This window comes from Halolamina salina, assembly GCF_054653455.1.
On the sequence record NZ_BAAIGE010000002.1, the window covers coordinates 106974 to 160837 of the forward strand.

The 53864-nt window shown below is 68.8% G+C and carries 57 protein-coding genes (2 of these 57 cut by a window edge); 24 read left to right on the forward strand and 33 right to left on the reverse strand.

The window, feature by feature from the left end; translation table 11 throughout:
- On the reverse strand, positions 1 to 3461 hold the 5' portion of the coding sequence (locus ACYQZ5_RS00910; RefSeq protein WP_459844815.1) for a pentapeptide repeat-containing protein. 562 nt of this gene lie to the left of the window's left edge; 3461 of the gene's 4023 nt are visible here — the first part of the coding sequence; it begins with the start codon at positions 3459 to 3461; its stop codon lies off the left edge, out of view.
- Positions 3462 to 3633: 172 nt separating this feature from the next.
- On the opposite strand from ACYQZ5_RS00910, the gene ACYQZ5_RS00915 reads away from it, so the two are divergent.
- Positions 3634 to 4224: a YqhA family protein gene (locus tag ACYQZ5_RS00915; RefSeq protein ID WP_379730584.1), complete on the forward strand. Its 591-nt coding sequence runs from the start codon at positions 3634 to 3636 to the stop codon at positions 4222 to 4224.
- Positions 4225 to 4239: 15 nt separating this feature from the next.
- Here the strand turns inward: ACYQZ5_RS00915 and ACYQZ5_RS00920 are convergent, their stop codons facing one another.
- Positions 4240 to 7515, reverse strand: coding sequence for a pentapeptide repeat-containing protein (locus ACYQZ5_RS00920; RefSeq protein ID WP_379730583.1), 3276 nt, complete (start codon positions 7513 to 7515; stop codon positions 4240 to 4242).
- Positions 7516 to 7692: 177 nt separating this feature from the next.
- On the opposite strand from ACYQZ5_RS00920, the gene ACYQZ5_RS00925 reads away from it, so the two are divergent.
- Entirely contained in the window at positions 7693 to 8115 is a 423-nt protein-coding gene (locus ACYQZ5_RS00925; RefSeq protein WP_379730582.1) for an HIT family protein, read from the forward strand.
- A gap of 9 nt (positions 8116 to 8124) precedes the next feature.
- On the opposite strand, the gene ACYQZ5_RS00930 is transcribed toward ACYQZ5_RS00925, so the two are convergent.
- Positions 8125 to 9291, reverse strand: coding sequence for an acyl-CoA dehydrogenase family protein (locus tag ACYQZ5_RS00930; protein WP_379730581.1), 1167 nt, complete (start codon positions 9289 to 9291; stop codon positions 8125 to 8127).
- A gap of 70 nt (positions 9292 to 9361) precedes the next feature.
- Positions 9362 to 9760 (reverse strand): universal stress protein, encoded by a 399-nt coding sequence (locus ACYQZ5_RS00935; protein WP_379730580.1) that lies wholly within the window; start codon positions 9758 to 9760, stop codon positions 9362 to 9364.
- A 140-nt stretch (positions 9761 to 9900) separates the two neighbouring features.
- Between ACYQZ5_RS00935 and ACYQZ5_RS00940 the strand changes: the two genes are divergently transcribed.
- The 7 genes from ACYQZ5_RS00940 (at position 9901) to ACYQZ5_RS00970 (ending at position 18208) form a co-directional block, all read left to right on the forward strand.
- The gene (locus ACYQZ5_RS00940) at positions 9901 to 11148 is read left to right on the forward strand and encodes an ABC transporter substrate-binding protein (protein ID WP_379730579.1); all 1248 of its coding nucleotides are present in this window, start codon (positions 9901 to 9903) and stop codon (positions 11146 to 11148) included.
- The gene (locus tag ACYQZ5_RS00945; RefSeq protein ID WP_379730578.1) at positions 11148 to 11990 is read left to right on the forward strand and encodes an ABC transporter ATP-binding protein; all 843 of its coding nucleotides are present in this window, start codon (positions 11148 to 11150) and stop codon (positions 11988 to 11990) included. The genes ACYQZ5_RS00940 and ACYQZ5_RS00945 overlap by 1 nt, the downstream gene beginning before the upstream one ends.
- Positions 11990 to 12826 carry an ABC transporter ATP-binding protein gene (locus ACYQZ5_RS00950; protein ID WP_379730577.1) on the forward strand — a complete coding sequence of 279 codons (837 nt, stop codon included), beginning with the start codon at positions 11990 to 11992 and terminating at the stop codon, positions 12824 to 12826. The genes ACYQZ5_RS00945 and ACYQZ5_RS00950 overlap by 1 nt, the downstream gene beginning before the upstream one ends.
- Position 12827: 1 nt before the next feature.
- Positions 12828 to 14873: an AMP-binding protein gene (locus tag ACYQZ5_RS00955; RefSeq protein ID WP_379730576.1), complete on the forward strand. Its 2046-nt coding sequence runs from the start codon at positions 12828 to 12830 to the stop codon at positions 14871 to 14873.
- The gene (locus tag ACYQZ5_RS00960) at positions 14873 to 15826 is read left to right on the forward strand and encodes a branched-chain amino acid ABC transporter permease (RefSeq protein WP_379730575.1); all 954 of its coding nucleotides are present in this window, start codon (positions 14873 to 14875) and stop codon (positions 15824 to 15826) included. Before ACYQZ5_RS00955 ends, ACYQZ5_RS00960 begins: the two co-directional genes overlap by 1 nt.
- A gap of 102 nt (positions 15827 to 15928) precedes the next feature.
- Entirely contained in the window at positions 15929 to 16972 is a 1044-nt protein-coding gene (locus ACYQZ5_RS00965; RefSeq protein ID WP_379730574.1) for a branched-chain amino acid ABC transporter permease, read from the forward strand.
- 84 nt (positions 16973 to 17056) lie between these two features.
- Positions 17057 to 18208, forward strand: a complete 1152-nt coding sequence (locus tag ACYQZ5_RS00970; protein WP_379730573.1) for a phenylacetate--CoA ligase family protein — start codon at positions 17057 to 17059, stop codon at positions 18206 to 18208.
- Positions 18209 to 18229: 21 nt separating this feature from the next.
- Here the strand turns inward: ACYQZ5_RS00970 and ACYQZ5_RS00975 are convergent, their stop codons facing one another.
- Positions 18230 to 18730: a PaaI family thioesterase gene (locus tag ACYQZ5_RS00975; RefSeq protein ID WP_379730572.1), complete on the reverse strand. Its 501-nt coding sequence runs from the start codon at positions 18728 to 18730 to the stop codon at positions 18230 to 18232.
- An 83-nt stretch (positions 18731 to 18813) separates the two neighbouring features.
- Positions 18814 to 19662 (reverse strand): amidohydrolase family protein, encoded by an 849-nt coding sequence (locus ACYQZ5_RS00980; protein ID WP_379730571.1) that lies wholly within the window; start codon positions 19660 to 19662, stop codon positions 18814 to 18816.
- 130 nt (positions 19663 to 19792) lie between these two features.
- On the opposite strand from ACYQZ5_RS00980, the gene ACYQZ5_RS00985 reads away from it, so the two are divergent.
- A complete protein-coding gene (locus ACYQZ5_RS00985; protein ID WP_459844822.1) occupies positions 19793 to 20575 on the forward strand; it encodes a ParA family protein in 783 nt (260 codons plus the stop codon).
- Here the strand turns inward: ACYQZ5_RS00985 and ACYQZ5_RS00990 are convergent.
- Positions 20572 to 21069, reverse strand: a complete 498-nt coding sequence (locus tag ACYQZ5_RS00990; RefSeq protein WP_459844824.1) for a DUF7858 family protein — start codon at positions 21067 to 21069, stop codon at positions 20572 to 20574. The two genes, ACYQZ5_RS00985 and ACYQZ5_RS00990, sit on opposite strands and share 4 nt — an antisense overlap.
- A 169-nt stretch (positions 21070 to 21238) precedes the next feature.
- Here ACYQZ5_RS00990 and ACYQZ5_RS00995 point away from each other — a divergent pair, with 169 nt between their 5' ends.
- Positions 21239 to 22093 (forward strand): transcription initiation factor IIB, encoded by an 855-nt coding sequence (locus ACYQZ5_RS00995; protein WP_459844826.1) that lies wholly within the window; start codon positions 21239 to 21241, stop codon positions 22091 to 22093.
- 14 nt (positions 22094 to 22107) lie between these two features.
- Here the strand turns inward: ACYQZ5_RS00995 and ACYQZ5_RS01000 are convergent, their stop codons facing one another.
- From ACYQZ5_RS01000 to ACYQZ5_RS01030, 7 genes are all read right to left on the reverse strand, one after another.
- A complete protein-coding gene (locus tag ACYQZ5_RS01000; protein ID WP_459844828.1) occupies positions 22108 to 22764 on the reverse strand; it encodes a P-loop NTPase in 657 nt (218 codons plus the stop codon).
- A complete protein-coding gene (locus ACYQZ5_RS01005) occupies positions 22761 to 23492 on the reverse strand; it encodes a DUF7857 domain-containing protein (RefSeq protein ID WP_459844830.1) in 732 nt (243 codons plus the stop codon). Before ACYQZ5_RS01005 ends, ACYQZ5_RS01000 begins: the two co-directional genes overlap by 4 nt.
- 38 nt (positions 23493 to 23530) lie before the next feature.
- Positions 23531 to 24355 (reverse strand): DUF7856 family protein, encoded by an 825-nt coding sequence (locus ACYQZ5_RS01010; protein WP_459844832.1) that lies wholly within the window; start codon positions 24353 to 24355, stop codon positions 23531 to 23533.
- On the reverse strand, positions 24355 to 24693 hold the full coding sequence (locus tag ACYQZ5_RS01015) for a DUF7855 family protein (protein WP_379731410.1): 339 nt from the start codon (positions 24691 to 24693) through the stop codon (positions 24355 to 24357). The genes ACYQZ5_RS01010 and ACYQZ5_RS01015 overlap by 1 nt, the downstream gene beginning before the upstream one ends.
- 26 nt (positions 24694 to 24719) lie before the next feature.
- A complete protein-coding gene (locus tag ACYQZ5_RS01020) occupies positions 24720 to 25367 on the reverse strand; it encodes a DUF7504 family protein (RefSeq protein ID WP_379818361.1) in 648 nt (215 codons plus the stop codon).
- A 71-nt stretch (positions 25368 to 25438) separates the two neighbouring features.
- Positions 25439 to 25714, reverse strand: a complete 276-nt coding sequence (locus ACYQZ5_RS01025) for a DUF7854 family protein (protein WP_379731413.1) — start codon at positions 25712 to 25714, stop codon at positions 25439 to 25441.
- Between the two features lie 301 nt (positions 25715 to 26015).
- The gene (locus ACYQZ5_RS01030; protein WP_379731414.1) at positions 26016 to 28124 is read right to left on the reverse strand and encodes a minichromosome maintenance protein MCM; all 2109 of its coding nucleotides are present in this window, start codon (positions 28122 to 28124) and stop codon (positions 26016 to 26018) included.
- A gap of 134 nt (positions 28125 to 28258) precedes the next feature.
- Between ACYQZ5_RS01030 and ACYQZ5_RS01035 the strand changes: the two genes are divergently transcribed.
- The gene (locus tag ACYQZ5_RS01035; RefSeq protein ID WP_272913568.1) at positions 28259 to 28390 is read left to right on the forward strand and encodes a hypothetical protein; all 132 of its coding nucleotides are present in this window, start codon (positions 28259 to 28261) and stop codon (positions 28388 to 28390) included.
- A gap of 51 nt (positions 28391 to 28441) precedes the next feature.
- On the opposite strand, the gene ACYQZ5_RS01040 is transcribed toward ACYQZ5_RS01035, so the two are convergent.
- Positions 28442 to 29839 carry an MATE family efflux transporter gene (locus ACYQZ5_RS01040; RefSeq protein WP_379731415.1) on the reverse strand — a complete coding sequence of 466 codons (1398 nt, stop codon included), beginning with the start codon at positions 29837 to 29839 and terminating at the stop codon, positions 28442 to 28444.
- Between the two features lie 157 nt (positions 29840 to 29996).
- On the opposite strand from ACYQZ5_RS01040, the gene ACYQZ5_RS01045 reads away from it, so the two are divergent.
- Genes ACYQZ5_RS01045 through ACYQZ5_RS01060 form a run of 4 tightly spaced genes read left to right on the forward strand, consistent with a single transcriptional unit; the run spans position 29997 to position 31723 of the window.
- Entirely contained in the window at positions 29997 to 30338 is a 342-nt protein-coding gene (locus ACYQZ5_RS01045; RefSeq protein WP_379731416.1) for a hypothetical protein, read from the forward strand.
- 48 nt (positions 30339 to 30386) lie between these two features.
- Positions 30387 to 30863, forward strand: coding sequence for a TRAM domain-containing protein (locus tag ACYQZ5_RS01050; RefSeq protein ID WP_379731417.1), 477 nt, complete (start codon positions 30387 to 30389; stop codon positions 30861 to 30863).
- A gap of 56 nt (positions 30864 to 30919) precedes the next feature.
- Entirely contained in the window at positions 30920 to 31162 is a 243-nt protein-coding gene (locus ACYQZ5_RS01055; protein ID WP_379731418.1) for an amphi-Trp domain-containing protein, read from the forward strand.
- A 48-nt stretch (positions 31163 to 31210) separates the two neighbouring features.
- On the forward strand, positions 31211 to 31723 hold the full coding sequence (locus tag ACYQZ5_RS01060) for a Tfx family DNA-binding protein (RefSeq protein ID WP_459844838.1): 513 nt from the start codon (positions 31211 to 31213) through the stop codon (positions 31721 to 31723).
- Between the two features lie 23 nt (positions 31724 to 31746).
- On the opposite strand, the gene ACYQZ5_RS01065 is transcribed toward ACYQZ5_RS01060, so the two are convergent.
- A complete protein-coding gene (locus ACYQZ5_RS01065; protein WP_459844841.1) occupies positions 31747 to 32772 on the reverse strand; it encodes a mannose-1-phosphate guanylyltransferase in 1026 nt (341 codons plus the stop codon).
- A gap of 63 nt (positions 32773 to 32835) precedes the next feature.
- Entirely contained in the window at positions 32836 to 33114 is a 279-nt protein-coding gene (locus ACYQZ5_RS01070; RefSeq protein WP_379732292.1) for a DUF7091 family protein, read from the reverse strand.
- A 205-nt stretch (positions 33115 to 33319) separates the two neighbouring features.
- Between ACYQZ5_RS01070 and ACYQZ5_RS01075 the strand changes: the two genes are divergently transcribed.
- The 3 genes from ACYQZ5_RS01075 (at position 33320) to ACYQZ5_RS01085 (ending at position 36123) form a co-directional block, all read left to right on the forward strand.
- Positions 33320 to 34249, forward strand: a complete 930-nt coding sequence (locus ACYQZ5_RS01075) for a replication factor A (RefSeq protein WP_379732293.1) — start codon at positions 33320 to 33322, stop codon at positions 34247 to 34249.
- The gene (locus tag ACYQZ5_RS01080) at positions 34250 to 34852 is read left to right on the forward strand and encodes an RPA family protein (protein WP_379732294.1); all 603 of its coding nucleotides are present in this window, start codon (positions 34250 to 34252) and stop codon (positions 34850 to 34852) included. It abuts the gene before it with no gap.
- Positions 34853 to 34983: 131 nt separating this feature from the next.
- Entirely contained in the window at positions 34984 to 36123 is a 1140-nt protein-coding gene (locus ACYQZ5_RS01085) for an NAD(P)/FAD-dependent oxidoreductase (protein ID WP_459844844.1), read from the forward strand.
- A gap of 1 nt (position 36124) precedes the next feature.
- Here ACYQZ5_RS01085 and ACYQZ5_RS01090 read toward each other — a convergent pair whose 3' ends face one another.
- Positions 36125 to 36589, reverse strand: coding sequence for an Hsp20/alpha crystallin family protein (locus tag ACYQZ5_RS01090; protein ID WP_379732836.1), 465 nt, complete (start codon positions 36587 to 36589; stop codon positions 36125 to 36127).
- Complete coding sequence (locus ACYQZ5_RS01095; protein ID WP_379732838.1) at positions 36586 to 36744, reverse strand: DUF7559 family protein; 159 nt, start codon at positions 36742 to 36744, stop codon at positions 36586 to 36588. The genes ACYQZ5_RS01090 and ACYQZ5_RS01095 overlap by 4 nt, the downstream gene beginning before the upstream one ends.
- A 119-nt stretch (positions 36745 to 36863) precedes the next feature.
- On the opposite strand from ACYQZ5_RS01095, the gene ACYQZ5_RS01100 reads away from it, so the two are divergent.
- Positions 36864 to 37220, forward strand: a complete 357-nt coding sequence (locus tag ACYQZ5_RS01100) for a DCC1-like thiol-disulfide oxidoreductase family protein (protein WP_379732840.1) — start codon at positions 36864 to 36866, stop codon at positions 37218 to 37220.
- On the opposite strand, the gene ACYQZ5_RS01105 is transcribed toward ACYQZ5_RS01100, so the two are convergent.
- The 5 genes from ACYQZ5_RS01105 to ACYQZ5_RS01125 all read right to left on the reverse strand — a co-directional run bounded on the left by ACYQZ5_RS01105 (position 37215) and on the right by ACYQZ5_RS01125 (position 41845).
- On the reverse strand, positions 37215 to 37553 hold the full coding sequence (locus ACYQZ5_RS01105) for a DUF7853 family protein (RefSeq protein WP_379818215.1): 339 nt from the start codon (positions 37551 to 37553) through the stop codon (positions 37215 to 37217). The genes ACYQZ5_RS01100 and ACYQZ5_RS01105 overlap by 6 nt on opposite strands.
- A 37-nt stretch (positions 37554 to 37590) precedes the next feature.
- A complete protein-coding gene (locus ACYQZ5_RS01110) occupies positions 37591 to 38622 on the reverse strand; it encodes a phosphotransferase family protein (protein ID WP_379731832.1) in 1032 nt (343 codons plus the stop codon).
- A gap of 521 nt (positions 38623 to 39143) precedes the next feature.
- Entirely contained in the window at positions 39144 to 40307 is a 1164-nt protein-coding gene (locus ACYQZ5_RS01115; RefSeq protein ID WP_379731831.1) for an acyl-CoA dehydrogenase family protein, read from the reverse strand.
- Between the two features lie 55 nt (positions 40308 to 40362).
- The gene (locus ACYQZ5_RS01120) at positions 40363 to 41085 is read right to left on the reverse strand and encodes a type 1 glutamine amidotransferase (protein WP_379731830.1); all 723 of its coding nucleotides are present in this window, start codon (positions 41083 to 41085) and stop codon (positions 40363 to 40365) included.
- A gap of 49 nt (positions 41086 to 41134) precedes the next feature.
- The gene (locus ACYQZ5_RS01125; RefSeq protein ID WP_379731829.1) at positions 41135 to 41845 is read right to left on the reverse strand and encodes a phosphoribosyltransferase; all 711 of its coding nucleotides are present in this window, start codon (positions 41843 to 41845) and stop codon (positions 41135 to 41137) included.
- Positions 41846 to 41951: 106 nt separating this feature from the next.
- Here ACYQZ5_RS01125 and ACYQZ5_RS01130 point away from each other — a divergent pair, with 106 nt between their 5' ends.
- Positions 41952 to 42773: an amidohydrolase family protein gene (locus ACYQZ5_RS01130; protein WP_459844849.1), complete on the forward strand. Its 822-nt coding sequence runs from the start codon at positions 41952 to 41954 to the stop codon at positions 42771 to 42773.
- 137 nt (positions 42774 to 42910) lie between these two features.
- On the opposite strand, the gene ACYQZ5_RS01135 is transcribed toward ACYQZ5_RS01130, so the two are convergent.
- Positions 42911 to 43825 carry a glycosyltransferase family 2 protein gene (locus ACYQZ5_RS01135; RefSeq protein ID WP_459844852.1) on the reverse strand — a complete coding sequence of 305 codons (915 nt, stop codon included), beginning with the start codon at positions 43823 to 43825 and terminating at the stop codon, positions 42911 to 42913.
- An 87-nt stretch (positions 43826 to 43912) separates the two neighbouring features.
- Here ACYQZ5_RS01135 and ACYQZ5_RS01140 point away from each other — a divergent pair, with 87 nt between their 5' ends.
- From ACYQZ5_RS01140 to ACYQZ5_RS01150, 3 genes are all read left to right on the forward strand, one after another.
- A complete protein-coding gene (locus ACYQZ5_RS01140) occupies positions 43913 to 44305 on the forward strand; it encodes a PPOX class F420-dependent oxidoreductase (RefSeq protein ID WP_379732153.1) in 393 nt (130 codons plus the stop codon).
- A 41-nt stretch (positions 44306 to 44346) separates the two neighbouring features.
- Entirely contained in the window at positions 44347 to 44529 is a 183-nt protein-coding gene (locus ACYQZ5_RS01145; RefSeq protein WP_379732152.1) for a DUF7987 family protein, read from the forward strand.
- Between the two features lie 66 nt (positions 44530 to 44595).
- Positions 44596 to 45300: a class I SAM-dependent methyltransferase gene (locus tag ACYQZ5_RS01150; RefSeq protein WP_379732151.1), complete on the forward strand. Its 705-nt coding sequence runs from the start codon at positions 44596 to 44598 to the stop codon at positions 45298 to 45300.
- On the opposite strand, the gene ACYQZ5_RS01155 is transcribed toward ACYQZ5_RS01150, so the two are convergent.
- From ACYQZ5_RS01155 to ACYQZ5_RS01190, 8 genes are all read right to left on the reverse strand, one after another.
- Positions 45301 to 45708 (reverse strand): TRAM domain-containing protein, encoded by a 408-nt coding sequence (locus tag ACYQZ5_RS01155; RefSeq protein ID WP_379732150.1) that lies wholly within the window; start codon positions 45706 to 45708, stop codon positions 45301 to 45303.
- A 74-nt stretch (positions 45709 to 45782) separates the two neighbouring features.
- Positions 45783 to 46463: a YkgJ family cysteine cluster protein gene (locus tag ACYQZ5_RS01160; protein ID WP_379732149.1), complete on the reverse strand. Its 681-nt coding sequence runs from the start codon at positions 46461 to 46463 to the stop codon at positions 45783 to 45785.
- A 48-nt stretch (positions 46464 to 46511) separates the two neighbouring features.
- Complete coding sequence (locus ACYQZ5_RS01165) at positions 46512 to 47300, reverse strand: MBL fold metallo-hydrolase (RefSeq protein ID WP_379818713.1); 789 nt, start codon at positions 47298 to 47300, stop codon at positions 46512 to 46514.
- A gap of 505 nt (positions 47301 to 47805) precedes the next feature.
- On the reverse strand, positions 47806 to 49527 hold the full coding sequence (locus tag ACYQZ5_RS01170; RefSeq protein ID WP_379731217.1) for a radical SAM protein: 1722 nt from the start codon (positions 49525 to 49527) through the stop codon (positions 47806 to 47808).
- 53 nt (positions 49528 to 49580) lie between these two features.
- Complete coding sequence (locus ACYQZ5_RS01175; RefSeq protein ID WP_379731218.1) at positions 49581 to 50111, reverse strand: hypothetical protein; 531 nt, start codon at positions 50109 to 50111, stop codon at positions 49581 to 49583.
- 45 nt (positions 50112 to 50156) lie between these two features.
- Complete coding sequence (locus ACYQZ5_RS01180; RefSeq protein WP_379731219.1) at positions 50157 to 50990, reverse strand: DUF429 domain-containing protein; 834 nt, start codon at positions 50988 to 50990, stop codon at positions 50157 to 50159.
- Between the two features lie 42 nt (positions 50991 to 51032).
- Positions 51033 to 53195 (reverse strand): (Fe-S)-binding protein, encoded by a 2163-nt coding sequence (locus ACYQZ5_RS01185; protein WP_379731220.1) that lies wholly within the window; start codon positions 53193 to 53195, stop codon positions 51033 to 51035.
- Positions 53196 to 53258: 63 nt separating this feature from the next.
- Positions 53259 to 53864, reverse strand: the 3' portion of a protein-coding gene (locus tag ACYQZ5_RS01190; protein WP_459844857.1) for an energy-coupling factor transporter transmembrane component T family protein. 99 nt of this gene lie beyond the right edge of the window; 606 of the gene's 705 nt are visible here — the last part of the coding sequence; its start codon lies off the right edge, out of view — the gene reads right to left on this strand; its stop codon occupies positions 53259 to 53261.

Here is a 53864-nt window from a genome sequence, read left to right on the forward strand (position 1 = left end):
GCGCACTTCTTGGCCTTCATGTACGTGTTCTCGAGCGTCGCCGGGTCCGTGATCGTCGCCGTCTCGCCCTCGGGCAGCAGCGACGCGTCGGCGGCGAACTCGTGGAGCACCCAGTTGTTCCGTGCGAGGTGGGCCTTGTGGGCGCTGAAGTCGAAGCCGACGAAGTCGGTGTTACAGAACCGGAAGTGGTCGAACAGCGGGTACGCACAGTGGCTGTCGTCGAGGCGAACGTCGTCGATCTCGCCGCCGGTGAAGTCGTAGAACGCGACGCTGTCGTCGGTCTGGCCGAGCACCCCGCCGCCGACCACTGCGCGGTCGAACGAGAGCAGCGTCGCGTCGCCGTCGCTGGTCCGGGGCCGGAACGTCGCCGACCCGTTGAACACGACGTGACTGAACGTCGCGCCGGCGTCGAACGTCGTCCGGGTGAACGTCGCGTGCTCGAAGCGGCTCTGGGCGAAATTCGCCTCGGCCTCGAACACCGCCGCACGGAAGTTGGCGTCGTCCTCGTGCATGTTCGCCGTCGCCAGAAACTCGGTGGCGGCGAAGTCGGCCGGCCCCTCGAACCGCGCGCCCTCGAACGTGGTCTCGTCCTCGAACACCGCCTTCATGAAACGAGCGTCGTCGCCGAACGCGGTCCCGGAGGCGTCGAGCGACCGCTCGAACGTCGCCTCGGCGAAGTTGGCCGGCCCGCCGAACGTCGCGCCCTCGAACGTCACGGTGTCCGAGAACGCCGTCTCCGTGAAGTCGGTGGCGCCGTCGAACGTGGCGTCGGCGAAGCTGGCCTGTCTGAACTCGGTGTAGCTGAACGTCGCGTCGTCCCGGAACGTCACCCCCTCGAAGTCGGCGTCCTCGACGGTGTAGGCGCCGCCTGTGAACTCGCTCCCCCGAAACCGTGCAGGCCCCTCGAAGGTCGCGCCGGCGACACAGACGTCGCTGTCGTAGCTGACCTCGTCGAAGTCGGCGCTGGCGCCGAATCGGGCGTCGCGGAAGCTGAGGTGGCGGTCGAACTCGGCGAACGAGCAGTCGAGCGGCGCGTCGAACTCGACGCCCTCGAAGTTCGCCGACCGGAACTGGCCGCGGTGGAACGTCGCCGGCACCGCGAACTCGGCGTCGACGAAGCGCACGTCGTCCTCGTCGACGTTGTCGCCGCCGTGGAACTCCGCGCCGCGGAAACACGCCTCGGGATCGCGGCTCCTCCCCTCCGGCGGCGACTCCGTGTACCAGACCTCGTCGCCGTCCCAGTCGCCCCGGACGGTCAGCGCCTCGAAGGAGGCGTCGTTACGGAACCGCGCCTCGGTGAACCAGACGCCGGCGTCGAACCGGACCGACTCGAACACGGCACCCGCCTCGTAGACGGTGTCCTCGAAGTCCGCCGCCGCGTGGAACACTGCGCCCGAGAAATCGACGTAGCGGAACTGTGCGCCCTCGTAGTCGACGTGGCTCTCGAAGACGGCGTCGACGAATCGCACGTCGTCCTCCTCGACGTTGTCGCCGCCGTGGAACTCCGCGCCGCGGAAGCAGACCTCGCCCGCGAACGTCGCCCCCTCGAAGGAGGCGTCCTCCCCGTAGCGCGTCTCGTTCAGGTCCACGTCGCCCCGGAACTCGACGCCCTCGAAGTACGTGTCCTGCCCGAACCGGACGTTCTGGAAGACGGCGTCGCCGCCGAAGACGGCGCCGGAGAACTCCGCGTACTCGAAGGCGCCGTTCTCGAACGTGGCGTCGGCCTCGAACGTGGTGTCGGCGAACGTCACGTCGTCGTCGCGGGCGTTGTCGCCGCCGCGGAACTCGACGCCCTCGAAGTTCGCGACCCCGCCGACGGCCACCTCGTCCAGCGCCACGTCGGCGTTACACCGGGCCTCGGCGAACACGAGCGCGCCGTCGAACGACGCGCCCGTCAGTAGCAGATCCCCGTCGAACACCGCCTCGTCGAAGTCGGCGTCCCCGCCGACCGCGACGCGCTCGAACGTGGCCGACCGGAACGCCGCACGCTCGAAGCTCACGTCGCTCTCGAACGTCGCGTCCGTGAAGCGCAGGTCGTCGGCCCGGACCCGCGCGCCGCCGTGGAACTCGGCCCCGCGGAACGAGGCGTCGCCGCCGACGTACACGCCGCCGAAGTCGGCGTCGTCCCGGAAGCGGGCCTCCTCGAACTCGACGGCGTCGGCGAAGCTGGCGTCCGCAAAGCGGGCGTCGCCGGCGAACGCCACCGCTACGAACGCCGCCGTCGACTCGAAGTCGACCGACCGGAAGTCGGCGTACCGGAACTCGGCGGCGTGGAAGTCGACCGGGCCGGCGAAGGCGGCGCCGTGGAAGCTCACGTCGTCGTCGTCGACGTTGTCGCCGCCGTGGAACTCGACGCCCCGGAACGTGGCCTCGCCGCCGACGCTGACCCCCGAGAGGTCGGCGTCCTCGCGGAACCGCGCCTCCGTGAGGTCGAGGGCGCTCTCGAACGTCGTCCCGCGGAAGTCGGCGTCCTCCTCGAACGCGGCCTCGGTGAACAGCGTCTCGCCGGCGAACGTCGCCCCAGCGAAGTTCGCGAGGGCGAACTGGCCGTTGGTGAAGTCGGCGTCGCCGCCGAACGCCGCGCCGCTGAAGTCCGCATCGTCGATCTCGACGTTCATGTCCCCGCGGAACTCGGCCCCGCGGAACGAGGCGTCGCCCTCGAACCGCGTCTCCCGGAACTCGCCGTCGCCGGTGAACGTCGCCTCGTCGAAGTCGGCGACCGCTTCGAAGGTGGCGCCGACGAAGTCGGCGTACCGGAACTCCGCCTTCCGGAAGGAGGCACGCTCGTGGAAGACGGCGTCCTCCAGACAGGCGTCGTCGTCGAGGAGGTTGGCGTCGCCGCGGAACTCGACGCCGTCGAAGACGGCGGCGGCCTCGTACTCGGTGAACCGGAGGCAGGTGTCGCCGTGGAACCGCCCCTCCTCCAGCGAGACCGGTCCCCGGAAACGGGTGCCGATCAGGTCCACGTCGCCGACGAACGTCGCGTGTGCGGCGTCGAACTCGCCGTCGATCTCGGCGTCGGAGATGTCGACGAACTCCCGGAACACGGCCTCCTCGAACGCCACGTCGCCGATCGAGGCGTGCCGGAGATCGAGTGGCTGGCGCAGTTCCGCCGTCGCCAGCGACAGCGTTCCGGCGACGGTCGCGTGTCGGAGGTCGAGCGGGAACTGGTCGCCCGTCTCCAACACCAGATACGAGAGGTCCAGATCCTCGAAGTTCCCCCCGATCAGCTGTTTCCCCTCGCGGCCCTCCGCCTCTGCGGCCCGCTCGACGGCGGCCGCCACCGCCCGGTCGTCGATCCCGAGGTCGTCGCGCGCCTCGGGCGACATGTGGACCACGCAGTACTCGCTGTCGTCGTGCGCCTCGTGAGGACAGGACCACGGCTCGGTGAGTGAACTGTCACGGTCGGCCGACCGTGATCCCGAATCCGGGTCGAACGTGTACGAGCAGTCCCCACGCATACGCGTATGGCGTTTCTCTCTTGACACAAAAAGGTACGTGACAATTTGACATACGGGGGCGGGGTGTTCGGAACCGGCGGTCTACGCGACTGACGAAACCGATATCGGGGTCGTATCAGGGAACAGACCAATCACTACTATAATGATGGTGGGTCGAAAACTCCGACTCATCATGGCAAACGGAGACACGGTCGAGGGGGGCGAGCACGGGAGCCACGCGTCCGACGGGGGGGACGAACTCGATATGGGCGGCAGCGAGCAGTGGCTGAACCGGCACTTCGAGTCGCGGTTCTTCGCGCTCAGGTACACGCTGCTCGTCCCCGTCATCGTCGCGTTCATCGGCTCGACCGTGATGTTCGCCAACGGCACCTACCACACCGGGAAGGCGATGTCGGCGCTGGTCATCGGCCGACACCTGGGGAGTTCACAGGAGGTGACGCTCCCGATCATCAAGGCGCTCGACGCGTTCCTCGTCGGCATCATCCTCGTCATCTTCTCGTTCGGCATCTACGACTTCTTCATCAGCGAACTCGACCCCGCCGAGCGGTCGAGCATCCGTCCCGACTGGTTCAAGTTCGAGTCGACCGGCGAGCTCAAGAACAAGCTCATCGAGGTCGTCCTCGTCATCCTCGCGATCAAGTTCTTCGAGCAGATGGTCGCGAACGCCGACCAGATCACGGACATCGAACGGTTCCTCGTCATTCCCGCCGGCGCCGCCATCCTCGCGATCAGTCTCGGCTTCTTCAAGTGGGCGACGGAGTGAGCGGCCCTCCCCTCGTCAGCGGGCCACGCGCCGGCCGAGGACGAACACGACGAGCGCGACCAGCAGCGCGCCGACGAACGACTCGATGCCGGCGAGCGTCCGTGCGGTCGTGCCCACGGGCTGGACGTCGCCGTAGCCGAGCGTCGTGAACGTCACGATGCTGAAGTAGACGTTCTTCCCGAGGGTGACGACCCCGTCGGGGGTGAACAGCGCCAGCGGGCCGGCGAGCTCCCGGGCCTCGACCGCGCCGGTCGTCCCCCGGGTGAACAGGGTGTAGAACACCCCCCACAGGAGCACGATGACGCTGGAGACGTAGACGACCCGCCAGAGGCGCTCGCCGTAGCCACACGTCTGGTAGAGCACCCAGTTGCCCAGCACCTTCCCGCCGGCCGCCAGCCGGTCACGGACGGACCCCTCGCCGCTGGTGAACGCGCGGACGTTCTTCTTCCGTCGGTACGTGAGCTCCTTGATGAAGAACTCGGCGGCGGCCTTGCGGTGGCCGAACGCGTCGGCGCTGTTTTTCGCTTTCAGGTACGTCGACTCGAGCTCCGAGGGCGACTCGACCGGCCCGATCGTCCAGGTCGGCGTCGGCATCGCCTCCCCGCCGTCGGTGACGCCGCGGGGCTCGTCCGCGACGCCGTCGTAGGCGAACTCGTGGATCGTCCAGTCGGTCCGCGCGAGCTCCTCGTTGTGCTTGGAGAAGTCGAAGTCCTCGAACTCGGTGTGACAGAACCGGAAGTAGTCGAAAAGCTCGTGCTCGTCGGTCCCCGCGTCGCTCCCCTCGAGCTTGACGTCCCGGAGCACGGCCTGTTCCATGTCGTAGAACACCGCGCCGTCGTCGGGCTGGATGATCGTCCCGTCGGCGAACGAGACCTCGGACATGTCGACGACCGTCTCGGCGCCGACCGGTTCGACGGTCAGATCGAGCGTCTCCTCGAACCTCGATCCGGCGAAGGTGGCGCCGGCGCCGAACGCGGTGTCGTCGAACGTGACCGGGCCGAACTTCGCGGCCGCGAACGACACCACCTCGTCGAACGTCGTGTTCTCGAACGCGACCGTGGAGCCGTTGAGTGCCGTGTCGCCGCCGAACGCCGCGCCCGTGAAGTCACAGGGCGCGTGGAACCTCGCCCCGTCGACGGTCACGGTTCCGTCGTACTGTGCGTCCGTCGCGTCGAAGCGGCCCGCCACTTCGGCGCCGTCGAACTTGGCGCCGGCCTCGTGGTTGGCCTCGCTGAACTCGACCCGGCCGTCGAACACGGCGTCGGTGAAGTTGGCGAACCGGAATCGTGCGCGGGCGAACGTCACGTCGCTCTCGAAGTGGACCCCGCGGAACGACGAGTCGTCCTCCACGACCGTCTCGCTCCCGTGGAAGCTCACCCCCTTGAACGTCGTCGTGCCGGCGAACGTCGCGCCCTCGAAGCTGACGTTGTCGCGGAACTCCGCCTCGCTGAACTCCGCGACCCCCGCGAACGTCGCGTCCTCGAACCCCGCGCTCGCCACGAACGCCGCTCGCTCGAACGTGGCGTTCCCCCGGAACTGGCCGCCGTCGAACGCGGCGTTGTCGGTGAACGTCGTATCGACGAACGAGCAGCTCTCCCGGAACGTCGCATCCTCGAACACCGCGAAGCCGAACTCCGCCCGCTCGAACCCGACGTCCCCGTCGAAGGCGGCGTCCCGGAAGCTCACGTCGCCCGAGAGGATCCGCGACTTCCCCTGGAACTCGACGCCGTGGAACCACGCCCGCGTCTCGAAGACGGCGCCGACGAAGTCCGCGTCGCCCCGGAACCGTGACTCGTCGAACCGCACCTCGTCGGCGAAGATGCAGTCGTCGAACGTCGCGGTTCGGTCGAACACGACCGACTCGAAGTCGGCCTCGTCGCCGAACGTCACGTCCGCGAACCTCGCGGCGCGGAAGCGCGCCCGATCGAACGACGCCGGCCCCTCGAACGCCGCGTTCTCGAAGGTGGCGTCCTCGTCTTTGGTGTTGGCGCCGCCCTCGAACTCGGCGCCGTCGAACGTCGCGGCCGCCTCGAAGGCGGCGTCGTCGAAGGCGGCGTCGTCGCGGAAGCGACACTCGAGGAACGTCGCAGGCTCGCAGAACGTTGCCTCCGAGAACACGGCGTCGTCGTCGAACGTCGTCTCCTCGAAGCTGACCGCCCCCTCGAAGGTGGCGTCCTGGAAGGTGGCGTAGCGGAACTCCACGGCGTCGAACGTCGCCTCGCCGAACGTCACTCCCCGGAAACAGGCGTCGTCGTCGACGACGTTGTCCCCGCCGTCGACCTCGGTGCCGAGGAACGTCACCGCCGACTCGAACGTCGCCCCCTCGAAGTTCGCGTCCTCGCGGAAGCGGACCTCCTTGAAGGAGGCTTCGCCCTCGACCGTCGCGTCGGTGAACACGCCGTCGCGATCGAATTCGGTCGCGTCGAACGACGCCGCCGCCTCGAAGGTGGCGTCGGCGAACGTCCCGCCGTCGAGGGAGGCGTCGTCGAACTCGGCGGCCGCCTCGAAGTGCGCGCCGACGAACTCGCCCCTGCCGTCGAACACGCTCCCGGCGAACGACGCCGACGCCCGGAACGTGACGCCGCCGAAGTCAGCGTGCTCGAACTCGGCGTTCGCGAACGACGCCGGCCCGTCGAACACCGCCCCCTCGAAGGAGATGTCGTCGTCGAGGTGGTTCGTCTCCCCGTGGAACTCCGCCCCGCGGAGCAGCACCTCCTCCCGGAACCGCGCGCCGTCGATCGCGCTGTCGCCCTCGAACCGGGACTCGTCGAGCGTCACCGGCCCCTCGAACGTGGCGTCCCGCCAGTCCACGTCGTCCTCGAACGTCGCCGTCGTCCCCTCGACGGCGCCGGTACAGCGGCCGCCGACGAACTCGAACTCCCCCTCGACGGTCGCGTCGCGACACGCGACCGTCCCGATTTCGGCGCCGTTCAGCCGGATCGGCTGGCTGACGACCGCGTACCGGATGTCGAACGTCCCGTCGATCGACGCGTAGCGGAGGTCGATCGGGTGCCGGTCGTCGGCGGCGACGATCCGCCGCCGCAGGTCCATCTCCCCGAACTGGGCGCCGACGAACTGCTTGGCCGCCTCGCCCGCCCCGAGTGCCCGCTCCAGAAACGCGTCGAGCACCGCCCCGTCGTCGACGCCGAGTTCGCCGCGCTCGGCCGGCGAGAGGTGGAACACGCACCGCTCCGCGTCCGGGTGGGCCTCGTGTGGACAGGCCCAGCCGTCGAGCGACTCCGGCGCCCCCTCCTCAGACGCTCGATCGAACGTGTATCGACACTGTCCCATCCGTCTTCTCAATCGACCAATAGATGGGCGACGAATAAGGTTTTCCCCGACTCGACCCGACGAACCGGCGTCTCTGGGCCGAAAATCGGCGGATTCCGCGAAGCGACCGTATCGGTGGACCGCCGGCGAACCCGGGCCGGCGTGGGTTTCATGGCCCGAGCCATCCAACGGTCGCGCATGGCCGAAGACTGCATCTTCTGTAGCATCGTCAGCGGGGAGATCCCCGGCCGGATCGTCGCGGAGACCGACCACGCCGTCGCGTTCCTCGACGCGAACCCGCTCGCGCCCGGCCACACGCTCGTCGTCCCCAAGCAGCACTACGGGCGGCTGAGTGACGTTCCGGGCGACGAGGCGGCGGAGCTGTTCGACGCGGTCCACGAGCTCTCGGCGGCCGTCGAGGACGCCGTCGACGCCGACGCGGTCTCGATCGGCATCAACGACGGCGAGGCCGCGGGCCAGGAGATTCCCCACACGCACGTCCACCTCGTCCCGCGGTTCGACGGTGACGGCGGCGGCTCGTTCCACACGATCTCCCCGGCGAGCGAGTCGCCCACCGACGAGGAACTCGACGAGATCGCCGCGACGATCCGCGGCGACTGACGCCGCGGTTCAGTAGGACTTCGGAAAGCCGAGCTCCTGGCCGATGTGGTTGTACGCCATCTGCTGGCTGACCGGCGCCAGCCGCGTGAGGTTGATCTCGCGCCACCAGCGCTCGACGTCGTACTCCGTGGCGTACCCCCAGCCGCCGAACGCCTGCATCGACTGCTTGACGGCCTCGATGCCGGCCTCGACGGCGGTGGCCTTGGCGACGTTGGACTCGTAGCCACAGTCCTCGCCCTGATCGTAGAGCCAAGCCGCCTTGTCGCGCATGAGTGCGGCCGACTCCATTCGGGCGTACGCCTTCGTGATCGGGAAGGAGACCGCCTGGTGGCCGCCGATCGGCTGCCCGAACACCTCGCGGTCGTTGGCGTACTCGATCGCGGTCTCGGCCGCGAGCTTCCCGATCCCGGTGCCGGCGGCGGCGAACCCGATCCGTTCGGGGTTGAGCATGTCGACGAGCGTCCACCAGCCGTGGTCCTCCTCGCCGAGCAGGTTCGCCTCGGGGACCCGAACATCCTCGATGAACACCTCACAGGACTTCGAGTAGTTGATGCCGTGTTTGTCGATCGGCTCCACGTCGATCCCCGGATCGTCCATATCGACGACGAAGAGGCTGATCCCGTCGGTGCCGCGGTCGGCCTCCTCGCGCGGGGTCGTCCGCGTGACGAGGATCATGTTGTCGGCGCGGTCCGAGAACGTGATCCAGGCCTTCTGCCCGTTGAGCACGTACTCGTCGCCGTCCTTCTCGGCCCGGGTCGCGACGTTCAGCGTGTTCGTCCCGGCCTCTGGCTCGGTGATGCCGATCGAGAAGTTGCGGTCGCCGGCCGCGATGTCGGGCAGGTAGCGCTCCTTCTGCGCCTCGGTGCCGTGCTCGCGGATGCCGACCGCCGCCATCCCGGCCGTGAGGACGAGGTACCAGGTGCCGGCCATCCCACAGCCCTCCGCACACAGCGTCTCCATCGCGACCCCCATCTCCTGCATCCCCATCCCCGCGCCCTCGTACTCCGGCGGGATCAACAGCCCGTGGAACCCCGCCTCGGCGAGTTCGTCCCAGAACGCCTCCGAGAACTCGCCGTTCTCCTCCTTCTCGCGCCAGTGTGCCGGCCCGAACTGGGACGCGATCTCGCTCGCGGTCGACCGGATCATCGCCTGTTCGGAACTACTGTCGAAATCCATGGTTGTGTTTCACACTCTCACAGGTGCTCCCGATACATTAGTACTGGTCTTGCGGCCGTCCACGGTCGTCTCACTCCTCGTCGGCGCTACAGACGAGGACGGGCCGCTCGGTGTCGAGGATGACGCTCTGTGTGACGCTGCCGAAGAGGACTTTCCCCGTCGGCGTCCGCTTCCGCCCGGCGAGGACGATCTGGTCGGCGTCGTGCTCCTCGGCGACGTTGAGGATCGCCCTGACGGCGTCGCCGCCGTACCCTTCGAGTTCGACCTCGATGCCGGCCTCCTCCAGCCGGTCCCGTGCGACACGCACGGCCTTGACCTGTTCGACGGTGCTCCCCTTCGTCTTCTCCTCGAAGGAGTGGACGAGAACCGCACGCACCGCGTCCGTCTCCAGCGGGAGTTCGGTGAGCGTTTCAGCCTGTGCGAGCGCCCGGGACTCGTCGGCGTCGATCCCCACGAGGAACGTGTACATGCCCCACGCAATAGGCGGGGAGCGTTTTACTGTTTCGCCGCGGCGAACTCGCCGGACACGTTCACATCGGTGGGATTCGGCGGTGAAACTCAACCCAACCATTATATATGATGTATACTTCCATTGTTGCGTGTTATACAATGCCACGTAACGAGGGAGACACGTTCGAGACGGCGATGGGACGGCGACGGCTCCTGAAAGGTGCGGCGGCGGGCGGGGTCGCGCTCGGCCTTGCGGGCTGTGCTGGCGGCGGCGGGAACTCGGATGCAGTCACAGTACCGGGGATCTACGACGAGAGCGGCGGCACGTCCGACGTCGGGCGGCCGGCCGCGATCGGCTCCCGTGACACGATCGCGTACATCAACGAGAACGACCTCCTCTCGCGGGAGATCGACCATCCCAACGAGGACTACGCCTACGAGGTCCCGGAGGCACAGCAGCTCTATCAGGAGTACACATCGGGCGACGAACCGCCGATGATCATCGGCTGGGGGACCGCGGACACCGAGGCGCTCTCGGGCACGGTCGCCGAGGACGAGATCGTCTACATCTCGGCGTCGTACTCCGCGAACCTGGTGACCGAGGAGACGCCGTACAACTTCTTCGGCAACCTCGACTACACGAGTCAGGCGCGGGCACACCTGAAGTGGATCGCGGACAACGACCCCGGCGCGAAGATCGCGTTCATCTTCTCGAACAACCCGTTCGGTCAGGCGCCGGTCGAGGGCGGCAAACAGTACGCCGAGGAGCTCGGTCTCGAGGTCGGGTCGGACATCAACCTCCCGCTGACGGCTAACTCGGCGACGACACAGCTCCGGCAGGCCAGGGACGGCAACGTCGACTACCTCATCCACCAGAACACGTCCGCCCCGATGCGGGTGCTGCTACAGGACAAGGCGGACGTGTACCCGGACGTGACGGTGTGTGGGCTCACCTACACGGTCGACGAGCGGGTGGTCTCCGAGTCGCCCGACCTGTTCGAGGGCGTCCGCTACGTCAACGCGTTCAAGACGTTCCAGGGGGCGCTCGACAGCGACGGCCTCGGCGCCGACATCATCGAGGCCAACTTCGAGCGCGAGGACCGGAGCATGGACAACCCCGAGGTCGCACAGCTCAACTACGTCCGCGGCGTCATCCACGCCCTGCTCGCGCTCAAGGGGCTTCAGAACACGATCGACAACGGCGACGACCTGACCGGCCCGAACGCCCGCAACGGGATGTTCGGCATCCAGAACGACGACATGGAGGGGCTTGCCGAACCGTACACCTACGAGGAGGGCGACCGCCGGCCCACCATGACCGGGCGGCTGTTCGAGGTGACCGACGGGTCGCTCAGCTTCGACACGACCGTCGAGCTCCCCCGGCGTGACGAGTGGATCGGACTGTGATGCCGGCCGAGTCACGAGCGGCGGGGACCACCGAGTCCGACGCCGACCGGGCCGTCGTCGAACTCGACAACGTCGAGATCGTCTACGACGACCACTTCCTGGCGGTTCAGGGCGTCTCGATGTCCGTCGACGAGGGGGACATCGTCGCGCTGCTCGGTCCCAACGGCGCCGGGAAGTCGACCATCCTGAAGATGATCAGCGGCATCGGGCGGACCGAACGCGGCGAGGTCAGCCGCGGGAACGTGTTCTACCGGGGCGAGGACGTGACCAACTTCGGCGCCAACGAGATGGTGGACCGCGGCATCACCCACATCCTCGAGGGGCGCCGCGTGTTCGAGGACCTCACCGTCGAGGAGAACCTCCGGTGTGGCCTCTATCGCGGCGGCCGCCGGTTCCGGTTCGACGAGGACGACTACGACATCGCGTTCGACTACTTCCCGCAGCTGAAGGAGATCATGGACCTGAAAGCGGGCTACGCCAGCGGCGGCCAACAGCAGATGCTGGTGATCGCCCGGGCGCTCATCCACCGGCCGGAGCTGCTCCTGCTCGACGAGCCCTCGCTGGGGCTGGCGCCGAAGCTCGTGCAGGACATCTTCGAGACGCTGGTCGAGATCAACGAACAGGAGGACATCACCATGATCGTCGCCGACCAGAACGCCAAACGAACCCTCGACATCGCGGACTACGGCTACGTCATGGAGAACGGCCAGATCGAACTCCACGACCCGGCCGACCAGTTGGTCCAGCGCGAGGAGATCAAGGAGTTCTACCTCGGGACGTCGAGCGAGGACTCCCGGTACACTGACATCCGGCACTACAAGATCCGGAAGAGGTGGACCTGATGAGCGCCGAGGACGCGGCCGCCGACCAGCGTGCGGCGTCGCTCCGGGAGGGCGCCAACGTCCCCCCGGAGGAGGCCGTCATCGGCTGCCGTGACGTGACCAAGACGTTCGGCTCCATCACCGCCGTCGACGACGTGACGATCGGGATCGACAGCGGCGAGTGGGTGTCAATCGTCGGCCCGAACGGCGCCGGCAAGACGACGCTGTTGAACATCCTCAACGGCTTCTACTCGCCGGACCCCGGCGCGGCGGTGTACCTCAACGGCGAGGACGTGACCGGCCGCCCGGCCCACTACCGGGCGCGACAGGGGATGGCTCGGACGTTCCAGGGGCTCGAACTGTTCGAGGAGGAGAACGTCCTCGAGAACGTGATGACCGTCCGTGCGGTCCACGAGCGCCCGAACCTGCTGTCGTCGCTGCTGTTCTACGGCGCGGGCCGGCAGGTCGAGGCCCGGAACATGCGCCGTGTCGAAGAGATACTCGACTACCTCGAACTCTGGGAGCACCGGCACGCGACCGTGTCGGCGCTCCCGCTCGGCGTCCAGCGCCGGGTAGATCTAGCGCGGTCGCTCGCGCTCGAACCCGACGTGTTGCTGCTGGACGAGGCGATGAGCGGCCTCACCTTCGACGAGAAGTACGACATGATCCGCTTCCTGACCGACCTCCACGAGGAGGAGGGGATGACGCTGGTGATGATCGAACACGACTTGGAGGTGGTCACGGCCGTCTCCGACCGGATGATCGTGATGCAGAAAGGCGGCGTCATCGCGCGGGGACCGCCGGAGGCGGTCACCGAGGATCCCGAAGTCGCCCGCGTCTACACGGGGGTGGACTGACGTGGCCGAGGACGACGCCGAGGGGCTCACCATCGACCGCGTGCTCACGGCGCCCGACGACGAGACCGTCGAGATCGTCTCGGACCGGGCGCTCCCGGAGATCCTCGTCGATCACGCCGAGGAGCATCCGCAGGACACCGCCTTGCGGTGGAAGCGCTACGGCGTCTGGCAGGAGTTCACCTGGGAGGAGTACTACGAGCGCGTCGAGCGGTTCGCGCTCGGCCTCGAGGAGTACGGCTTCGGCGAGGAGGACGTGCTGTTCACGATCGGCTACAACCGCCCCCACCAGCTCTGGGCGTGGATCGCCGCCCAGTCGCTGGGCGGCATGGCGGCGCCGAACTACGAGGACATGCTCCCCGAGGACATCGAGAAACAGCTCCAGCTGCTGGAGCCGAACATCGTCTACGCGGAGGACCAGGAGATGGTCGACAAGCTGCTGCTGGTCGCCGACAGCGTGCCGTCGCTGGAGACGATCATCTACCGGGACGAGAAGGGGATGTTCCGGTACGAGAACGGCGAGAAGGTCGGTCCCGACGACCCCGACATCGTCGCCTACGAGGACATCGAGGCGCGCGGCGAGGAGCGGCTGTCGTCGGGCGATGTCGCCGACGACTACCTCCACCAGCAGATCACGACCGTCGACCCCGAGGCGACGGCGATGCTGGCGCCCACCTCGGGCACCACCGGGATGCCCAAGCGCGTCCGGCTCTCCCACTTCAACTTCGTGAACTTGGCCAACGCCGCCATCGACATCGACCCGCTGCCGAAGGAGTCGGACTACTTCTCCTACCTCCCGATGGCGTGGGTCGGCGAGCAGATGATCCTGCTCGCGGCGGCCTTTGTCGGCGGCTGGACCGCCAACTTCCCCGAACAGCCCGAAACCGAGGACGAGGACCTCCGGGAGATCGGTCCCGAGATCATCTTCTCCTCGCCCAACCGCTACGAGGCGTGGGTCGCCGACGTGAAGGCGAGGATCGAGAACACGACGCGGTTCAAGAAGTGGGTGTACGACAAGGCGATGAGCATCGGTGAGCGGTACGCTGAGTACGTCATCGGCGACAAGAACGACGAGGAGCCGCCCGCCACCCTGCGGGCCGCCCACTGGCTCTCCTACTGGGTGGCCTACCGCCCGATCCTCGACAAGATCGGGCTGAAGCGGGCGAAGAACGTCTACACGGGCGGCGGCCCGCTCGGCGAGGACCACTTCGAGTACTACCACGCGATGGGCGTCCCGCTGAAGCAGATCTGGGGCCAGTCCGAGGTCTGCGGCTTCGTGACGATGCATCGCGACGACGACGTGCAGGTCGAGACCGTCGGCGAGGTGTTCCCGAACATCGAGGTGGGGATCACCCCCGAGGGCGAACTGGTCGTCCGCGGCCCGGTGGTCACCTCCGGCTACTACGGGATGCCCGAGAAGACCGAGTCCGCCATCGAGGACGGCTGGCTCCACACCGACGACTTCGGCGCGCTCACCGACGACGGGCACGTCAAGATCTTCGACCGGATGGACGACGTGATGGAGATGCAGGACGGCACCGCGATCGCCCCCATCAGCGTCGAGACGAAGCTGAAGTTCAACCCCTACCTGAAGGAGGCGATGGTCGTCGGCGACGGCCGCGAGGAGCTGACGGCGGTGCTGAACATCCGGTTCAACAACGTCGCCGAGTGGGCCGACCAGCGCGACATCCAGTACGCCGGCTACCGCGACCTCACACAGAAACCGGAGGTGCTGGAGCTGATGCGGGACGTGGTCGCCGAGACCAACGAGGAGCTCGACAACCCGATCCAGCGGTTCATCGTCCTGTTCAAGGAGTTCGACGCCGACGACGGCGAGCTCACCCGGACCGGGAAGCTCCGCCGGGAAGTCGTGATGGACCGGTACGACGACGTCGTGGAGGCGCTCTACGACGGGAGCGACAGCGTAGACATGGAGATAACGATCACCTATCAGGACGGGCGTGAGTCCGACGAACGCGGCGTGATGCGCGTCGTCGACGTGGACGAACCGATCGACGAGGACGCCGACCTCGGGGTGGTGATGGAGTAATGGTGGATCTCGCCACCTTCTTCGACATCGCCGTCACGGGTATCGGGCTCGGCGCGCTGTACGCGCTGGTCGCGATGGGCTTTTCGCTCATCTACAAGGTGACCGGCGTGCTCAACTTCGCACAGGGCCAGATCGCGATGGTCGGCGCCTACAGCGTCGTCATCTTCGGGACGGCCGCGCTCCTGCCGGCGGCGCTCCCGGCGTGGGCGGCCGTCGTGCTCACGATACTCGTCGGCGTCCTGCTCGGTCTCGCGCTCGAGCGTGTCGTCTTCCGGCAGTTCATCGGCGAACCGGTGCTGTCGGTCATCATCGTCACGCTGGCGCTCGGCGGGATCTTCGAGGGGTTCATCAGGTTCCTCTTCGGCCCGAACTTCAAGGCGTACCCGGCGGAGCTGGCGTTCGACTGGTCCGTCGGGCTTCCCCTCGGCGCGTCGATTCAGGGGGCCTACGCCGTCGCGGTCGTCATCGCCCTGATCGTCGTCGGCGTGCTGATGCTGTTCTTCCGGAGCACCGTCATCGGCTCCATCCTCCGGGCGTCGGCGAGCGACGAACAGGCGGCGATGGTGCTCGGCGTCTCGATCGAGCGGACGATCGCGCTGGCGTGGACGCTCTCCATCGCCGTCACCGCGATCGGCGGCATCCTGCTGGCGATGTCCAGCGGGGGCGCCGCCTTCTCCATCGAGACGACGGGCATCATCATCTTCGCGGCCGTCGTCTTCGGCGGCTTGGACAGCATCCCCGGCGCATTCATCGGGTCAATCGTGGTCGGACTCCTGCAGGAGCTGGGTTCGTACTACCTCGAGGGCGGGACCGCCGTCGTCGTCCCCCTGCTGGACGTGCAGGCGAACTTCGGCGCCGGCTTCGGGGAGATCCTCCCGATGATCTTCCTCCTCGTGGTGATCATGGTGAAACCGTACGGCCTGTACGGCACCGAACGGATCGAGAGGCTCTGAGAATGGCAGGACACGATCTCCGACGCGCCGTCAGGCGCACCGACGACGTATCGACGGCCCGACGGCGGGCCGACACCGAGCCCGCGGGACGGAGGTGGTGCGATGCCCTGCGGTGAGTACTTCACCGACTACACCTCCCGGATGGGGCTGGTCCGCTGGCGCACCCAGAAGATCGCGCTGGCGCTCGGCCTCCCCCTCCCGTTCCTCGCCCCGCTGCTGTTCGAAGGCGGGACGTTGACGCTTCTGACACAGGCGTACATCTTCGGGATCGCGGTGCTCGGGCTGAACGTCATCTTAGGGTACGCGGGCGAGATCGTCCTCGCACAGGGGGCGTTCATGGCGATCGGCGCCTACTCGACGAGTCGGCTCCTCGAAGCGGGCGCCGGACTGTTGCCGGCGTTGGTCATCGGCGGCTTCATGTCGGCGATGATCGCCGTCGCGTTCGGCCTCCCCTCGTTCCGCGTCAAGGGGTTCTACATCGCCATCTCGACGCTTGCGCTCCAGTTCATCTCGGAGTGGTTCTTCAACAACGGGCAGGCCGCGTTCATCCACGGCGGCTCCCAGCAGCAGTTCCCCTCGACCGTCGGGCTGCTCGGTCCGGTCGCGGAGATCGGGAGCACCTTCGACAAGTACTACCTGGCGCTGGTCGCGGTGTTGCTGTTCGCGCTGCTGTCGCTGAACCTCTCCCGGACCGGCATCGGGAAGACGTTCCGCGCGGTCCACGAGAACGACCTCTCGGCGGCGGTGCTGGGGGTCAACGTGTTCAAGAACAAGCTACTGGCGTTCGGCATCGGCGGGTTCATGATCGGCGTCGCCGGCGGCCTCTACGGCTTCCAGATCGGCTTCATCAGCCCCGGCTACTTCACCCTCTCCCTTACGCTCGAACACTACGTGATGTTGCTGTTCGGCGGCCTCGGCCGCGTCTGGGGCGCGCTGCTCGGCGTGGGCGTCGTCACGCTCATCCGGGACAACCTTCGTGAGGTGCTCGGCATCGTCAGCGACGCGACCGGGCTGAACGCCACCGCGACGGTGCCGGTGTTCTTCGGCGTCATCATCATCGTCGTCCTCGCGGTCGAGCCTAAGGGGGTGTTGGCCGCGCTCGGCAAGATCAAGGAGTACTTCCGCAAGTGGCCGTTCGCCTACTGACCGGCCCGCTCCCCTCCGCCCCCTTCCACGCCAGAGTGTAAGCCGGACGGAAATTTATGTGACCGTAGACCACTACTCCACTCGATGTACGACTCCGAGACGCTCGCGGCCGTCCGCGAGCAACTGACGCGGGCGACCGACCACGAGTTCTACGCCGACGCCGACATCGACCCCGACGCCGTCGACTCCTGGGACGCGTTCAGGGAGATCCCGTTCACGACTGGCGAGGAACTGGTCGCCGACTTCGAGGCTGACCCGCCGACTGGCTCCCTCTACGACGGCGCCGCGATGGTGACGTTCTCCCCGATGGGCGAGGATCTCCAGCCGGTGTTCGACACCCGGGGGGATCTGGAGCACCAGGCCGCCGTCAACGCCGAGGTGTTCGAACGGGCCGGTATCGAGCCCGGCGACCGGGTGATCAACACGTTCGGCTACCAGCTGTTCGGCACGGGCTACGTCGTCCACCGGGCGCTGGAGGAACTCGGCGCGGAGGTGTTCCCGCTCGGTCCCGGCGACTCCGAGCAGGCCGCCGACATCACCCACCAGTTCGACGTGGACGCGCTCATCGGGAACCCGAGCTTCGCGCTGAAGGTCGGAGAAGCGGGCGGTGAGGTGGACACGTTCGTCGGCGCCGGCGAGCCGTTCACCTCCATCCCGGGCCGCCGCGAGGCGGTCAAAGAGGCCCTCGGCGCCAGCACGGCGACCGACTACTTCGGCACGCGGCACATCATGCCCGTCGCCGCCGAGACCGAGGCGGAGGACGGCCTCCACGTCGTCACCGACTACGCCGTCGTGGAGATCGTCGACCCCGACACGGGCGAGGTGCTCGGGACGGGGGAGCGCGGCGAGGTCGTCGTCACCCACGTCCGGAAGGAGGGGATCCCGCTGATCCGCTACCGCACGGGCGACCTCGCGGAGTTGGAGAAACGCGACGGCGAGCTCGTCCTGCCGGACGGCGTCATCGGGCGGACCGACGAGCGACTGAAAGTCAAGGGCGTGAAAGTGTACCCCGAGAGCATCGAGACGGTGCTGGCGGGGTTCGAGGGACTCACCGGCGAGTACCGCATCGAAGTCGATCAGCCCGAGACGACCGACCGACTGACGATCGTCTGTGAGGGCGAGGCTCCCGTCGACGACCTGCGGGCCGCGCTCGGCGACCGCCTGCTCGTCACGCCCGACGAGGTGACGCTGGTCGCGGAACTGGACGAGACCGGGATCGTCGACAACCGCTACTGATCGCGGCGCCGCTCGCGCCGGTCATTCGCTCAGTTTGTACACTCCGGTGCCCGTGGCACAGACCGCGTCGCCGGACTCGACTTCCACGCTCGCGACGCCGATGTTCTCGCCGCGGCGCTCGATTGTCGCCGTCGCGTACAGCGGGTGTTTTCCGGCCGCTTCCAGGTAGTTCACGCGCAGGTCGACCGTCGGCGTGTAGTCGCCGCGGTGGCCGATGAACACGGCGGCGCCGGTGAGGTCGACGATGGAGCTGATGATGCCGCCGTGGAGCACCTCGAGGTCGGGGTTGCCCACCAGCGACCCGTCGAACGGGATCCGCGTCTCCGCCTTTCGGGGGGTCACCGCGAGCACCTCCAGTTCGAGTTCGCGGTGGAACGGGATGGCGTCGTACAGTTCTCGGACGATCGCCGTCCGGTCGTCCTCGTCGCCGGTCGCCTCGGCGACACGGGCTGTCGGGTCGTCGCTCGGCGACTCCCCATCGTTCGAACCGCCGTCCGGGACGGGCCGCCCTCGCTCTCCCATACTGTGTCAGCGTTCACCACACGCCGACAAAAAACGTCGGATGGGGGCGATTCGGGCGGTCCCTCGCGATGGATCCGCCAAGTTCACGCCTCGCCCAGGAACCGACGCGCCGTTCGCGAGAAGATGTCCCGCTGGGTTTCGAGCGGCAGGTCGCGCCCCAGCAGGTGGGCGCGCTCGCGCTCGTAGGGGTAGGGGATGTTCGGGAAGTCCGAGCCGTACATGATCGACTCCGAGAGTTCGATCAGCGTCTCGTCGGCGACCGAGTCGGGGTCGAACGCCATGTACTCCTCGGCGACCGCGGACATGGTGAACGTCGTGTCGAGGAAGACGTTCTCGTTGGTCCGGGCCAGTTCACAGAAGGCGTCCACGTCGTAGGCGCCCATGTGGGCGGCGCACACCCTGAGATCCGGGTAGGAGTCGAGGAACGAGCGGAACCGGTCGACGCCGACGTTCGGGTCGTCCCGGAACATCGGTGCGGTCCCGGCGTGGACCAGCAGCGGCAGGTCGTGGGCGGCAGCCACCTCGTACGCCGGCTCCAGCCGCGGGTCGGCGGCGGCGAACCCCTGTACCGGTAGCTGGAACTTCAGCCCGCGGGCGCCCGCGTCGACGGCCCGCTCGACGATCCCGCCGACGTCGTCGTCGCCGGCGTGAACGGTCGCAAACGGCACCACGTGGTCGGCGGTCGCGGCCGTCTCGCAGACCCACTCGTTCAGTTCGTCGGCCATCCCCGGTCGGTGGGCGTACGGCAGCGCGAAGAACTCCTCGACGCCGGCGTCCCGGAGGATCTCAGTCATCGCCGCCAGATCAGTCGGGTGGTCGAACGTCCAGCCGGCAGCGTCGCCGAGCGCGTCCCGGATCGCCCGCATCAGCCGGTCGGGCATCAGGTGGACGTGCGCGTCGACGACGCTCTCGACCGGGAACTCAGTCGTCATCGCTCACCGTGCTCGGTCGTGCCATTGGTTCCGTATGAGGGTCTTTGACGCGGATAGTAAAAATACCGACAGCGGTCACTGTCCGGACGGTGCCGAAGATTTTTCTGGAGTAACGTACGGAAAGAAGCGTATGGCGCTCTCGACTGCTGCACTCGTCGGCGCGACGGGCGGCGCAGGCACGACCCGGAGCTGTCTCGAACTCGCCGGCGCGCTGGCCGCCGCCGGCGACGACGTGGCGGTGCTCGACGCCGCCTACGACACGCAGGGGCTCGCCCGCCACCTCCCGGGCCGGATCGACCCGGACGCGACGGCGCTCGTCACCGACGGGAGCGACCGACCGCTTTCCGAGGCGACGATCGAGTACGACCTCGACGCCGACTGTACCGCGCTCGACGCCGAGGCGCTGCCCGACCCGGGACGGGTCGTCTGTGTCCCCGCGCGGGCGCCGTTCGAGCGCCTCGCGCGGGCGAAGACCGCCGAGGCCGCACAGGAACTGGAGCGGCGGATCGACGAGGCGGCGACCGCGTTCGACCGGGTGCTGATCGACACGCCGCCGCTCGGCGCCAATCCCGCAGTCGCGGCAGTGACGGCTGCCGAACGGGTGGCCGTCGTCGCTCCCGCGACGGAGCGCGGCGTCGATGCGGTCCAGACGACCCGCGGCTGCCTGCAGGACGTGGGGACGAACGCCGACGCCGTCCTCGCCGTCGACCGCACAGGGACGGGCACGTTCCCCGAAGCCGACGCCGACGCGACGCTCCCCCAGTTCGACGCCGAGGCGCCCGCCGGCCTCGAAACCGAGACGGGCGTCGACGCGCTCACGACCGCCGCCGACGCCGTTCTCGGCCGCGAACTCGACCTCCCGCTGGCGGAGAGCGGGCTCGCGGCGGCGGTCGAGTCGTTGCGCGAGCGTTAGAACAGTTCGTCCACGTCGCCGACCGCGTCGGCGAGCGGGTCGTCGTCGGTGGGGCTTCCCACGTCCGCGACCGCCGCCGACAGCGCGGGGTCGGCGTCGTGGCTCTCGATGTAGCTCCCCAGTGCGAACTCCGCCTCGCTCGCTCCCGTCAGTTCGAGCGCTTCGGCTCGGGCGAGCTCGCCGGCCTGCCAGTCCCGGACGATCTCGCGGGCCATCGGCGACAGCGGCGTCACGCCCGAGACGCCACAGCGGTGCAGCGCCTTCGCGGCCGTCACTGGCGCGATCCCCGCCTCGCGCGCGCTCTCGCCGACGCTCGTTCCGGCCGCGTGGGTTTCGACGACCGTCGCGGCGGCCTCCGGCGTGCAGGGGAGCGCCCCCGCGTGCGGGCGGAGGCGCTCGACCAACGCCTCGCCCGTCTCGTCGACGGCGGCGACGCCGCGGGCCTCCTGCTCGGCGGTCACCTCGATCCCGGCGGCGATCTCCTCCAGCGTCATACGCGATCGTTCGCCGCGATATAGTTTAACAGTTTTCACTGTTGAAGTTTCTCTGAGGTAGAGCGATGAGAGAACGTACCGATAACCGGTACGTTCGACGGACGGGAGCGGGATCGAAACCCCGGGAACCACCCGGGTTTATGTATCCGATCGGGACCGATCTTGGAGTATGAGCACGACGCGTGCTACCGGCTGTCCCGAGTGCGACGGGCGACTGACCGCCGACGGCGACGAGACGGTCTGTGAGGGCTGTGGGCTGGTCGTCTCGACCGACCGGCTCGACCGCGGTCCCGAGTGGCGCAGCTTCGAGGACGACGACCGGAACCCGGCCCGGTGTGGCGCACCGCTGACGCGCTCCCGGCACGACCGCGGGCTCTCGACGGAGATCGGCCGCGACGGCCGCGGGAAGAACCGCAAGTGGTCCCGACTGCGCCGCCAGCATCGCCGGACGCAGATCCGGTCGAAGCGCGAGCGCAATCAGGTGTACGGCTTCACCGAGATCCGCCGGCTGATGGGCGCGCTCGAACTGCCCGACCGTATCCGCGACCAGTCCTGCTCGCTGTTCGAGTCCGCACAGAGCGAGGACCTGCTGCGCGGGCGCTCGATCGAGGGGTTCGCCAGCGCCGCCGTCTACGCGGCCTGTCGGGTCGCGGGCGTCTCGCGAACAACCGACGAGATCCTCGACGCCGCGAAGGCGACCGCCGCGGAACACCGTGCGGCCTACGACGCGATGAACCGCGAGCTCGGGCTGCCCGTCTCGGCGGCCGAGCCCGCGGAGTTCGTCGCGCGCTTCGCCAGCGAACTCGACCTCGGACAGGCTGTCCGCCGTCGCGCCCGCGAACTCGCCGAGGCGGCGGTCGAGTCGGGCCACGCCAACGGCCGCAACCCTGGCGGCGTCGCCGCGGGCGCGCTCTACCTCGCCGCCCGCCGCGAGGGCGAGACGGTCACGCAGGCCGAGGCGGCCGACGTGGCGGACGTGACTGCGGTCACCGTCCGGACGACGTATCAGGCGCTACAGGACTGAGAACCCCGCCTTCCTCACTCGCTTCGCTTGACACGCGCCGCCAGCGACGCGAACGCGGCCGCCGGCTCGCTCCCCGGCGCGGCGTCGACGACCGGCGCTTCGGCCTCGATCGACCGGCCGAGTCGCGGATCGGCCGGCACCGACGTAACGGGCGCACCGAGTGCCGAGCGAACCGTCGGCGTCGGGGGGTCGTCGACGACCCTGTTCAGCACCGCCGCCGACAGCGGCGCGTCGAGTTCGCGGGCCAACTCCCGCGTCCGGAGCGCGTCCGCGAGCGCGAACGGCTCCGGCGCGGCGACCACGACGGCCGCGTCGGCGACGGCCAGCGGCACGCCCACGTCCGCGCGGAGGCCGGCGGGGCAGTCGATCACGACGACCCCGTGGTCGCGTTCGACGGGGTCGAGTGCGTCGCCCAGTTCCGTCACCTCGGCCGCGCGGGCACCCGCCAGCGACCGGCCGCAGGGGAGGACGGTCACGGGGCCGGCCTGCACGGCCTCGCGGGCGTCGGCGCGCCCGGCGAGCACGTCGTGCAGCGTGGGCCCGCAGTCGGCGGGGAGGTTCGCCATCCCGAGGTCGCCGTCGACGACGACGCCATCCAGTGCGCCGGCGAGGTTGTACGCTACCGTCGACTTGCCGACGCCGCCCTTTCCGCTCGCGACGGCGAGGATCACGACAGCCTCCGGAGCGCGTCCGTCGGGGGCGTCGTCGCCGCCGCCCGCGCGGCCAGCGCGTCCGCGGCGCGGGCGAGCGTACGGAGTTCCCGCGCGTCGGCGTCGAGGTCCGCGGCGAGGGACTCGACGCCGGCGAGGCCGCCGTTCGCGTCGAGCAGCGCGGTCGCCTCGACGACCCCGGCGGCGTTCAGCGCCTCGGCGGTCCGAATCCGCGTTCGATAGGGGGACAGGAGCGCCTCGGCTTCGTCCGGGAGCGACGCGCGTCGCGCTGAACGTCCGTCGGTGGTGTCTCGTTCGCCCTCGATCATGTGTGTGGGTAGATCGAGGAGCGACTGGTCCCAGTCCGTTCCGTTTCCACGGTTCTCGCTTTCTTCACCGAGCACTGCCCGGGGCGGCCGGTGGTCGCCGAGTTCCCGGACGGCTGCCTCCGGCGTACTGTCGCCCGGTTTGTCTTCGACGGGGCCGACATCGTCGAGGATCACCGGCGGCGTCGCTGTCGGTGCCGGGGAGGCGTACCCAAGTGCCGCCGTTCCGTCGGCGGGAACGACCGTCGTCACGCCGTCGCGGTCCCAGCCGGCTGCGGGCGTCCCGTGGCGTCGTGGCGGCAGGACGGGACCGTCGAGCCGGCTCCGGAGGCGGACCCGGCGGTCGGTCGCACGCTCGTTCCGGAGGTGGACGCGGACCAGCGTCACCCCTGCGACGGACTCCTGTGTCCAGTCGAGATCCATCTGCGGGCGTGCCCGCCCGCTCGTTCAAAAGCTCGGGGTCAGAGCCGGATCACGGGGGCGTCGAGCGCGTCCGCGGCCGCCGCCGCGCTGTCGAATCGGTCCGTCGCGTCGACGACCGGCGCGCGCGGCTCGGCGAGCCGGATCGCCGCCAACGCGGCCGTCACGTCGTCGCCCTCGACGCCCAGCGGATCCGTCGAGAGCGTCGCCTCGCCCGGGACGGCGTCGGCGGCGGTGTCGAACTCGTCGGCGACCGCCACGGCGAGCGCGTGCCGGGCCTCACGTCGGCGGTTGGCGACGCGGTCCTGCAGCCGGAGCCGCCGCTCGCGGGCGTCGCGGGCCTCGCGTGCCCGGCGCTGTGCGGCCTCGTGGGCCTGTTCGGCGGCGACGCGCTCGGTTTCGGCCTCCGAGAGCCGTCGGGTCGCTTCTTCGAGCGCCGCCTCGGCCTCGGCCGTGTCGGCGCCCGTCTCCCGGCGGCTCTGGAGGCGCCCGCGGGCGGCCGCGACCTCCTCGCGGAGTCGCTCCACCTCCGTCCCGGCATCGGCGAGCCGTCGGCGCGTCGAGGCGGTGTCGACCGTCTCGACCGTGAGATCCCGGAGTTCACGCTCCGCGGCCGCCAGCGCGCGCTCGCTCGGTGGCCGGTGGCCGCGGGCTCGCGCGGCGGCGGTGAGTCGGGCGAGCGGATCGGTCCCGTCGCCGGGAACGGCGAGCCACTCCCACCACCGCGACGGGGTCGGGCAGTCGATCGACAGCGCCGCCCCCTCGCCCCGAACCGCCGCACGGACCGTCGCCGGCGAGTACGGCTCCCCCCGGAGATCGAGCGCGCGCCCGTCGCCGACGACCCGGCCGTCGTCGACGATCCGCATCAGAGCTCCCGGCCCTGCATCGCCGTCGGCTCGGGATGGTCGGTGCCGGCCGCGAACTTCGGGTACGGCGTGCTCGGGTGGTCCCGGCGCTCGTACGCCGCCGCGGCCTCGCGGACCCGTTCCGGGACGGACTCGTACTCGTTCAGCGGCTCGGTGCGCTCGATCTGGACGTCGGCGCCGTGCTTCTCGCGCAAGCGGAGGGCGAGAAACGCCCCGAACTCGGTCTCGGCCAGCAGCGCCGCCCGGCCGAACTGCCGGACTGTGGCCTCCTCGTACCGCCGGCAGACGTTCCGCAGACTCGTCCGTGCCTCGCGGGAGTACGTCGCGACCAGCAGCATTTGGTTGCTGCTGTATTCGGAGAAAATTAAGACTTGCGCGAGCGGATACTCTCGTCGCCGTTCGCGTCGACCTCGACGACGGCGTCCATGAGGCTGGTGACGATCTCGACGGTCTGCTCGTCGTGTGCCTCCGGATCCATGTGGAAGTGGGCGAACGCGTCGGTCTTGGCCATCCGACCGGTGATGATGTGCAGGAACTCGTAGGCGGTCTCGAGCTCGACGTACTGCAGCAGCGCAGTCAGCGAGTCGAAACAGACGACGGTTCGGTTGTCGTTCTCCTCCCAGTCGGCGAGGAACTCGGTGATACGGATGCCCAGCCCGGTCAGGTCGTTCGGGCTGTTCACCGTCTCGACGGGCGCGTTCGTCTCCGGGAGCGACGGACCCCCGGGACCGCTGCTACCTCCTGTCTCGGCGGCGACCGAGCGCGTGGAGTCCTCGACGCTCACGATCCCCATCTCCGCCGGCCGCTCGTCGGTGTGCTCGCGCCACCGCCGGAGCTGCTGGTCCGGGGATTTGGTGTAGGACACCCAGAGGACGTTCGTCTCCGCGGCGTCGCTCGGGTGCAGAAGCTCCGTACAGTGCTGTTCGTCGGTGAACGACGAGGTGAGGAGCAGGGTGCTGTTCGCGCCCGCCAAGCGTTCGTGTACCGTTTCGGCTGTCTGCGTTGCTGTCACGGGCGTGCCTCTCTGCTCAGTAAACACACGGTAGTAACATAGCCTTTTCGACTTCTCAACTATGAGAACAGTCAGAGCGGCTCGATCTCGAACGACGCGTCTTCGGCCCCAGCGAGCTCCCTTACCCGCGCTTTCGCCGTCTCCCCGTCGGGCGCGACGACGACGACCCCGTCTGCGGGCGGCTCGCCGTGGGCTCGGTAGGGTCGGCGCTCGTCGGCCTCGAACTCGGTGGCGTAGCTCTGGAGTACGGACTGGACGCGCCGCTGGGTGGTCGCTAAGTCGGCCTCGCCGTCCTCGAACGCCCGCAACGCCTCCTCGACGTTGCGCAGCGCGGAGATGTGGTCCACGTCGCCCGGTGGTGGCGGCCCCGGCACCATAAGTCCCGTGCGGTCGGCGGTGCGACACAAGCCCGGCGACACGCTCCGAGCGCCGAGCCGAAGCTCGGCGCCGGTCACGAGCCGTCGCAGGAAGGCGTCGCCTTCCTGCCTGCAGTCAGACGCGTCGCGTCTGACGACATCGCCGGACTACGTCCGGCGGGCAGCCGAGAATCTGTGATTCTCGGCGACGTGACTGGTGTTACACAGTCACGGCAACACGCTCCGTCGCCGAGCCACGGAGGGCTCGGCAGGTCACGAGCCGTGACTGGTGTTACGTCGTCCGGAGGTGGCCCTGTACGGGCTCGTACAACTCGCCCTTCTTCCGCAGGCTCTCGATCTCCTTCTCGGCTTTGTCCTCGTCCATGCCGACCTCGCCCGCGCGGTCGAGCACTTCCTCGATCGGCGCGCCCTCGTCGTACTCCTCCTCGATGTCGCCGATCAGCGCCTTCACGCTCTTGATCCGGTCGCGCTGGGACTTGCTCGTCCCCGTCTCGACCACGTCGGCGTCGAACTCGCCGGTCTCGGGGTCGACGCCGATGTCCTCCAGACTGTTCCGGACGATCTCGATCACCTTGTCGGCGTCCTGCTCGTCGACGGTGTCCGAGAGCCGGACCCGCGCGGAGGCCTCCGCCAGCCGCACGAGCGCCTCCAGCTTCCGGGCGGTGACGGGCACGGGGGCGTCCTCGTCGGCGCCCTTCGAACGCAAATCGACGTAGAACTCCTCGATCGCGTCTTTGGCCTCGTCGGACATCGTCGGGTAGACGTTGCGCTTGGCGTAGGCGATGTACTTCCGGAGGAGTTCGGCCTCGATGTCCGGCGCCACCTCCTCGGTGACGTTCTGGACCTGCTCCTCGGTGAACTCCGAGTTGGGGTTCTCCTCGCGCTGTGTGTGGAGTTCCCCGGCGTAGTTGGTCTTCAGGATGTGCTCGGCCAGCCGGCTGTCGTGCTCGGGGTCGGGCTGGTCGGTGACGGTGAAGATCAGGTCGAACCGCGAGATCAGCGCGGGCTCTAAGTCGATCTGCTCGCCGATCGGCTCGTACTGGTCGAACCGGCCGTACTTCGGGTTCGCGGCGCCGAGCAGCGAACACCGGCTCTTGAGCGTGGCGTTGATCCCCGCCTTGGAGACGGAGATCTTCTGCTGTTCGAGCCCCTCGTGCATCGCCGAGCGGTCCCCCGAATCCATCTTGTCAAGCTCGTCGATAGCGGCGATCCCCTTGTCCGCGAGCACGAGCGCGCCGGCTTCGAGCGTCCACTGCTGCCCGTCGCCGAAGTCGTCCCTCACAGCCGCCGCAGTAAGGCCCGCCGCGGACGATCCTTTGCCCGACGTGTAGACGGAGCGGGGGGCGACCTGTTCGACATAGGAGATCATCTGGCTCTTCCCGGTACCGGGGTCCCCTATCAGCAGCAGGTGCAGGTCCCCGCGAATCCGTGAGCCGTCGGGCAGATGCTTCGTCACGCCGGAGAACAGCTGGAGCACCATCGCGAGCTTCTCCTCCTCGTAGCCGTAGATCGCCGGCGCGATGGAGCCGACCATCTTCTCGTAGATGTCGGGGTCGTTGGAGAGTTCGACGATCTCCGCGATGTCCTCGTCGGTAATGTCCATGTCCTCGAACTCCTCGTCCTCGATCTCGATCGTCACCCCGTCCATGTAGAGGTCGAACAGGGCGGTCTTCTCCTGTCCCTGCGTGACCTGCTCGATGTGGAGGACGCCGGTGACGGTGACGTGGTCGCCCGCGGTCACGTTGCCGGTGATGTCGTCCTCCACGTCCACGTCGATGCTCTGGGGCGTCTCGCCGCCGCGCAGTCCCTCGGGACTCTCCTGTACGCGGAGCTTCTGGGAGTCGACGAACTCCGACTGGTCGTGGTTGACCGAGAACGGCCCCTGCCGCTCACAGCCCTGACACTCGTGAGGCTCCTGAAAGCCGCCGTCGCTCTGGGGGATGTAGCTCATCGTGCCGCAGCGCTGGCACTCGAAGGCGGCCTCGGTCACCTTCGGCCGCACGTCGGTCGCCTTGCGGACGATCCCCTGGACGGCGATCATCGAGCCGATGTGGTCGTCCTGTACCCGCAGATTGCGAATGTCGACGGTCTGCTCAGACGGGAGCCCGCGCAGGCGGACGTGGGCCTGCCCGAGGCTCACGTCCGCGGGCAGGTCGTACAGCCGGAGCGCCTCCTCGGCGTACTCCTGCATCTGCTCGGGCTTGGCGAGGTAGTCCTCCGCCAGATCCCGATCGAACGTGAACAGGTCGTTGTAGTCGACGTAGAGCGAGCGGCGCTCGTTGGGGTACTCCTGTGCGAGCCGCCCCACCTCCTCCCGGTAGTAGTTCCGGTAGAACTGGATGAACCGCTCCGTGAGTTCCTGGTTCCCCGTCTGAGCCATCGTACGAGGCCTATTGGCCTCATGGGTTAAGACGTATCGCCTCCACCCTCCCCACTCCGGGACCCGAATTCGCTTTTCAGTGTTTGGGTTCCGGAGAAACGTTTATGCTCCTGCGGTGTGTGGTGACGACTGTCATGGCCATCAGTGCCGAAGACCTGCGTCGGAAGACCGGCTTCGAGCGCGTGCTCTCGTGGTTCGAAACCGAGGACGAGGAGATCGAAGCCGCGACCGCCTACAAGGCGCTCGAAGACGAGTATCTCTACTGATCGCCGTCGCCCGGCTCGACACCGGCGACCAGTCCGGCAGCTTGCCCCTTCTCACCACTCCGATACGTCCGACCCACGCTCCTCCATCATCTCGGCGGCACGGTCCGCCCAGCCCGAGAAGTGGAAGCCGGCGGCGACGACCAGCGCCATCCAGACGTAGGTGGCGCCGATGCCGACGTACGCCCCCAGCGGTCCCCAGCCGAGCACGACGCCGAGCAGGAAGGTGAGTCCGAGTTGGAGGCCGAACACGCCGCTGGTGCGGGCGACGAACGGGATACGCGTCTCGCTTGCGCCCTGCAGTCCGCCGGAGAGCACCGAGAACACGACGAGTGCGGCGCCGCAGATACCGTACACCTGTGCGAACGCGACCGCGTAGCCGACCGTCTCGGCGTTGCTCGTGAACAGCGAGACGAACGTGTCGGCGGCGAACACCAGCGCGACGCCGACGCTGCCGACCGTAAGCAGGCCGAGCGCGGCGACCGCCCAGCCCTCGAAGCGCGCGCCGGCGGCGTCACCCTCGCCCAGCCGCTGGCCGACGACGACGCTAGCGGCGACGTTGTACCCCCGGGAGAGCGGGCCGGTGACCTGTTGGTACATCCGGCGGCCGATCTGGAAGCCGGCGTTGACCGGCTGGCCGAAGCCGAGCAGGATGGCGTTGAACGGGAACTCCGCGGCCGTCGAGGCGAACCCCTCCGCGACCTTCGGGGCGCTGACGACCACGAGCTGCTTGGCGATGATCCAGTCCTCCGGCAGCGCGAAGTCGGCTTCCGACCAGTCGGTCCAGATCGCGAGACAGAGCATCGACGCGGTGAACACGTTCGCGGCCGCGGTCGCAAGCCCGACGCCGACGATCCTGAGCCGCGGGATGCCAAGCGGCGCGAACCCCAGCCCCAACGCGACGCTGCCGAGGATGTTCAGCGCGTTCGCGACGACGTTGACGTACATCGGTGTCCGGGTGTCGCCGGTGCCCTGCAGCGCCCGGGCGGCGATGAGCGCGACGTGGCGAGCGGGCGCGGTCGCGAAGATGATCGCGAGGTACGTCGACCCCAGCGTGACCACGCGGTCGAGGTTCTCGACGTCCTGCCCGGCGCCGAACACGCGGATCGCCGACTCACTCAGGAAGAAGCCGAACAGCACGAACGGGATCCCGAGCAACGCGCCGAGTAAGATTCCCTGCGTGATCGCCTCATCGCGGTTGGCGTCCGCGGCGGCGCCGCTATCCTGCGAGGAGAGCGCGATCGTACCACCGCCGAGACCGAGACCGATCCGAAGGGGGAGCCGCGCGTACAGATCCGCGAGGCCGATCGCCACCACGCTCGCGGGGTTGAACGTCGCGGTGACGACGATGTCGACGGTCCGCATCAGCGTTCGGAACGTCTGCTCGGCCATCACCGGCCACGCCAGCGAGAGGACCCGCTTCCACACCGCACGGACCCGGGGCCAGTCCATGCTTCGAGGCTCTCGCGGGCGGGGTTTGACGCTGACGGAAGCGGTCACTCGGGGAGGGTCGAACTCGGTTTCCGACGCCGCCAGTCGGTGGCGTCGCCCTCAGCTTCCGACGCCGCCAGTCGGTGGCGTTTTGCCCCGTGCCCCACGAACACCGTCCGTGACCGACGAGGACTGGCGCGAGCGGTTGGCCGAGGCGGGTGAGCTCACCCCCGAGGTAGCCGGCGCCATCCTCGACGCCCACGGCGATCGCGGCTCCAGAGCCATCGAGGCGGTGTCGGAGGGGCGGGTGAAGGAGTACCGCGACTTCACCGTCGTCGTCGGCCACGAGGACGAGTACGTGGTCGAGGACGGCGGCTGCACCTGCGCGGACTCGGCGTACAACATCGACGAGGAGGCGGGCGAGCGCTGCTGGCACGCGCTCGCGGTCGACATCGCCGAGCGCGTCGGCGCGGTCGATCACCACGACATGTGGTACTCCGAGGTCCGGGAGTTCATCTGACCTCGGCGAACCGGGAACGTTTAGACCGTCGGCTTTCTACGCTCCTGTATGCCGGACTGTCCGTTAGCCGACGACTGCCCCAGCTTCTCCGAGCGGATCGAGGGCATGGGCTGTCAGCACTACGGCGACAGGGGGGGTGCCGAGTGGTGCAACCATTACGACATGCCCATCGACGATCTCAAAGAGCAGCCCGTGAAGCCGGGGCAGGAGGTCGTCGTCGACGTGACGGACATCCACGAGAGCGGCGCCGGCGTCGGGCGGACCGACGACGGGTTCATCGTCCTCATCGACGGTCTGCTGCCGGAGTGCCGCGCCCGCGTCCGCATCGACCGGGTCAAATCCAGCCACGCGACGGCGAAGAAAGTCATCGAGAAGATGCCCCTCGAGGAGGACGAGGGGACCGACGAGGGCGACGGATCGGACGACGAGGGCGTCGAACCCGACGACGAGGACGGCCGCCCCGACCGCACCGACCGCGAACGGCTCGGCTCCCGGGACAACTTCTGGGGCGGCGACGGCCGCTGAGCCGGCTGTCCGACCGGCAACCAGCATTTAGTTGCTGTGACGGGAACTCCTTCGTGATGCCCGAGGAACAACTCTTCAAGACCGAGGAGGCGCGACCACGTCCGGAGATCGCCGACGTGCTCACGACGGCGGCCGAACAGATCGAGGACGGGACCGTCGTCCTCGGTGGTGGGAGCGAGACGCGGGAGGTCGACGTCCCGGAAACCCCCCGGTTCGAGGTCGAACTCGAACGCCTCACTGACTCCGAGACCGGCGAGCAGCGCTACGAACTCGAGTACGAGATCCGGTGGACGGAGTAATCCGCCACGAACTGTAGCTTTTTCAGCGGGCGGCGCCCACGAACGTTCATGACCGACGGTGACGCCCCGGGCGACGACGCCGACGGCGGCGGGAGCGACGCCCCGACCGCCGCGGAGCTGCTCGGGCAGGCGGGGTTCGACGCCGACGCCAACGTGCTCACCCGCCGACAGGCCGAGGTGCTCGCGCTCCGGGAGCACGGCCTCCGACAGGCTGACATCGCCGACCGGCTCGGCACCTCGCGGGCGAACGTCTCGAGCGTCGAGGCCAGCGCCCGGGAGAACGTCGAGAAGGCCCGGGAGACCGTCTCCTTCGCCGACGCGCTCTCGGCGCCGGTCCGGGTCCGCGTCGAGGACGGGACCGACCTCTACGACGTCCCGGATCTGGTGTACGAGGCCTGCGACGAGGCGGGGGTGAAGGTGGGCTACGCGGCGCCGGAACTGATGAAGATCGTCAGCGACGCCGCCGGCGACGCCATCCACGGGCGGGAGGTGCGCGCCGAACTCCTCGTGGGCGTCACGAGCGACGGGCAGGTGCGCGTGCGCCGGGCGTACGAGGAGTAGTCTTTCTCGCGAGGTTTCGACCGTTAGAACTCCCCCCGTTCGTCGAGCAGCGACACCAGTTCGCGCACTCGCCCGGCCTCGCTTTTCGGCACCACCAGCACGCGGTCGTCGTAGGCCACGACCGCGAGCCCCGAGACGCCGACCAGCGAGACGTGCTTGTCGTCGCTGACGACGACGTTGTCCGCGGCGTCGACGGTCGCGTGGTCGCCGATCGCGACGTTGCCGTCGCCCTCGCGGTCGAGTACGCGGTCGAGCGCGTCCCACGTCCCCAGATCGTCCCACGCGAACGCGGCGTCGACGACGGCGACGTTCTCGGCGCGCTCGAACACCGCGTAGTCCACGGAGACCGGGTCGACGGCCTCGAAGCCGCCCTCGGGGTCGCCGTCTTCGAGCGCCGACACGAGCGGTGCCAGCGTCGACTCCGCCGCGGCGTCGAGGAACCGCTCGGGCGTCCACGCGAACATCCCGCTGTTCCAGCGGTAGCCTGCCGCGACGTACCCCCGGGCGGTCTCGGCGTCGGGCTTCTCGTGGAACTGCTCGACCTCGTGGAACGCGACGCCGTCGGCCGTCCGTGCGGCGCCGGGCTCGACGTAGCCGTAGCCGGTCTCGGGCCGCTCGGGCGTCACGCCGAAGGTGACGAGCCGGTCGGCCGCGGCAGCCACGCGGGCGCCGGCGGTCATCGTCTCCCGGAACGCCCCGTCGTCGCCGACGTAGTGGTCGCTGGGCAGCGCGACGATCACGAGCGGCTCGTCGTCGGTCCCGTACCGCTCCCGGATCCGGTGGGTCGCGTACGTCAGCGCCGGCCCCGTGTCCTTCCCGTCGGGTTCGATCAGCACCTCGGCGTCGGGGACGTGATCGTCGATCTCGTCGGCGAAGCGCGGCCGGGTCGCGATGACGGCCTCGTCGGCGAACCCGGCGCGGTCGACGGTTCGGGCGAGCAGCGACCGCTCGCCGCCGATGGGAAGGAACTGTTTGGGGCGGTCCTCGCGGCTCGCGGGGTAGAGCCGAGAGCCGATCCCGCCCGCGAGGACGAGTGCGACGGTTTTCACAGGTGTCGGTTGCCGGCGAGCGTGTTCAACCCTCGGGGTTCGGCGGGACCGGTCGCGGCGCGGTCACCACGTCTCGACGATCCCCTCCCGCACGTCCTCGGCACAGCCCCGACAGTCGGGGTGGTCGGCGTCGAAACAGGCCGGCCGGCCCTCGGCGTCGATCAGCACCGCGCGCCGGTCGGCGTGACGGCGGCAGACGATCTTCGCCCGTCCGTCGTCGTCGCTCGGCAGGTCGAACTCCGCCGGCGCCTTCCCCTCGTGGTAGGCCTCGCGGGCCTCCTCGAACTGCTCGCCCGCGCGCCGGAGTTTGGTCCGGATGAACCGTTCGAGGCGCTCGTCCATGGCCGGAACTGGGGACCCGCCCCCAAAGAGCCGTCGGCACGCCGGCAGTGCCCCGCCGTTTCCTGTCGACGTGATCGCCCGTAAGTGGCCGATTCGACGACCGAAACGGACGATTCCACTTCCGCCACGGCGGCGGAAGTTTAAATACCATTAGGCACCAAGCCCGGTACGCCTCCCGACGAAACACAGGCGGAGGCAGGCAACCATGAGCGAGTTAGAGAGTCACGCAGCGGAGATCGCCGAACAGTTCTCGGACCACTTGGATATCGAACAGGAGGACGTCGAGGAGCGCCTCGAGACCCTCGTGAACGAGTACCGCGTCCCCCTCGACGAGGCACGTCGCAGCGTCGAGAGCCAGTACCTCGACGAGGCCGACCTCCAGCGGGACGAGCTCGGGAGCGCCGACAGCGAGCTCACCCAACTGGGCGAGATCGACGAGGACGAACAGTGGATCGACCTTCGCGTGAAGGTCGCCGACCTCTGGGAGCCCGGCCACGAGTCCATCGCGCAGGTGGGCCTGCTGGGCGACGAGAGCGGGACGAAGAAGTTCGTCGCGTTCGACACCTCCGACCTCCCCGAACTGGAGGAGGGCAAGAGCTACGCGCTCTCGAACGTCGTCACCGACGAGTACGAGGGCAACTACTCGGTCAAGCTCAACAAGACCACCACGATCACCGAACTCGACGAGGAGATCGAGGTCGGCGACGACGCCGTCACCGTCGAGGGCGCGCTGGTCGACGTGCAGTCCGGCTCGGGACTGATCAAGCGCTGCCCCGAGGACGACTGCACGCGCGTGCTCCAGAACGGCCGGTGTTCGGAGCACGGGCAGGTCGACGGCGAGTTCGACCTCCGGATCAAGGCCGTCCTCGACGACGGCCGGGAGGTCCGCGAGGTCATCTTCGACAAGGAGACGACCGAGGAACTGACCGGGATCGACCTCGAGGAGGCCAAGCAGATGGCCACCGACGCCCTCGACACCACCGTGGTCGTCGAGGAGATGCAGGGCGACCTGCTCGGCCACTACTTCGAGGTGTCCGGCCCCGTATTCGGGCGCTACGTGCTCGTCGACGAGTTCGAGCGCCTCGACACGCCGGCCGATCCCGAGAGCGCGCTGATCAAAGCGAGGTCGATCTAGATGTCCAACGACGCCCCCATGCGCGAAGTCGCCCGCCGCGCCTTCGCCACCGAGTTCAACGACGCCAGCCACACGTTCAAGGAGTCCGACGACGAGCGCGCCCCGGCCTACCAACTGCTCCCGACGGGGGAGAAGGCCAACCGCGTGTTCTTCGTCGGCACCCTGACCGAGAAGGAGGACATCGGCGACGACAACGAGTACTGGCGGGGTCGCATCGTCGACCCGACGGGCACGTTCTTCGTGTACGCCGGCCAGTACCAGCCCGAAGCCGCCTCCACGCTGCGTGACCTCGAACCGCCCGCCTACGTCGCCGTCGTCGGCAAGCCGCGGACGTACGAGACCGACGACGGCACGGTGAACGTCTCGGTTCGCCCCGAGTCGATCACCGTTGTCGACGCCGCGACCCGGGACCGCTGGGTCGTCGAGACCGCCGAACGCACGGTCGAGCGCGTCGCCGCCTTCGACGACGAAGGGAACGAGTACGCCCGGATGGCCGCGGACCGTTACGACGCCGACCCCGACCGCTACCGCGAGGCCGCTGTCGAGGCACTCCGCGGGATGGACGAGGACGAGGCCGACGAGCAGGCCGAACCGACGCCGTAGCTCGGTCCCGGCCGACCCGGACCGATTTTTCGCCGCCCGACCGAGGCGCTAAGTAGCAGCGCGCGGGAGACGACGAGTATGATTGGCTCACGCTCCCGACCGCTCGCCGACCAGCACTGCCGAGGGGGGCGATGCGCGTAGCCGTCGTCGGCGGCGGCGCCGTCGGCGTCACGGCCGCCCACGATCTTGCAGAGGGCGGCGCCGACGTGCGCCTCTACGAGCGCGACTCGGAACTGGGCGACGACCGAACGTCTCCCCGGGATCGGATCGAGGGGAGTTCTCACCGCGCGGCGGGCGTGCTCGCCCCGCGCCCCACGGACGCGATCGGCGCCGAGATCGCCGATCGCGCGATGGACCGCTTCGAGTGGCTGGCCGACCGCGACCACCGTTTCTCGGTCGAGCCGACGCCGCAGGTCACTGTCGTCGGCGAGGACGCCGCGGAGAAACAGTCTGCGCTCCGTGATTCGGTCGCGGCCGCCCGCGAGCACGGCGTCGACGTGGCGTGTCACGACCCCGAGTCGATCGCGGATCGCTTCCCCGAACTCGACCTCTCGGGGGTCGGGCTCGCGGCCGTCACCGAACGCGCGGCGTACGCGACCCCCGGCCCGGGGGCGTACGTCGCTGCCATGGCCGACCGCGCGCGCGAGGCCGGCGTCGACTGCTGGACCGGCGTCGACGCGGACATCTCCCATCGCGGCGACGGCCCCAGAGTCGACGGCGAGCGCTTCGACGCGGTCGTCGTCGCGGCCGGCGGCTGGACCAAGCGCGCGCTGGCGCCGACGGGGATCCAGCTCCCGCTCAAACCCTACCGCGTGCAGGCGCTCGTCTCCCCCGCTGCTTACGACGGCCCGATGGTCCACGACGCCGACGCGGGCGTCTACTTCCGCCCCCACCCCGCGGGGCTGCTCGCGGGCGACGGCACGGTGCCCGAGGAGTGCGACCCGGACCGCTGGGATCCAGCGGGCGATGACTGGTTCGTCGACGGCGCGCTCGACGCGGTCGCGAACCGGACCGAGTTCGACGCCGGTGCGGACGCGGCGTGGGCGGGGCTTGCGACGGCGACGCCCGACGGCGAGCCGCTGCTGGGCGAGGTGGAGTCGGGGCTCTACGTCGCGACGGGGTGGCACGGCCACGGCTTCCTTCGGGCGCCGGCGACGGGCGAGGCGCTGGCCGAACAGGTGCTCGGGGAGCGCGACGCGATCCCGGCGTACGACCCCGGGCGGTTCGACGGGGTTCCCGAGTTCGCCGTCGAAGAAGGGATGTCGCTCTGAGCTACTCGTCGCTCTCGTCTGACTCGTCGCTCTCTTGTTCGTCGTCCTCGCTCGTCTCCGCTTCGGCAAGCGGCACGTCCGTCGAGTCGGCCGCCTTGGGGATGCGGACTTCGAGCGTCCCGTTCTCCGTCAGCGTCGCGTCCGCGCCGTCGGCGTCGACAACGGCGTCCGGCGGGAGGTTCGCGCGCCCGGAGAGCGCCAGCCCGCGGCCGGGGAACCGCGTCTCGAACCCCTCGTGGAACGCCCGGAAGCGGTCGGCCCGCACCTGCACCTCGCCGTCGACGAAGCGTACCTGTACGTCGGTCGGCTCGACGCCCGGCGCGTCGAACACGACGAGGTAGGCGTCCTCGCTCTCCAGCAGGTCGTAGGGGAGCGGCTTGCGCTCCTGGACGCGGCTCACGCCCCGTCCGACCCGCTCCAGCACCGCGTTGACGGCCGAGCCACCGATGTCGCCGAGTTTCGTCATAGCTCGATCTCCTCGAGACAGTCCGTCCCGCCGCAGAGCGGACAGGACAGGTCCGCGACGGAGTGGTCGTCGGCGATGTCGTACGTGTAGTGGTTCTCGAACATGTCCAGCTCGCAGTCGTCGCTCGTGCACTTGACCTCCTTCGTGGCGGGCATCGTACCCCACGATTGGGGCGCCGCGGGCTTAAACGGGGCGGGCACCGGCCGTCCGGAACGGGCGGGGTCGTGGCTCTCACGCCCACAAAGCCGAAACCGCTGCCCGCCGAAGAACGCGTATGGCCAAACCGCGGCTGGTGTACGACGACGACTGTGGGTTCTGTACGTGGTGTGCGGCCGTCGCCCGACGGTTCGGCGAGGTGGAGCCGGTCGGGTTCGCGTCGCTCTCGCCCGATCAGAAGGCTCGGCTCCCCGAAGGCTGGCGGAACTCGGCCCACCTGCTGACCGACGACGCGGTGTACTCCGCCGGCGCCGCGATCCAGGGCGTGTTAGTCCGGACGAGCCTCGTCTTCGTGGCGCTGTTCTGGCTACTGGAGAAGGTCCCGGGGTACGACCGCCTGCGCGAGCGACTCTACCGCTGGGGCGCCGACCACCGTGACTGGTGGGGGAAGATCGTGAGCCGCGACGCGCTATAGCTCGTCGCGGACGTCCGCCAGCACGCTCCGGCAGGTCGCCCGGTCCCGCAGCGGCGCGCCGGCGAGGTACTCCGAGAGCAGTTCCCGGACGAGCAACAGCCCCCCGCGGTCGAGCCGCAGCGGCTCGTCGTCCTCCAGCGCGTCGAGCAGTTCGAGGGCGGCCTCGTCGTCCGTGTCCGTCTCGCGGTCGAGCGGCGCGGGCGAGGAGCCGGCGTCGCCGCTCGGCTCGTCCGCGCGCCGGTCGAGGTAGTCCAGGAGGGCAGCGTGGAGAACCCACTGTTCCTCGTCGCCGAGATCGAGGCGGGCACCGTCGTCGTGTCTCGGGTCGGCCATCGGCCTTGTCGGTCCTGCGTCGTCCAGACGGGTATAGTTACGCATCGGTTCGACGGGGACTTTCGTCTCGGAGCGCGGCGAGTCGCTCCCGGATCGAGGCGGCGAGACGATGGCCGCGCCGTGCGACGGCGTGGTCCGGGTCCTGATCCCCGCGCTGGAGGTGGAGCGACCGGAGGTAGGAGAGGCTGATGCAGAGCACCAGCGCCTCGCGGCGGCGTTCGAACCTCGCGGGCAGCGGCCGGACCGACTCGTACGCCTCGCGGAAGACGCGCTCCGGCACGTCGTGATCGGCGCCAGGACCGAACACCGGGAGCGCGGTCCGGAGGTAGTCCCACTCCGCCGGCGCCGCGAGCGCGTGCTCGAAGTCGATGACTGCTGTGACATTACCGTCGTCGGTAGCCATGTGCTCGCCGTCGCCGCCACTGCCGACAGCGACGTGTACGCGCTCGGCGTCGCTGCCGAGTGCGACGTGCTCCCCGAAGTAGTTCCCGTGACACAGCACCGCGTCGCCGGCCGCGTCGAACAGATCGCGGTTCGCCCGGACCCAGTTGATCACCGCCCGCGCGAGGTCGCCGTAGCCGACGCCGTCGAGGAGTCGCCGGCGGTCGTCGAGCAGCGCGAGCAGGGTGTCGCTCCAGCACGGCTCGCTCTCGATCGGCGGGACGGTCGGATCGTCGACGGCGCTCGCCGGGCGGAGCTTCCCGGTCCACCCGATCTCGCTCGTCTCGGCGTGGAGCGTCGCCAGCCCCCGGCCGAGCGCGCGGATGCGTGCCTCGTCGCGGGTCGGCGGATCGTCCGGTACGGCGTCCATCCAGCGCGCGACGAAGTGGTCGTCGCCGACCGCGAGCAGTTCGGGCACGGGAACGCTCGTGGTTTCGGCGACGTACCGCATCGCCGCCGCCTCGCGGCCGAGTTCGGCTTCCGGATGGGTCTCGACCTTACAGACCGCGCGTTCGCCGCGGTACCGGACCTCGTAGGTGGCGTGCGGGCGGACGCGGTGGAGTTCGCGAACGATCTCGTACTGGTCGGTGTGGGTCGACAGCGCGTCGTAAACGTCGGTTTCGGTCATGGTGAACGTCGCGTGACGGGCGACGGCCGGCCGGGAGAGTGCTGCGGCTCCGGCCGGGAGAAGACGGGTTGGTAATTAGTGATATTGGATAAGTAGTTTCTGTTTCACGGAACGCCTGTGATCCTTGGGTGCTGACTACAGCAACAGCATCTCGATCGTTGGCAACTGAGACTACGACAGCACCAGCACCTCGTTCGTAGACCACTTGTAACTGCAGGGCGCCGAACACGAGGTTCGGCGCAGCGCCGAGTCCCCACCCCTCCCCCCGCGCTCGCCGACCGCTGGCGAGCGCGAGGCGTCCACCGCTACCGCGCCGCTGTCACCGTCGGCGCGAAACCGGAGCGCCCCTTGTGGGCGCGACCAGCGGGAGGGACGAGTGAGCGACTGAAAGGAGCGAACGAGTCGGCTGGGGAGGTCTGAGGGCTGTGCGGTCGCAAATGGTCCTGCTCACTCCGCGGTGACGTTCACACCGGTATCAATGAAATCAGATCGATGACGACCCCGCCAGCAACTCGAAACGACTACTCGAAGGCCGGAATCCCCGTCAGATCCTCGCCGAGGATCAGCGTGTGGATGTCGTGGGTCCCCTCGTAGGTGTACACCGTCTCCATGTTCGCCATGTGCCGCATCGGCGAGTGGTCGGCCGTGATCCCGTTGCCCCCGAGCATCTCCCGGGCGACGGGCGCCTGCTCGCGGGCCATCCGGACGTTGTTGCGCTTGGCCATCGAGACGTGCTGGGGCCGCAGGTCGCCGCGCTCTTTCAGCTCCCCGAGGCGGTAGGCCAGCAGCTGTGCGGTGGTAATCTGGGTCGCCATCTCCGCGAGCTTCTCCTGCTGAAGCTGGAACTGTCCGATCGGGCCGCCGAACTGCTCGCGGTCGGTCGCGTACTGCCGCGCGGTCTCGAAGCAGTCCCGGGCGGCGCCGACGGCGCCCCACGCGATGCCGTACCGGGCCTGCGTCAGACAGGAGAGCGGCCCCTTCATCCCCTCGACGCCCGGCAGCACGGCGTCCTCGGGGACGCGGACGTCCTGCAGGCTGATCTCGCCGGTGATCGACGCCCGCAGCGACAGCTTCTCGTCGATCTCGTTCGTCGTCACGCCGTCCCGATCCGTCTCGACGAGGAACCCTCGGACTGGATCGCCGTCGGCCGAGCGGTCCTTCGCCCAGACGACGGCCACGTCGGCGATCGGGGAGTTGGTGATCCACGTCTTCGAGCCGTTGAGCACGTACTCGCCGCCGTCTTTCACCGCGTGGGTCTCCATCGCGCTGGGGTTCGAGCCGTGTTCCGGCTCCGTGAGGCCGAAGCAGCCGACCGCCTCGCCGGCGCCGAGGGCGGGCAGCCAGCGCTCCTTCTGTTCTTCGCTGCCGAACGCGTGGATGGGGTACATCACCAGCGCGCCCTGCACGGAGGCCATCGAGCGCAGCCCGGAGTCACACGCCTCCAGCTCCTGCATCAGCAGGCCGTACGCCGTCTCGGAGACGTTCGGCGAGCCGTACCCCTCGAGGTTGGGCGCGTAGAAGCCGAGTTCGCCCATCTCCTCGATCAGGTCCGTCGGGAACGTGCCGTCGAGCCAGTGTTGGCCGATGTCGTCGCGGACTTCCTCCTCGACGAAGCGGCGTGCGGTGTCCCGGATCAGCCGCTCCTCCTCGTCGAGGTCGCCCTCCAGTCCGACGTAGTCGAGCATGGCGGAGGTCGGACGGGCGTCGGCAAAAGCGGTTCGCTATTCGGGAATCCGACAGCTACGCGTCGGCTTCAGCGCTGACGCCCTCGTTCGCGACCCGCTCGGCGTAGCGGGCGAAGTTCTCGAACAGCCGCTTCGCCTCGCACGCCGCTTCGTAGTTCGCGGGCGTGATCTCTTCGAGCACGCCGTCGACGCGCTCGTCGCCGATCTGGTCGCGCTTCCCCTCGGTCACCTCGCGGGCGGTCGCGACGTCGTACTCGGGGTGGAACTGCACGCCCCACGAGTGGCCCGCGCGGAACGCGTGGACGCCGTACTCGTTCTCCGCGAGCAGTTCCGCGTCTGCCGGCAGGTCGACGACGGCGTCGCCGTGGGTCGTGAACGCCGTGAACGAGTCGCCGAGACCGTCGAGCAGTTCGTCGCCGTCGGCCTCGGGCCGGCGCTGGATCTCGTTGTAGCCGATCTCGAACCCGTCCATCCCGGCGACGCGGCCGCCGAGCGCCTCTGCGAGCACCTGGTGGCCGTAGCAGACGCCCAGGATCGGAACCCCCCGTTCGTGGGCCTCGGCGACCCAGTCGATCAGCGGCGGGATCCACGCCTCGTCCCAGTACACCGAGGATCGGGAGCCGGTGACGACGACGCCGTCGAACGCGTGATCCGCGGGGAGCTGTCCCTCGGTCACGTCGAACTCCGCGAGATCCGCGGGGATCTCCCGTCGGAAGTTCCGGCGGGTGTTCTCGCCCTCGTGGGCGGCGTTCAGAAGCGCGAAGCGGAGCCTGCTCATACGTACCGGTGAGCGGTGCCGCGGAAAGACGCTTTCGGCGGTGTGTGACTCAGGCCTCGCCGTCCTCGGAGACCAGCCGCCACTGCTCCCCCTCGCGTTCGAGGTAGCCGCGGTGGACCATCTCCGACAGCACCTCCTCCAGCCGGTCGGGCTGGGCGATCTCCATCTCGATCCGGTCGATCCCGTGGTGCTCGGCGAGCAGCGCCCGGATCTCGTCCTCGTCGAACGCCTCGGCGTCGTCCTCCTGGGCCATCGCGCCGGAGATCAGGTCGACCATGTCCTCGATGAAGTTCCAGGGGTACACCATCCACGTCCACTCCGAGAGGTACTCGCCGACGTAGTCGGGTTCGAACTCCGAGGTGCCGAGCAGTTGGAGCGTCGCGGTCCGCACCGTCCCTGGGTTCCGTTCCCGGACGTACTCGTCGGCGCGCTTGATCGAGCCGCCGGTGTCGGCGATGTCGTCGATGATCAACACATCCTTGCCCTCGACGCTGCCCTCCGGCATGGGGTAGCGCACCTCCGCGCTGTCGGATTTCTCCGCGGTCCCGACGTAGTGTTCCATCTTCAGGCTCGCCAGATCGTCGAGCCCGAGGAAGTCACAGAGACACCGCCCCGCGAACCAGCCCCCGCGGGCCAGCGCGACGACGACGTCCGGCTCGAACTCGTCGTCGCGCACTTCCTCGGCCACGTCGCGGCAGAGCCCGTAGATGTACTCCCAGTCGGTGATCGTGCAGTCGAAGTCCTCGGGGAGGTCGCTCATCGGTCCGTACGTCGGACGGCCGGCAGTTAAGGGTTCAGAACCCCGAACGCCGCGGGCCGCGCCCCGACCCATCCCTTTTTGCGTCACGGTGGGAACGGTTCAACGGATGCTGGAGTTGGAACACGGCTTCCGGGTCGCCGACGTACACACCCGCCTCGACCCGGACGAGGAGGCCGTCGCGGTCCGCGGCCGGCAGGTGTCCCCCGAGCGGCTGGAGCGGGAGATGCACCAGGCCGGCGTCGAGCGCGCGGCGGCCTCGCCCGGCCGCACGCCCGCCGACGAGGGGTACCTCCGGGCGAACAACGCGGTCGCGCGGCTGAGCGTGGACCGCCCGCTGCTGGCGTTCGCCCGCCTCGGCGGGCCGCGCAGCGTCCACCGCGTAGTCGGCCCGCTGGTCAACCCCATCGTGCGGCCGAAGTCCCACCACACCACCGCGGGCGACGTGGAGCAGTACGCCTACGACGACCGCTACCACGGGTTCACGCTCGACCCCGCTCACGACGGCCTCCCGACCGAGTCCGTCGTCGACCAACTCGCCGCCGTCGGCGACCCGGTGCTCGTCCACGCGGGGGCGGACTGCCCGCCCGACGCCGTCGCCGACACGCTGCTCGACCGGGGGTTCCCGGTCGTGCTCACCTCCTTCGGCGGCTACCCGCTGCAGGAGGAGCTGATGACGTCGGCGCTGGAGATGCTCGACGCGTACGACGATCTCTACCTCGACACCGCGTACGTCCCCGACCGCGACATCTTGGAGCAGGGGCTGCTCGAACACCCCGACCGGATCCTGTTCGGCAGCGGCGCGCCCTCGGTCCACCCGAACGTCGGCGTCATGGGCGTCCTCACGCTCGACGTGCCGGAGGATTCGATGCGCCGCGTGTTCACTAAGAACCCCGCGCGGGTGGTACCGGGGCTGTTACCCGACCTCTGAGTGTGGAGTCCGGCGGCTGCCCCTCGCCGCCTTCCACTTACGAGTCCGGCGGCTGACCGTCGCCGCCTCCTACTTACGAGTTCGGCGGCTGACCGTCGCCGCCTGCCACTTACGAGTCCGACGGCTGTCAGCCCCTCCTACCGCCGATCGTACGTCGCGACCGCCCGTTCCGTCTCGACGGAGAGCCCGTGAGGGTTGCGCCTATCGCTCCGATCCCGTGCCCGCGCGACCAGCCCGTCGACGCTCCCGCGGGCGATACCGGTGATCACGTCCCGGCCGCTCCCGAACCACGAGGAGGGGGTGCCTTCCCCGCCGAGCACCCCCCGGGCGGCCGCGGCGGCGTCGCTGGCGGCGTGTGCGAGCGTCCGCCGCGCGACGGTCGGCCGCGGCCCGTAGTTCTTCGTCAGCCGGTAGCTCAGCGACCGGTACTTCCAGTTCCGATTCCCCTCGTCCGGGCCGTGTGGTCCCGGCCCGTCGCCGGCGTCGTCGTCGCTCCCCGTCGCGGCCATCGCGTCGCGCCACGCCACGTCGTACCCCATGCCGGCGAGGCGGTGGGCCGCGTCGCGCGCGCCGCCGGTCCGGAGGTACTCGTCGAAGCCGTCCAGCGTCTCCCGCAGCGTCGAGGCGCGGAACGCGACGTTGTCGCCGTCGAAGTACGTCACGTCCCGGCCGGCGATGGTTCGATGTTCGGGGCCGTCGGGCGCGTCGTCGCCGCGGCTGGTCGGCCCGGTGACGACGCTCGCGGCCGCGAGCCCGTCCCGGATCGCGTCGACCCACCCCTCCGCGATCTGCAGGTCGAACCCCAGCAGCGCGATCGCGTCCCCGCTGGCGGCGGCGATGCCGGCGTTGCGGGCGACGTTGATACAGCGGTCGGCCACCTCGACGAGCACCTCCACGTCGTCGCGTTCCCGCACCATCCCGGTGGTGCCGTCGGCGGAGGGGCCGTTGACGACGACCACCTCCGCGCCGGGCGCACGCGCGGCCAGCGAGTCGAGGCTGGCCGCGAGCCGGTCCCGACCGTTGAGCGTCGGAACCACGACCGAGAGTTCCATGCTCCACCCTCATCCGGCCGAGCCTTAAAAACGTGGCCGGCCGAGGACGGGCGAACGCTTACGTCGGCCCCGCGCCATCGCCGGAACGTGATACCTGACTCTCACGTCGACATCTTCGAGTCCGAGTCGTTCGCCCACATCTCGACGGTCGGTCCCGACGGCTTCCCGCACGTGACGCCGGTCTGGGTCGACCACGAGGACCGGGAGTACGTGCTGGTCAACACCGCCCGCGGCCGGCGCAAGGAGAAGAACGTCCGGCACAACCCCAAGGTCGGGGTCTCGGTGTGTGACCCGGAGGATCCCTACCGCTACGTCGCGGTCCGCGGGGAGGCAGAGCTCACCGAGGAGGGGGCAAAGGAGCACATCGACGAGCTCGCACAGCGCTACTTCGACGTGGAGGAGTACCCACACCACGGCGAGGAGTCCGGCCCGCGCGTGCTGATCAAGATCCCGACCGAGCGGATCATGACCAGCGGGTAGCCCCCGGTAGTTTCTTTCCGATCGCCTCGCCAACGCCGCCTATGGTCTCCCGCGAGAACACGGTCATCGCCGCCTGCATCGCCCTCGCGATCGCGTCGCTGTACGTCGCGAACACGCTCACGACGCTGCAGCAGTGGCAGTCAGCGGGACTCATCCTCGGCGTCGGCGTCCTCCTGCCGACGCTCGTCAACGAGTTTCTCGACGGGCGGGAACCCGACCGCTGATGCCGTCGCCGCTCGCGGTTCGGCAAGCAGTACGGTTTTAGTGTTCGGCACGTGACTCCCGATAGCGTGAAGGGAAAGGAGTGGTACCAGGCCGACGACGTCGCCGAGGAGTACGACGCAAAGCGGTTCTCCCGCGGCGGCCGCCTGATCGACCGGCGGGAGAAGCAGGCGGTGCTCGACGCGGTCGGCCCCGTCGAGGACCGGGACGTGCTCGAGATCGCCTGCGGTACTGGCCGGTTTACCGTGATGCTGGCCGAACGCGGCGCCGACATCGTCGGGCTGGACATCTCGGACGCGATGCTGGCCCAGGGTCGGGAGAAGGCCCGACAGGCCGGCGTCGACGACCGCGTGGAGTTCATGCGCGGCGACGCCGCGCGGCTCCCCTTCCCCGACGATCACTTCGACGCGGTGGTCGCGATGCGTTTCTTCCACCTCGCGCCCACCCCCCGGAAGTTCATGGCGGAGATGGCCCGCGTCTCGAAGGAGCAGGTGTTCTTCGACACGTTCAACGACTTCAGCACGCGGGTGCTGTACAACCGACTGCTCCCGATGGGCTCACACCTCTACGGCCGTGACGAGGTCGAGGAACTGCTCGACTCCGCCGACCTCGAACTCGCCGGCGCCGACCACGACTTCGTGCTGCCGTACGGCTTCTACCGGAAGATACCCGACGCGATGGCGGGGCAGTTCCGCAAGCTCGACACCGCGATCGGCGGCTCGTCGCTGGGCGAGAAGCTCTGCTCGGTCACCTGGTGGGACGCCCGAGTGTAGCTACTCCTCGATTATCTCGCCGACCGCGAAGTTCGACTTCACCTCCGTCACCTCGATCTTCACCCGCTCGCCCACGTCGGCGCCGGGGACGATGATCACGTAGCCGCGCTCGACGCGGGCGATCCCGTCGCCCTGCTTGCCGATGTCCTCGACCTCGACGTAGCGAACCTCGCCCTTCTCGACTGGCGGCTGAGGCTCGCCCTCGCTCGTCGTGGCGTTCGCGGACGTGGTGGTCGTGTTGCCGTCGCTCGCGCCGGCCTCGCCGTCGATCAGGGCGACACGGTAGGTGTCGCCGGCGGTGAGCGAGCCGCGCTCGATCTCGCGTTTGGGCACTTCGACGACGTACCGTTCGCCTTCCTCACGCACCGTCGCACTGAACAGACAGAGGAGTTCGTCGGAGATTTCCATAGCTGAGACTCGGCTACGACCAGTCCCCCCTGCGTAATATGTGTACCGCTCTCACGGTACCCCTCGGCGCGCGGTCACTCGGTCCGCTCGACCGGCGTGCCGTCTGGGCGCTTCGCGCCTTCGGAGTCGTGGACGACGATCTCCCCGTCCTCGGTCGCGACCGGCTCGTAGTTCTCCCGGAGCGAAATGGCCTCCTCGAGCTCCCGGATCGCACGTTCCTTCAGCGATTCAGCCAGCGCTTCGGCCTCCTCCCGGGAGATATCCCGCCCCAGCCCCTCGCACTCGTGGGCGCGGACGATTCCCTCCGAGTCGACCGGGTCGCCGGCCGGCTCGGCGGTGCCGTCGAGCGCGACGCTGAACGGGTACGTCTCACAGATCAGAGGCCGGTCCGGGTGGACCGTACACGCGCCGAGGCCGTCCTGCTCCTCGTAGAAGACGCAGTCGCCGCAGGCGTCGGTCTGCAGCGCCCACTCGAACGTCTCGCCCTCGGGGCCGTCCTCGCCCTCGGAGAGCCCGTAGGGCATGGGGCGGGCCACGTCGCGCCACTCGCGGTCGCCGTCGCCCGCGTCCTGCAGCGTCCGGATCTCGTCGGGGAACACCGTCGCGGTGTGCGGTTCGGTGTCGCCCTCGGGCGTCTCCTCCCGCGTACAGCAGGCGCCACAGCGCGTGCACTCGAAGCCGATCGACTCGATGGCGTCGGCGAGCACGTCGGTATCGAGCCCGCGGGCACGCTCGAGCTCGTCGGTCAGGGACACGGAGGCTCTCGGCGGGCGGGCGGGAAAACGCCGTCGCCGCGGGCGTGGTCACGCGGGCGCGACCCGGCCCGTCTCGGGCCTCCACGTCACTCGTCCCTCCACGGCCAGCTTCTCGACGTGGGCGCGGACGGTCGCCCGCGCGAGGTCGCGGACGCCCGAGACATCTTTCTCGTAGGCGGCGTCGACGACCGACTCGAGGTCGGTCGCACCGCCCCGGACCGCGTCGAGGACGGCCCGCTCGCGGTCGAGTCGGTGGCCGATCAGGCGTTCGAGCGTCTCGCGGGGAGTCGGATCGCCGTCGATCACGGGACCGTGACCCGGCAGCAGTCGATCGGGATCCCGCGCCCACAGCCGCCGGAGTGCGGTGAGGTACGCCCGCAGGTCGCCCTCCGGCCCGCCGACGACGACGCTGCCCTCCGCGACCGCGAGGTCGCCCGAGACGACGGTCCCGTCGCCGAGATCGAACGCGACGTGATCGACGGCGTGGCCGGGCGTGTCGAGCACTGTCACCGGGCCGGCGCCGGTCCCGATCTCCGAGCCCTCCCGGATCTGCCGGTCCGGCTCGACGCCCGTCGCGGCGGCGAAGCGCTCGGGGCGGCGGGCCAGCAGTTCGGCGCCGGTCTCGGCGGCGTAGTCGGCGACGGCGCCGACGTGGTCCGGGTGGGTGTGGGTGACGGCGATCGTGCCGACCTCGTGCTCCTCGACGAGCGCGTCGAGTTCGTCGGTTCGGCCGGCGGGGTCGACGAGGACCGCCGGCGACTCGCCGACGAGATAGGCGTTGGTCGCGCCCGTGGGTGCGCGGGTCTCGACGGGAATCGAGACGCGTTCGACGTGCATGGGTCGGTGTTTCGTGGGCGGGGGTAAATGTTCGACGGGGTTGGTGCTCGTTCGTGTGGATCCTTCGTCAGCAACTACGACAGCATCTCGTTCGTTGGCTACTGGGACAGCACCCGCGACAGCACCTCGTTCGTAGACTACTTGCGACCGCAGTGTGCCGAGCACGAGGCTCGGCACAGCACCGATTCCCCACCCCTCCCCCGCGGGCCGGCGACCGCTGCCGGCCCGCGGCGTCCACCGCCACCGCACCGCCGCGGCTGTCGGCGCGAAGCGGACGCGGCCCTGTGCCGCGTCTCAGCGCGAGGGACGAACGAGCGAAGCGAGTGAGTCGGCTGGGGAGGCTCGTGGGCTGTGCGGAGCGGTGCGGTTACAAGTGGCCAACGATCGAGTCGCTGTCGCGGTCGCCGTTCCGCTCGACACCGACCGAGCTACGACGGCTGCCACTACTCCAGCCGTCGACGATCCAAGGAGCGACACCGACTCCTACTCCAAAGAATCAGAAAACTCAGTCCGCCTGTCCACCAACGTCCGGCGTCCGCGTCACGTCGATATCCACGTCCCCAACGGTCGCGAACGGCGAGAGGTCAACGTCCGCGATCTCGTCGACCTCCGACACCGAGTCGTACGGCCGCGAGACGACGATATCCCCGGCGCGGCTGTCGCTGACGCCCGGCACTGCGGCGAGTTCGTCCATCGACGCCGCGTTCACGTCCAGCGGGTACGGCACGCCCGTCACCGAGCGGTAGCCGTGATCGACGATCGCTACGTCGATCGTGCGGTCCAGTTCGCGCTCGCCGGGGATCCCCACCAGCAGCGGATACGTCCCGAGCTGGCGACCGAACGTCGTGCCGTCCTCGTGGTACTCCAGATACACGTCCGGCAGCACCGTCCCGGGCGGCACCACGCGCTGGAGCATCGGGTTGTCCACCTGCTCGCGCACCTCGCGCTTGTACTCCTGGAACTGCTCTTTGTGCTCCTTGGCGATGTCCGCCCCGGTGTCGCTCATCTCCGTCCCGGAGAACGCCATCACCTGCCGGATGTTGATCCGGCGGAGCATCAGCCCCTCGTCGTACACCTGCCGGAGGAAGCGACGGTTGTGGTCGTACGTCTCCGGGCGCTCGCCCGCCAGCCCGTGGACGAGGTTGATCCCCGGCAGCAGCTTCGGCAGGCGGTTCTCGTCCGGGCGCCAGCCGCCGGCCTCGTTCACCACCCGCACCGCCTCCAGACACTCCTCGGCGGTGACGAGGAGGTTGTTCTGCTCCTGCACGACGGGATCGGCGCTCTCGAGTCCGAACGCGGCCGTGTCGCCGGGCGTGTTGTGCTCGGCGATGATCTCGATGGCCTCCCGCGACGCCTCGGGGTAGTCCGTGATCGTCACGGGGTTCATGTTGTCGAGATGCAGCGTCTTCAGGTCCGGCGCCACCTCGCGGATCCCGCTGTACAGTTCGCGGATCGCGTCGGGGTTGGGCGCCTCGCCGTCGCCGCCGAACGCGAGGATGTCGGCCTGTCGGCCGAGCCGGAAGTGTTCGACGCCGTGGTCCGAGAGCCGGTCGACTTCGTCGACGACCGACGCGGGCGTCCGGAACGCGGGGTTGCCGTACAGCGGTTCGGTGCAGAACGAGCAGCGGTACGCACAGCCCCGGGAGGTCTCCATCTCCGCGATCAGGTACTCGGGGTGGTTGGGGTGTTGTTCGACGACGAACGCGCCCTTGGCGGCCCAGCGGTCGAGTTCCTCGTTGTCGCGCATTCGGTCGTTGAACCCCTCCAGCCCGGAGTCCACGAGGTCGTACGCCGCGGCCTCGATGTCGCCTTTCGCGACGAACTCGTAGTCGAGGTCCTTGCGCTCCATATCCTGTGCGCCGGCGTTCTCCTCGCCGACGCCGAAGCGGACGGGACCGCCTAAGAGGGTGGTGCCGTCGGCGGTCCACGCCAGTTCCTTCACTTCGTCGGGCTCGGCGGGCGTGCCGCCGACGTAGGAGCCGGGGACGGTCATCCCGCCGACGTAGATGAACAGGTCGGCGGTCGATACGTCGCCCCACTTCATTCGGTCCTCGCGGAGTTCGTCGATCGTGTGGTAGGTGATCTGCTCGCGGGGGACGCCGGCGTCGACGAGCGCGCCCGCGGTGAACCGGGGGTAGGTGGAGATGTACGGCGGCACCCCGAAGTGGGCCGGCTCGTCGACGTAGCCGTCGACGATGGTAACGGAGAGCGAACCGGGGTCGGTCATACCTCGGCTTGTCGGTCGACGGGTAAAACGCGTGTGGTGCGGGGCCTGAGCTCCTACGTCGGCAGCTTCGGGATCCACCAGTACTTCCAACGCGTGTGCTTCAGCAACAGCTTCGCGCCGCCGAAAAAGAGGAGATACGTCGACGCCACCCACGCCAACGAGAGGAGCACGATCCGCTCGGGGTTGACACCGTACCGGAGAAGGGGGGCGTCCATGTGAAACATCGGATCCGGTATCGGGGTCCCTCGCAGCCGGAAGTAGAGGTTAGGGAGGTACAGGGTGGAGAACCCACTCAAGAAGAGGTTCCACACCACCCATCCGTAGGCCGACAGCGTCGCGACCCCGAGGAACGTTCCGTAGACGACGTTCGCGACTGCCGTCGCCCGTACCCGCGTGACCCGGCCGGCAGTCGAGTCCGCGGCGATCCCCCCGCCGACTCCGAGCACCTCGACGGTCTGGTCGAACGTGACCAGCCAGAGTGCGACTCCGAGCACCGGGACGAGCAGGTTCAGCGCGAGCGGTCGCTTGAACGGTTTGAACAGCGCCCATTTCGAGACCTCGGTCGTCGAGTCCCCCTCGCTCATCGTTCACGCCTCGGTCGGGTGGTATAAACTGTTTTCCCGGCCGAGTCAGACGTAGATGTAGCCCTCCTGCTCATCGTAGTCGTCGTCGTAGGCGAAGTCGTTCTCCGCCGCGCGTAAGACTCCACCGGCGGCGATCACGGCATCGAGTGCGTCACCCTCTGAATCGTTTAGCAGGCGGTTCCGAAGATCATCATCGATTGTCAGTTCTATCTTGGTTTCGAGTGCATCGAGGTTCTTCTCTCGCTTCTTGCGACTCTCGTCGGTGTCCTTCTTGTAGTTCTCACGGGTACTCTCGTCTGTGTCCAGGTCGTTGAGGACGCCAGCAGGGTAGGTCTCCAGCACGGTCGGGCGCTCGCGGTCGTCGTCCGGCTCCTGCATCGGCGGGACGCGGACACTGTCCGAAAGCACGAGAGGACGGAGTACATCCCTGATTCCGTAGAACGTCTGTTTATACAGCATATAGTTGTACGCGGCGAGTCCGTCATGCTCCTCTTCGATTCTCCGCTTATACTCGACCTTGCCTTCGTCGAGCCGTGATCCGCGGGCCTGACACCGACGCCTGAACTCGCTCGGGCTGGCGAACGCTCCTGGGAACTCCAGCAGGAACGTCTCCCAGTCGTCGACGCCGACGATCTGCTGAGGGAGTGCGAACGGAAAATCGAGGCCGGTGACAGCGTTCGGGGTTAGTCCAGCAAGATATTTGGTCAGCTCTCTCAGCGTGGGGTCCCGTTTCTTCGTCCCGAAACACTCTGTCGCTGGGTTACAACCGATCAACTCTGGCTCGTCACCCGTACAGTCGATCTCGGCAATCCAGATTTTCTTCCCCGCTTCTTTCGCCCCACTGAAGTCGACTCCGAAGACTGTATCGGGACCGTCCATACTCATCGCTCACCCGACAGCCGAAAAGGTGTTCCGCAGGCGTCAGTCCGCGCTCGCCGCGGTCGTCCCGTCGTCGGCGCCGACCGACGCCAGCGCGCCCTGCGAGTCGAGCGCCTCCTCCACCAGTTCCGCCACGTCGACGATCTCGAGGTCGTCCTCGAAGCCGCCGGTCTTGCGGCCGTCCTCGAACATCGTCGTACACATCGGGCAGGCGACGACGAACTTCTCGATGGCGTCGCCCGCGTCCGTATCTTCGATCCCCTCGCGGAGGCGCTCCTCGCTGGGCTTGGGTTCGTCGTCGAACTCCATCCAGAGGCCGCCGCCGCCGCCGCCACAGCAGAACGAGTCGTCGCGGCTGCGGGGCATCTCGTGGAGGTCACAGCCCGTCGCCTCGATCAGTTGGCGGGGCGCCTCGTACTCGCCGTTGTACCGCCCGAGGTGACAGGGGTCGTGGTAGGTGACGGTGTAGTCCAGATCCGCACCGGAGAGGTCGAGTCGGCCGGCGTCGACCAGATCGGAGACGACCTGCGTCCAGTGGAACACGCCGATCTCGCCGTCGGCGTTCCACTCCCCGTCGTACTCGAACGGCATCACGGGGTCGTCGGCGAACTCGGCGTAGTCGATCTCGGGGTACTCGTTTTTGATCGTGTTGAACGAGTGGGGGTCCGTGCAGACGATGTGTTCGAACTCGCAGTCCTCGAAGGACTCGACGTGATGGCCCGCGAGTTCGAGGTAGAGGAACTCCTCGCCGGTCCGGCGGATGTCGTTGCCGTCGTACTTCTCGTCGTCGAACAGGATCCCGTAGCTCACGTCGGCGGCCTCGAACACCCGGGCCAGCGCGCGGGCGACCTTCTTGTTCCGGTCGTCGAAGCTCGGGTAGTCGCCGACGTACCAGAGGTACTCTACCTCCTCCTCGCGGGCGTCGGTCACGTCGAACTCCAGTTCCTCGGACCAGTCGCCGCGCTTGCGGTTGGGGTCGCCGAACGTGTTGCCCTTCTGCATCACGTCCTGGAACACGTCCTGCAGCTCCGAGTTCACCTGCCCCGTGTCGACGAGCTGACGGTTCATCTTCGTGAAGCTGGTGAGGTGCTCGATGTCGACCGGACACGCGTCCATACACGCCATACAGGAGAGGCAGGACTCCATCGTGCTAGCGTCGATGACGCTCTCGCCGCCGTCGGCGATGATTTCGACCTCCTCGTCGCCGGCGTCGACCTCCTCCCGGTAGCTCTTCAGGTCGAGGATCACGTCCCGCGGGTCCAAATCCCGGCCGGAGGCGTTGGCCGGACAGACCGAGGAACAGCGCCCGCATTTCGTACAGGCGTCCTGATCCAGCGTCTCGCTCCAGGTGAAGGAGTCGATGGACTCGGCGCCGGTGTCGGCGTCGAGATCGGCAGGGACGGAAGGCAGCCGCGCGCCCGCCTTGTCGTCGCTGACGACGACGTTCGCGAAGCTGGAGATCATGTGGAACGGCTTCGCGTAGGGGACGAACGCGATGAAGCCGAACGCGATCAGGGAGTGGGACCACCAGCCCCACCAGTAGAGCGCCTCGGCGCCGCCGGCGTCGATGCCGGCGGCCTCGATCACCATCGCGACGAAGTAGCCGACGAAGCTGACGTTCTCGAAGTCGGGGAACCCCGTCGCGCGGATGCGCAGCCCTTCGAGCAGGTAGCCGCCGGCGCCCAGCGCGAACAGCGTCCAGACGAACGCGTCGTCCTCGAGGCTCGTGTGTTTCCCCCAGAGCCGCCCGTCACGCCGCGCGTAGCGCTTGTATATCGCCATCCCGACGCCGACGACGAACAGCAGCCCCATCGCGTCCATCACCAGCGAGTACGCGAGGTAGAAATCGCCCTGGAAGAACGACGAGCCGGTGACGAGCCGGTACACGTCGATGTCGAACCCGAGGATCGTCGTCCCGATCAGCAGCGTCAGGAACCCCCAGAGGATGAACGCGTGCATCACCCCGGCGTAGATGTCCCGATCGAACTGGTTGCGGTTCGAGAGCACGGTGCCGGCGGCGTCGACGACGCGGGCGGGCAGGTCGTCGAGCCGCGGGAACGGGTCCTCCTTCGCCCGCGCGTAGCGACGGAACCGCTCGTAGACGCCGACGGCGAACACCAGGATCGCCGCCGCCGCGAGGAAGTAAAACGCCGCCTTCCCCGTCGGCGAAATCGTCCAGAACGTCTCGCGCGTCTGTGCAAGCATACCCTGTGTGCTGCGCTGCCGCCACCTAAATGGTGCCGACTGCGAGCGGCCGGCCTCGCCGGCTCACCCGAACACGTACGCCACCAGCGCCGCCGCCACCGCCAGCGCCGGCACGTCGACGCGCCGGAACCGGAGCCGCGGCAGCGTCGCGTTCCACGAGAAACACCGCGCCGAGAGCGCCGCCGCCAGCCGGTCCGCCCGCGCGAACGCCCGGTTCAGGCCGGCCGCACCGACGGTCCGTAGCCGCTCGCGAGTCGGGCGCTCGTCGCCCAGTCGCGCCCGCTCGGCGTCCTGAATCGCGGCCACGTCCCGGCGTAGCAGGGGGAGAAAGCGGAAGACCAGCCCCACGCCCGCACCTAGCAGCCGTCCCGGCTTCCCGGGGATCGCCCACTGCACCGCGGCGCGGGACTCCCGAGCCGCGGTCGTCCGGACGTAGCCGGCCGCGACGGCGACGATCAGCAGCGTCCGGTAGCTCGCGAGCAGGGGGTCGACCGCCGCAGCCGGCTCGATCCACGGCGGGCCGAGCGTCACCAACTCGAACAGCACCGCGGCCGCGAGCAGCGGGAGCAGGAAGCGGTAGCCCCACAGCACCGAGACGGGCGTGAGATGCGCGCTCGCGAGCGCCACGCCGGTCACGACGGTCAGGACCGCCAGCCCCTGCGGGTCGGT

Bases quoted from the DNA above. Each gene is read 5' to 3' on its own strand.
- ACYQZ5_RS00915 (WP_379730584.1), top strand. From the start codon at position 3,634: ATGGCAAACGGAGACACGGTCGAGGGGGGCGAGCACGGGAGCCACGCG.
- ACYQZ5_RS00920 (WP_379730583.1), bottom strand. From the start codon at position 7,515: ATGGGACAGTGTCGATACACGTTCGATCGAGCGTCTGAGGAGGGGGCG.
- ACYQZ5_RS00925 (WP_379730582.1), top strand. From the start codon at position 7,693: ATGGCCGAAGACTGCATCTTCTGTAGCATCGTCAGCGGGGAGATCCCC.
- ACYQZ5_RS00930 (WP_379730581.1), bottom strand. From the start codon at position 9,291: ATGGATTTCGACAGTAGTTCCGAACAGGCGATGATCCGGTCGACCGCG.
- ACYQZ5_RS00935 (WP_379730580.1), bottom strand. From the start codon at position 9,760: ATGTACACGTTCCTCGTGGGGATCGACGCCGACGAGTCCCGGGCGCTC.
- ACYQZ5_RS00940 (WP_379730579.1), top strand. From the start codon at position 9,901: ATGCCACGTAACGAGGGAGACACGTTCGAGACGGCGATGGGACGGCGA.
- ACYQZ5_RS00945 (WP_379730578.1), top strand. From the start codon at position 11,148: ATGCCGGCCGAGTCACGAGCGGCGGGGACCACCGAGTCCGACGCCGAC.
- ACYQZ5_RS00950 (WP_379730577.1), top strand. From the start codon at position 11,990: ATGAGCGCCGAGGACGCGGCCGCCGACCAGCGTGCGGCGTCGCTCCGG.
- ACYQZ5_RS00960 (WP_379730575.1), top strand. From the start codon at position 14,873: ATGGTGGATCTCGCCACCTTCTTCGACATCGCCGTCACGGGTATCGGG.
- ACYQZ5_RS00965 (WP_379730574.1), top strand. From the start codon at position 15,929: ATGCCCTGCGGTGAGTACTTCACCGACTACACCTCCCGGATGGGGCTG.
- ACYQZ5_RS00970 (WP_379730573.1), top strand. From the start codon at position 17,057: ATGTACGACTCCGAGACGCTCGCGGCCGTCCGCGAGCAACTGACGCGG.
- ACYQZ5_RS00975 (WP_379730572.1), bottom strand. From the start codon at position 18,730: ATGGGAGAGCGAGGGCGGCCCGTCCCGGACGGCGGTTCGAACGATGGG.
- ACYQZ5_RS00980 (WP_379730571.1), bottom strand. From the start codon at position 19,662: ATGACGACTGAGTTCCCGGTCGAGAGCGTCGTCGACGCGCACGTCCAC.
- ACYQZ5_RS00985 (WP_459844822.1), top strand. From the start codon at position 19,793: ATGGCGCTCTCGACTGCTGCACTCGTCGGCGCGACGGGCGGCGCAGGC.
- ACYQZ5_RS00990 (WP_459844824.1), bottom strand. From the start codon at position 21,069: ATGACGCTGGAGGAGATCGCCGCCGGGATCGAGGTGACCGCCGAGCAG.
- ACYQZ5_RS00995 (WP_459844826.1), top strand. From the start codon at position 21,239: ATGAGCACGACGCGTGCTACCGGCTGTCCCGAGTGCGACGGGCGACTG.
- ACYQZ5_RS01005 (WP_459844830.1), bottom strand. From the start codon at position 23,492: ATGGATCTCGACTGGACACAGGAGTCCGTCGCAGGGGTGACGCTGGTC.
- ACYQZ5_RS01010 (WP_459844832.1), bottom strand. From the start codon at position 24,355: ATGCGGATCGTCGACGACGGCCGGGTCGTCGGCGACGGGCGCGCGCTC.
- ACYQZ5_RS01015 (WP_379731410.1), bottom strand. From the start codon at position 24,693: ATGCTGCTGGTCGCGACGTACTCCCGCGAGGCACGGACGAGTCTGCGG.
- ACYQZ5_RS01030 (WP_379731414.1), bottom strand. From the start codon at position 28,124: ATGGCTCAGACGGGGAACCAGGAACTCACGGAGCGGTTCATCCAGTTC.
- ACYQZ5_RS01035 (WP_272913568.1), top strand. From the start codon at position 28,259: ATGGCCATCAGTGCCGAAGACCTGCGTCGGAAGACCGGCTTCGAGCGC.
- ACYQZ5_RS01040 (WP_379731415.1), bottom strand. From the start codon at position 29,839: ATGGACTGGCCCCGGGTCCGTGCGGTGTGGAAGCGGGTCCTCTCGCTG.
- ACYQZ5_RS01050 (WP_379731417.1), top strand. From the start codon at position 30,387: ATGCCGGACTGTCCGTTAGCCGACGACTGCCCCAGCTTCTCCGAGCGG.
- ACYQZ5_RS01055 (WP_379731418.1), top strand. From the start codon at position 30,920: ATGCCCGAGGAACAACTCTTCAAGACCGAGGAGGCGCGACCACGTCCG.
- ACYQZ5_RS01060 (WP_459844838.1), top strand. From the start codon at position 31,211: ATGACCGACGGTGACGCCCCGGGCGACGACGCCGACGGCGGCGGGAGC.
- ACYQZ5_RS01070 (WP_379732292.1), bottom strand. From the start codon at position 33,114: ATGGACGAGCGCCTCGAACGGTTCATCCGGACCAAACTCCGGCGCGCG.
- ACYQZ5_RS01075 (WP_379732293.1), top strand. From the start codon at position 33,320: ATGAGCGAGTTAGAGAGTCACGCAGCGGAGATCGCCGAACAGTTCTCG.
- ACYQZ5_RS01080 (WP_379732294.1), top strand. From the start codon at position 34,250: ATGTCCAACGACGCCCCCATGCGCGAAGTCGCCCGCCGCGCCTTCGCC.
- ACYQZ5_RS01085 (WP_459844844.1), top strand. From the start codon at position 34,984: ATGCGCGTAGCCGTCGTCGGCGGCGGCGCCGTCGGCGTCACGGCCGCC.
- ACYQZ5_RS01090 (WP_379732836.1), bottom strand. From the start codon at position 36,589: ATGACGAAACTCGGCGACATCGGTGGCTCGGCCGTCAACGCGGTGCTG.
- ACYQZ5_RS01095 (WP_379732838.1), bottom strand. From the start codon at position 36,744: ATGCCCGCCACGAAGGAGGTCAAGTGCACGAGCGACGACTGCGAGCTG.
- ACYQZ5_RS01100 (WP_379732840.1), top strand. From the start codon at position 36,864: ATGGCCAAACCGCGGCTGGTGTACGACGACGACTGTGGGTTCTGTACG.
- ACYQZ5_RS01105 (WP_379818215.1), bottom strand. From the start codon at position 37,553: ATGGCCGACCCGAGACACGACGACGGTGCCCGCCTCGATCTCGGCGAC.
- ACYQZ5_RS01110 (WP_379731832.1), bottom strand. From the start codon at position 38,622: ATGACCGAAACCGACGTTTACGACGCGCTGTCGACCCACACCGACCAG.
- ACYQZ5_RS01115 (WP_379731831.1), bottom strand. From the start codon at position 40,307: ATGCTCGACTACGTCGGACTGGAGGGCGACCTCGACGAGGAGGAGCGG.
- ACYQZ5_RS01120 (WP_379731830.1), bottom strand. From the start codon at position 41,085: ATGAGCAGGCTCCGCTTCGCGCTTCTGAACGCCGCCCACGAGGGCGAG.
- ACYQZ5_RS01125 (WP_379731829.1), bottom strand. From the start codon at position 41,845: ATGAGCGACCTCCCCGAGGACTTCGACTGCACGATCACCGACTGGGAG.
- ACYQZ5_RS01130 (WP_459844849.1), top strand. From the start codon at position 41,952: ATGCTGGAGTTGGAACACGGCTTCCGGGTCGCCGACGTACACACCCGC.
- ACYQZ5_RS01135 (WP_459844852.1), bottom strand. From the start codon at position 43,825: ATGGAACTCTCGGTCGTGGTTCCGACGCTCAACGGTCGGGACCGGCTC.
- ACYQZ5_RS01145 (WP_379732152.1), top strand. From the start codon at position 44,347: ATGGTCTCCCGCGAGAACACGGTCATCGCCGCCTGCATCGCCCTCGCG.
- ACYQZ5_RS01155 (WP_379732150.1), bottom strand. From the start codon at position 45,708: ATGGAAATCTCCGACGAACTCCTCTGTCTGTTCAGTGCGACGGTGCGT.
- ACYQZ5_RS01165 (WP_379818713.1), bottom strand. From the start codon at position 47,300: ATGCACGTCGAACGCGTCTCGATTCCCGTCGAGACCCGCGCACCCACG.
- ACYQZ5_RS01170 (WP_379731217.1), bottom strand. From the start codon at position 49,527: ATGACCGACCCCGGTTCGCTCTCCGTTACCATCGTCGACGGCTACGTC.
- ACYQZ5_RS01175 (WP_379731218.1), bottom strand. From the start codon at position 50,111: ATGAGCGAGGGGGACTCGACGACCGAGGTCTCGAAATGGGCGCTGTTC.
- ACYQZ5_RS01180 (WP_379731219.1), bottom strand. From the start codon at position 50,990: ATGGACGGTCCCGATACAGTCTTCGGAGTCGACTTCAGTGGGGCGAAA.
- ACYQZ5_RS01185 (WP_379731220.1), bottom strand. From the start codon at position 53,195: ATGCTTGCACAGACGCGCGAGACGTTCTGGACGATTTCGCCGACGGGG.